At 64.8% G+C, this 57,671-nt stretch carries 46 protein-coding genes and 2 pseudogenes (2 of these 48 only partly in view); 34 read left to right on the top strand and 14 right to left on the bottom strand.

Annotated elements, in window-relative coordinates:
- Nucleotides 1-352: the 5' end (the start) of an AraC family transcriptional regulator gene (locus XarjCFBP7645_RS15310; protein ID WP_258079591.1), read on the bottom strand. The gene continues 578 nt to the left of window position 1, outside the view; 352 of the gene's 930 nt are visible here — the first part of the coding sequence; its start codon is at nucleotides 350-352; the stop codon falls past the left edge of the window.
- A gap of 249 nt (nucleotides 353-601) precedes the next feature.
- Between XarjCFBP7645_RS15310 and XarjCFBP7645_RS15305 the strand changes: the two genes are divergently transcribed.
- Nucleotides 602-1,735, top strand: a complete 1,134-nt coding sequence (locus XarjCFBP7645_RS15305) for an MFS transporter (RefSeq protein ID WP_343125445.1) — start codon at nucleotides 602-604, stop codon at nucleotides 1,733-1,735.
- An 86-nt stretch (nucleotides 1,736-1,821) separates the two neighbouring features.
- On the opposite strand, the gene XarjCFBP7645_RS21975 is transcribed toward XarjCFBP7645_RS15305, so the two are convergent.
- The 4 genes and pseudogenes from XarjCFBP7645_RS21975 to XarjCFBP7645_RS15285 all read right to left on the bottom strand — a co-directional run bounded on the left by XarjCFBP7645_RS21975 (nucleotide 1,822) and on the right by XarjCFBP7645_RS15285 (nucleotide 5,088).
- Nucleotides 1,822-2,013 (bottom strand): hypothetical protein, encoded by a 192-nt coding sequence (locus XarjCFBP7645_RS21975; RefSeq protein WP_104538207.1) that lies wholly within the window; start codon nucleotides 2,011-2,013, stop codon nucleotides 1,822-1,824.
- Between the two features lie 201 nt (nucleotides 2,014-2,214).
- Nucleotides 2,215-2,838, bottom strand: a pseudogene (locus XarjCFBP7645_RS15295) (methyl-accepting chemotaxis protein); the annotation flags it as partial.
- 638 nt (nucleotides 2,839-3,476) lie between these two features.
- Entirely contained in the window at nucleotides 3,477-4,445 is a 969-nt protein-coding gene (locus XarjCFBP7645_RS15290) for a GGDEF domain-containing protein (protein ID WP_146096351.1), read from the bottom strand.
- Nucleotides 4,446-4,635: 190 nt separating this feature from the next.
- On the bottom strand, nucleotides 4,636-5,088 hold the full coding sequence (locus XarjCFBP7645_RS15285; protein ID WP_104538206.1) for a winged helix-turn-helix transcriptional regulator: 453 nt from the start codon (nucleotides 5,086-5,088) through the stop codon (nucleotides 4,636-4,638).
- 110 nt (nucleotides 5,089-5,198) lie between these two features.
- On the opposite strand from XarjCFBP7645_RS15285, the gene XarjCFBP7645_RS15280 reads away from it, so the two are divergent.
- A complete protein-coding gene (locus tag XarjCFBP7645_RS15280) occupies nucleotides 5,199-6,440 on the top strand; it encodes an MFS transporter (RefSeq protein ID WP_104538205.1) in 1,242 nt (413 codons plus the stop codon).
- A gap of 154 nt (nucleotides 6,441-6,594) precedes the next feature.
- Nucleotides 6,595-6,900, top strand: coding sequence for a hypothetical protein (locus XarjCFBP7645_RS15275; RefSeq protein ID WP_053051653.1), 306 nt, complete (start codon nucleotides 6,595-6,597; stop codon nucleotides 6,898-6,900).
- Between the two features lie 195 nt (nucleotides 6,901-7,095).
- Here XarjCFBP7645_RS15275 and galA read toward each other — a convergent pair whose 3' ends face one another.
- From galA to XarjCFBP7645_RS15255, 4 genes are all read right to left on the bottom strand, one after another.
- Nucleotides 7,096-9,663 (bottom strand): beta-galactosidase GalA, encoded by a 2,568-nt coding sequence (gene galA / locus XarjCFBP7645_RS15270; RefSeq protein WP_104538204.1) that lies wholly within the window; start codon nucleotides 9,661-9,663, stop codon nucleotides 7,096-7,098.
- The gene (locus tag XarjCFBP7645_RS15265) at nucleotides 9,660-10,859 is read right to left on the bottom strand and encodes a glycoside hydrolase family 53 protein (RefSeq protein WP_104538203.1); all 1,200 of its coding nucleotides are present in this window, start codon (nucleotides 10,857-10,859) and stop codon (nucleotides 9,660-9,662) included. Before XarjCFBP7645_RS15265 ends, galA begins: the two co-directional genes overlap by 4 nt.
- Nucleotides 10,860-11,020: 161 nt before the next feature.
- A complete protein-coding gene (locus XarjCFBP7645_RS15260; protein ID WP_104538202.1) occupies nucleotides 11,021-13,705 on the bottom strand; it encodes a TonB-dependent receptor in 2,685 nt (894 codons plus the stop codon).
- A 369-nt stretch (nucleotides 13,706-14,074) separates the two neighbouring features.
- Complete coding sequence (locus XarjCFBP7645_RS15255; RefSeq protein ID WP_104538201.1) at nucleotides 14,075-15,460, bottom strand: short-chain fatty acyl-CoA regulator family protein; 1,386 nt, start codon at nucleotides 15,458-15,460, stop codon at nucleotides 14,075-14,077.
- A gap of 123 nt (nucleotides 15,461-15,583) precedes the next feature.
- Between XarjCFBP7645_RS15255 and XarjCFBP7645_RS15250 the strand changes: the two genes are divergently transcribed.
- From XarjCFBP7645_RS15250 to XarjCFBP7645_RS15220, 7 genes and pseudogenes are all read left to right on the top strand, one after another.
- Nucleotides 15,584-17,089 (top strand): CoA-acylating methylmalonate-semialdehyde dehydrogenase, encoded by a 1,506-nt coding sequence (locus XarjCFBP7645_RS15250; RefSeq protein WP_104538200.1) that lies wholly within the window; start codon nucleotides 15,584-15,586, stop codon nucleotides 17,087-17,089.
- Nucleotides 17,090-17,099: 10 nt separating this feature from the next.
- Nucleotides 17,100-18,281, top strand: a complete 1,182-nt coding sequence (locus XarjCFBP7645_RS15245; protein ID WP_104538199.1) for an acyl-CoA dehydrogenase family protein — start codon at nucleotides 17,100-17,102, stop codon at nucleotides 18,279-18,281.
- Nucleotides 18,278-19,075, top strand: coding sequence for an enoyl-CoA hydratase (locus XarjCFBP7645_RS15240; RefSeq protein ID WP_104538198.1), 798 nt, complete (start codon nucleotides 18,278-18,280; stop codon nucleotides 19,073-19,075). The genes XarjCFBP7645_RS15245 and XarjCFBP7645_RS15240 overlap by 4 nt, the downstream gene beginning before the upstream one ends.
- A complete protein-coding gene (locus XarjCFBP7645_RS15235) occupies nucleotides 19,075-20,262 on the top strand; it encodes an enoyl-CoA hydratase/isomerase family protein (RefSeq protein WP_104538813.1) in 1,188 nt (395 codons plus the stop codon). Before XarjCFBP7645_RS15240 ends, XarjCFBP7645_RS15235 begins: the two co-directional genes overlap by 1 nt.
- Nucleotides 20,263-20,418: 156 nt before the next feature.
- Nucleotides 20,419-21,321, top strand: a complete 903-nt coding sequence (mmsB, locus tag XarjCFBP7645_RS15230) for a 3-hydroxyisobutyrate dehydrogenase (protein WP_181126404.1) — start codon at nucleotides 20,419-20,421, stop codon at nucleotides 21,319-21,321.
- A gap of 773 nt (nucleotides 21,322-22,094) precedes the next feature.
- Entirely contained in the window at nucleotides 22,095-23,060 is a 966-nt protein-coding gene (locus XarjCFBP7645_RS15225; protein ID WP_104538196.1) for a cation diffusion facilitator family transporter, read from the top strand.
- A 73-nt stretch (nucleotides 23,061-23,133) separates the two neighbouring features.
- A pseudogene (locus XarjCFBP7645_RS15220) lies at nucleotides 23,134-23,507 on the top strand (aspartyl/asparaginyl beta-hydroxylase domain-containing protein); the annotation flags it as partial.
- A gap of 23 nt (nucleotides 23,508-23,530) precedes the next feature.
- Here XarjCFBP7645_RS15220 and XarjCFBP7645_RS15215 read toward each other — a convergent pair.
- Nucleotides 23,531-25,033, bottom strand: coding sequence for a tetratricopeptide repeat-containing sulfotransferase family protein (locus tag XarjCFBP7645_RS15215; RefSeq protein ID WP_104538812.1), 1,503 nt, complete (start codon nucleotides 25,031-25,033; stop codon nucleotides 23,531-23,533).
- A gap of 160 nt (nucleotides 25,034-25,193) precedes the next feature.
- Here XarjCFBP7645_RS15215 and XarjCFBP7645_RS15210 point away from each other — a divergent pair, with 160 nt between their 5' ends.
- The 3 genes from XarjCFBP7645_RS15210 to XarjCFBP7645_RS15200 all read left to right on the top strand — a co-directional run bounded on the left by XarjCFBP7645_RS15210 (nucleotide 25,194) and on the right by XarjCFBP7645_RS15200 (nucleotide 30,508).
- The gene (locus XarjCFBP7645_RS15210) at nucleotides 25,194-25,652 is read left to right on the top strand and encodes a hypothetical protein (protein ID WP_104538811.1); all 459 of its coding nucleotides are present in this window, start codon (nucleotides 25,194-25,196) and stop codon (nucleotides 25,650-25,652) included.
- A 40-nt stretch (nucleotides 25,653-25,692) separates the two neighbouring features.
- Nucleotides 25,693-27,276 carry a tetratricopeptide repeat-containing sulfotransferase family protein gene (locus tag XarjCFBP7645_RS15205; protein ID WP_104538195.1) on the top strand — a complete coding sequence of 528 codons (1,584 nt, stop codon included), beginning with the start codon at nucleotides 25,693-25,695 and terminating at the stop codon, nucleotides 27,274-27,276.
- A 379-nt stretch (nucleotides 27,277-27,655) separates the two neighbouring features.
- A complete protein-coding gene (locus XarjCFBP7645_RS15200) occupies nucleotides 27,656-30,508 on the top strand; it encodes a TonB-dependent receptor (protein ID WP_053051196.1) in 2,853 nt (950 codons plus the stop codon).
- Between the two features lie 174 nt (nucleotides 30,509-30,682).
- Here the strand turns inward: XarjCFBP7645_RS15200 and XarjCFBP7645_RS15195 are convergent, their stop codons facing one another.
- Nucleotides 30,683-32,764 carry a 3-hydroxyacyl-CoA dehydrogenase NAD-binding domain-containing protein gene (locus tag XarjCFBP7645_RS15195; protein ID WP_104538194.1) on the bottom strand — a complete coding sequence of 694 codons (2,082 nt, stop codon included), beginning with the start codon at nucleotides 32,762-32,764 and terminating at the stop codon, nucleotides 30,683-30,685.
- Between the two features lie 235 nt (nucleotides 32,765-32,999).
- On the opposite strand from XarjCFBP7645_RS15195, the gene rpoE reads away from it, so the two are divergent.
- The 11 genes from rpoE (at nucleotide 33,000) to recO (ending at nucleotide 43,967) form a co-directional block, all read left to right on the top strand.
- A complete protein-coding gene (gene rpoE, locus XarjCFBP7645_RS15190; protein ID WP_039809975.1) occupies nucleotides 33,000-33,620 on the top strand; it encodes an RNA polymerase sigma factor RpoE in 621 nt (206 codons plus the stop codon).
- Entirely contained in the window at nucleotides 33,617-34,507 is an 891-nt protein-coding gene (locus XarjCFBP7645_RS15185) for a sigma-E factor negative regulatory protein (RefSeq protein ID WP_104538193.1), read from the top strand. The genes rpoE and XarjCFBP7645_RS15185 overlap by 4 nt, the downstream gene beginning before the upstream one ends.
- A 109-nt stretch (nucleotides 34,508-34,616) precedes the next feature.
- The gene (locus tag XarjCFBP7645_RS15180; RefSeq protein ID WP_016903797.1) at nucleotides 34,617-36,200 is read left to right on the top strand and encodes a DegQ family serine endoprotease; all 1,584 of its coding nucleotides are present in this window, start codon (nucleotides 34,617-34,619) and stop codon (nucleotides 36,198-36,200) included.
- A 123-nt stretch (nucleotides 36,201-36,323) separates the two neighbouring features.
- On the top strand, nucleotides 36,324-36,863 hold the full coding sequence (locus XarjCFBP7645_RS21445) for a glycine-rich domain-containing protein (RefSeq protein ID WP_144422101.1): 540 nt from the start codon (nucleotides 36,324-36,326) through the stop codon (nucleotides 36,861-36,863).
- Nucleotides 36,864-36,913: 50 nt separating this feature from the next.
- Nucleotides 36,914-38,239 (top strand): glycosyltransferase, encoded by a 1,326-nt coding sequence (locus XarjCFBP7645_RS21440; protein WP_144422100.1) that lies wholly within the window; start codon nucleotides 36,914-36,916, stop codon nucleotides 38,237-38,239.
- 96 nt (nucleotides 38,240-38,335) lie between these two features.
- A complete protein-coding gene (gene lepA / locus XarjCFBP7645_RS15175) occupies nucleotides 38,336-40,126 on the top strand; it encodes a translation elongation factor 4 (RefSeq protein WP_053045298.1) in 1,791 nt (596 codons plus the stop codon).
- 104 nt (nucleotides 40,127-40,230) lie between these two features.
- Nucleotides 40,231-41,031 (top strand): signal peptidase I, encoded by an 801-nt coding sequence (gene lepB, locus XarjCFBP7645_RS15170; protein WP_011036465.1) that lies wholly within the window; start codon nucleotides 40,231-40,233, stop codon nucleotides 41,029-41,031.
- Nucleotides 41,031-41,438 carry a DUF4845 domain-containing protein gene (locus tag XarjCFBP7645_RS15165; RefSeq protein ID WP_104538192.1) on the top strand — a complete coding sequence of 136 codons (408 nt, stop codon included), beginning with the start codon at nucleotides 41,031-41,033 and terminating at the stop codon, nucleotides 41,436-41,438. Before lepB ends, XarjCFBP7645_RS15165 begins: the two co-directional genes overlap by 1 nt.
- The gene (gene rnc / locus XarjCFBP7645_RS15160) at nucleotides 41,428-42,108 is read left to right on the top strand and encodes a ribonuclease III (RefSeq protein WP_104538810.1); all 681 of its coding nucleotides are present in this window, start codon (nucleotides 41,428-41,430) and stop codon (nucleotides 42,106-42,108) included. The genes XarjCFBP7645_RS15165 and rnc overlap by 11 nt, the downstream gene beginning before the upstream one ends.
- Nucleotides 42,105-43,004, top strand: coding sequence for a GTPase Era (gene era, locus XarjCFBP7645_RS15155; protein ID WP_026064645.1), 900 nt, complete (start codon nucleotides 42,105-42,107; stop codon nucleotides 43,002-43,004). Before rnc ends, era begins: the two co-directional genes overlap by 4 nt.
- Nucleotides 43,005-43,244: 240 nt before the next feature.
- Complete coding sequence (gene recO / locus XarjCFBP7645_RS15150) at nucleotides 43,245-43,967, top strand: DNA repair protein RecO (protein WP_104538191.1); 723 nt, start codon at nucleotides 43,245-43,247, stop codon at nucleotides 43,965-43,967.
- A gap of 151 nt (nucleotides 43,968-44,118) precedes the next feature.
- Here recO and XarjCFBP7645_RS15145 read toward each other — a convergent pair whose 3' ends face one another.
- Nucleotides 44,119-44,841, bottom strand: a complete 723-nt coding sequence (locus XarjCFBP7645_RS15145; protein ID WP_026064631.1) for a response regulator — start codon at nucleotides 44,839-44,841, stop codon at nucleotides 44,119-44,121.
- Between the two features lie 157 nt (nucleotides 44,842-44,998).
- Between XarjCFBP7645_RS15145 and rlmD the strand changes: the two genes are divergently transcribed.
- From rlmD to XarjCFBP7645_RS15095, 10 genes are all read left to right on the top strand, one after another.
- A complete protein-coding gene (gene rlmD, locus XarjCFBP7645_RS15140; RefSeq protein ID WP_104538190.1) occupies nucleotides 44,999-46,333 on the top strand; it encodes a 23S rRNA (uracil(1939)-C(5))-methyltransferase RlmD in 1,335 nt (444 codons plus the stop codon).
- Nucleotides 46,334-46,436: 103 nt separating this feature from the next.
- Nucleotides 46,437-46,934, top strand: a complete 498-nt coding sequence (locus XarjCFBP7645_RS15135) for a CYTH domain-containing protein (protein WP_016903736.1) — start codon at nucleotides 46,437-46,439, stop codon at nucleotides 46,932-46,934.
- 149 nt (nucleotides 46,935-47,083) lie between these two features.
- Entirely contained in the window at nucleotides 47,084-47,767 is a 684-nt protein-coding gene (locus XarjCFBP7645_RS15130) for a DsbA family oxidoreductase (RefSeq protein WP_104538189.1), read from the top strand.
- 38 nt (nucleotides 47,768-47,805) lie between these two features.
- Nucleotides 47,806-48,819, top strand: coding sequence for an NAD(P)/FAD-dependent oxidoreductase (locus XarjCFBP7645_RS15125; RefSeq protein ID WP_104538188.1), 1,014 nt, complete (start codon nucleotides 47,806-47,808; stop codon nucleotides 48,817-48,819).
- A 183-nt stretch (nucleotides 48,820-49,002) separates the two neighbouring features.
- On the top strand, nucleotides 49,003-50,580 hold the full coding sequence (locus XarjCFBP7645_RS15120; protein WP_104538187.1) for a cryptochrome/photolyase family protein: 1,578 nt from the start codon (nucleotides 49,003-49,005) through the stop codon (nucleotides 50,578-50,580).
- Nucleotides 50,581-50,719: 139 nt separating this feature from the next.
- Nucleotides 50,720-51,724: a beta-N-acetylhexosaminidase gene (nagZ, locus tag XarjCFBP7645_RS15115; protein WP_104538186.1), complete on the top strand. Its 1,005-nt coding sequence runs from the start codon at nucleotides 50,720-50,722 to the stop codon at nucleotides 51,722-51,724.
- Entirely contained in the window at nucleotides 51,724-52,278 is a 555-nt protein-coding gene (locus tag XarjCFBP7645_RS15110; protein WP_016903731.1) for a hypoxanthine-guanine phosphoribosyltransferase, read from the top strand. The genes nagZ and XarjCFBP7645_RS15110 overlap by 1 nt, the downstream gene beginning before the upstream one ends.
- 86 nt (nucleotides 52,279-52,364) lie before the next feature.
- Nucleotides 52,365-53,117, top strand: coding sequence for an S-methyl-5'-thioinosine phosphorylase (locus XarjCFBP7645_RS15105; RefSeq protein WP_053045293.1), 753 nt, complete (start codon nucleotides 52,365-52,367; stop codon nucleotides 53,115-53,117).
- 87 nt (nucleotides 53,118-53,204) lie between these two features.
- Nucleotides 53,205-53,411 carry a transcription antiterminator/RNA stability regulator CspE gene (gene cspE / locus XarjCFBP7645_RS15100; protein ID WP_003488188.1) on the top strand — a complete coding sequence of 69 codons (207 nt, stop codon included), beginning with the start codon at nucleotides 53,205-53,207 and terminating at the stop codon, nucleotides 53,409-53,411.
- 94 nt (nucleotides 53,412-53,505) lie between these two features.
- The gene (locus XarjCFBP7645_RS15095; RefSeq protein WP_104538185.1) at nucleotides 53,506-54,771 is read left to right on the top strand and encodes an FAD-dependent oxidoreductase; all 1,266 of its coding nucleotides are present in this window, start codon (nucleotides 53,506-53,508) and stop codon (nucleotides 54,769-54,771) included.
- A gap of 32 nt (nucleotides 54,772-54,803) precedes the next feature.
- Here XarjCFBP7645_RS15095 and pdeM read toward each other — a convergent pair whose 3' ends face one another.
- A complete protein-coding gene (gene pdeM / locus XarjCFBP7645_RS15090) occupies nucleotides 54,804-55,448 on the bottom strand; it encodes a ligase-associated DNA damage response endonuclease PdeM (protein WP_104538184.1) in 645 nt (214 codons plus the stop codon).
- Nucleotides 55,438-57,671 carry the 3' portion of a ligase-associated DNA damage response DEXH box helicase gene (locus XarjCFBP7645_RS15085; RefSeq protein WP_104538183.1) on the bottom strand. The gene runs 262 nt beyond the window's last position, so only the last 2,234 of its 2,496 coding nucleotides appear in the window; the start codon falls outside the window, past its right edge; it ends in the stop codon at nucleotides 55,438-55,440. The genes pdeM and XarjCFBP7645_RS15085 overlap by 11 nt, the downstream gene beginning before the upstream one ends.

The following is a 57,671-nucleotide window of genomic DNA, read 5'->3' as shown; positions in this document are numbered from 1 at the left end:
TGCATCCGTGGAAGAGCACAGCGCTTGGCACGGGATGTGTGCTCGGGCACGTGTCGATGCCGCTCACCGCGTCACCCAGTGGGGCTGCGTCTATCGTTTCTAAGCACTGGACTGGATGGTCCTCGCCAGACAACAACGAGTGTCCTTCTCCGCGGGGAAGAAGCACGACATCCCCGGCGGTTAGAAGGTGTTGGCTGCCGCCCGCGCTACGAAGCATCGCATTGCCCACCGCCAGGTAGTGGAAGTAGGCATGCCCTGGCTTCAGGGGAAATCCAAGCCCAAAGGTCGGCCCGGTCTGAATGCGTCGGTATTGGACGCCATGTAACCGCATGCCGGTCAGCAGCTGGCTGATCAGATCGCTGGGCTGGGATGACGCGTGGCGTATTGAGTTAGCCAGGGGTTTCGATCAAAAATACAGGTCGGACAATCATAGATCATCCTGACTTGGCTCCATAGACTCTCGGCTGCACGATTGCACTGGGATCTTTGATGAGTAATGACGTAGTTGATGTCGCAGACGCGCCTGATCCGGTGACATGGGGCAGCGGGGAGCCGTCTTCATCGGCATGGGTGGCCGTGTTTTCGCTGGCCATGGGGGTCTTTGGGCTGCTCACGGCCGAATACCTGCCTGCCTGCCAGCCTGTTGACGCCAATGGCGGCGGATCTGGGTGTGTCGGAGGCGCTGGCCGGTCAGGCAGTGACGGTCACTGCTGTGGTGGCCCTGTTCGCTGGCCTGCTTGTGCCTCGGCTGACCCGTTCGATGGACAGGCGCCTGGTGCTGTTGAGTTTCACAGGTTTGATGCTCCTGTCCAACGCCTTGGTGGCGTTGTCTTCCAGCATGGGTGTTCTTCTGGTGATGCGAGTCCTTCTGGGCGTCGCGCTGGGTGGTTTCTGGAGCATGGCAGCGGCCGTTGCCATGCGGTTGGTGCCGCCACAGCGCGTGCCTCGCGCGCTTTCAATCATCTTCAGCGGGATTGCGGTCGGCACGGTGGTGTCCGTTCCGCTGGGGAGCTACCTGGGCGGGCTGCTGGGCTGGCGCAGCGCCTTTTGGGCTGCGACGGCGGTAGGTGGCCTCACTTTTGCGTTCCAGTGGTTCACGCTGCCCCGAATGGCCCCGCGCAAGGCCGCACTCCCAGAGTCGGTGGTGGGGCTCTTGCGCCGACCAGGTGTGACGGTCGGAATGCTGGGCTGCGTTCTGGCGCACACCGGTCAGTATTCGCTGTTTACCTATATCCGCCCAACGATGGAGAGCCTGGGGCAGATGAGCGCCGACGGCCTGGCGCTGATTCTGCTCGGATTCGGTGTGGCGAACTTTGTCGGCACACTACTGGCCGGCTGGCTCATGGAGCGCAGTTTGAAAGTGACGTTGGTGATCATGCCTGCCCTGGTTGGCGTAGCCGTTCTCGGCATGGTCCTGTTGCCGGTGGGTATTGGCGGGCTATCGATCCTTGTCTCGCTCTGGGGTCTGGCCTTCGGTGGCGTACCCGTTGCCTGGTCGAGCTGGGTCGCACGTGCGGTGCCCGACCAAGCCGAGAGCGCCGGCGGGATGGTAGTGGCCGCGGTGCAGTCCTCTATCGCGGCGGGGGCCGCTTTGGGCGGCCTGGTGTTCGGGCTGGGGGGCATCGTTGCAGTCCTCATCGTTGCCGCGGCAGTGATGCTCCTCGCTAGCCTACTCATTGCGTTCCGAGTCAGGGTGAGCTCGCCGACGCTCTCGGCAGGTCCGTTTCATATCTAGCCCACATCCACCTTTGGGTGGCCACAGGGTCGCTAAGTACGCCTTGGACCTCGGCCGAACAATGTGCCGCCCAGCCCGGCAGCCTTTCAAAGAATAAAGTTGACGTCACTCTGACGGGCAACTGGGTGCCGAGCATGCGACGCCAAGACCAGGCCCAAGCGTCGCTGACACTCTCGAAAAGCAAGTGCAGATGCCGGCATGTCGCACGAATCAAAAGTTGTTGCTTGCGCATCCCAGGCTGCCAGCAGGGCTTCCAGGTCACTTATGAGTTTCTGCATTCAAGCCCTTTGATGCGCAAACGGTAGCCTTGCGTCTGGTCTGGCATGCGGAGCAAGCCTACTTAGCCACTATGTCGGTGCTGTTAAACCCGCTCAGCGAATTTATAGCGGACACGACAATGCAGGACAAGCGTTTGCCATCGCTTGGTCCTGCGGAATGATGTGTCGTATCAGAACCCAATGAGCCCAGGTTCCTGGGCCCACGCGTCCGACAATCTCCGCAAGCTGTGCGGCGGTGGTATTGGCGTCATTGCGCATCTGCGCGAACACACCCTTGAACTCGCCGGTCATTCGCGCGGTCAGGTCTCCTGCCACGCTGGAATGCAGCAGCGAGGACAGCGATTGCAGGTTGCTCTCTGCGGTGGCCATGAGCAGGTTCAAGCGCTCCACCATGATGCGGAAATCGTATTGGAAACGATCGGCATCGCCGCGCGCCGTGAAGTCACCTTTGGCGGCGGCCTGCGCCAGTTGCTTGATCTCGATGCTCATGGCGGACAGGTTGGCCTCGACCTCGTCCATGGTTTGGGAGAGCACGGCCTTCTCACCGGGCAGGCGCTCCATGCTCTCGCTCAGCTCGCCGATGGCATAGCGACCCATGATCTGCGCAAGGTTGGACTGCACGGCCACGTGGGAGGCCACCAGGGCATTGGTGTCCTCGGCCATGCGGCCGTAGTCGCCCGGGAAGGCCTGTGCATCCATGCGGAAGCCGGTCTGGCCTTCATCGTGGCGCTTGGCCATGTTTGACCGGGCGGACATCAGGCTGCGTATCTGCGTTTGCATGACCTGCATTGCCTGGAGCAGGCGACCTGGTGCGTCTTGTGCTTTGGTCCGAGCGTCGCTACTGCGTTTTCTGAGACCGCCGATGGTCACCCTTGGCGAGGCTGGCGCAAAGAAAAGCTTATCGGCAACGGTGAAGCCGATCGAGGTTTGCACACTCGAACAGCTGGCGGCATGGAGTGATCGCAGCGAGCGCTGCTTCCCGCAGACGAATGAGCGATCGTAGGCCTGCCTCTGTTGCTAGGCGGGGCTGACAGCGCCTGTGCTCGACACATGGCATGTAGCCATCCAGCGCTTGGCGTAGTCATACGCGTCGCGTTGGTCAGCAAAGGCGGTACTTCTGAGTTGGCATCGGTGCAACGTGATGCTGCCGGGCCTGGAAATCAGGAGCTCCGGCAGGAATTTTCCATCGCACGGGATACTGTGGGCCGTGAGCAGGTAATCGCCCACGTGCCGAACTGCGGTGACGCCCAATAGCGATCCTCCTTGATGGGGCAGGCACCTACGTTCGTCCAACATCAGTGTCAGACGATCGGCTCTCGATGCTCGCCGAGTGACACGCCATCATTGAAGGAAAAACCTCAAGCCGCTATCGGCAATAGGCGAACATGCCTGTAAGTATTTTCCTGACCCGCAGCTGCTGGTTCCGCTGACAGCGCCCCTGCGTGCCCTCGTCCTTTGAGGGCTTAGCCTGGTCCTGCGGGGACAGCCGCCGGGATCGTGTGCTCATCGCTTCCAGCCAGACTGGCGCCCGGCAGGGAGCCTGCCTTGATGAGCTGATCGATGTTGTTGAGCTGCTGCATTTCCTTGAACCAGCTGGCTCCCCATCGGGCGCTGAACCCCTCTGCATTCAAGGACGACTGGATGCGCCGGGCGACCGACACCAACCCGGCTTCGCTGGTGCCAGGCAGAAACAGGGCGAACTCTCCGCGCGCCAGGTGTGCCAGGCTGTCCTGAGGACGGGTGGCTTGCTTCAGCAGGGCGATGGCCGCCGCCACATCTTGTTCTGACTCGGCGCCATTGCCCGAGTTGCTGGCGCCTACGTCAAAGAGCAATACGCCGCCTGGCTCGTTGCGATGGCGATGATCCGCCGCTGCTTGCAGGAGATCACGGAAGGTGCCGAGATCGTAGAGGCCCGTCAGCGTCTGCACGTTTTGCAGGATATGCGGATCAGCGGGGTGCGGTTGGACCTCGGCCAGGTGCTGGGCCCACGATCCGGCCAGCACCCGTCCAAATGTTTCCACCAGCGGCAAGAGGTGATCCAGTTTGTCCTCGATGACCCGGTTGTCCAGTCCGCACAGCATTCCCTCAACTTTGCCAGGAATTCGAATGGGCACGCCCAAATAGCTTGCGATACCCAGCCGTGTCGCCACGGCGGACTGGGCCAGGTGTTCGACTTTCTGCAAGTCGGGAGCGAACTGCGGGCCCCCCATGACGATCATGCTGCGGCATACCGACTCGTGCCAACTCAAGAACTGGTCGACCTTCAACCCGAAGGAAGCGTCGGTGCAGCCACGAATGATCCAGTGATCGTTTTTGACCTCGGCAAGCACCCAGGTCTTCAGCGGCGTCAGCTCGGCAAGACGCTCAAGCAGCTCGCTCGCGGTGTCTTGCATTCCGGCGAAGGGGACTTGGGTTCTAAGTTCGGTCGACATGCGGCGGCAGCGTTAGGGATTGACCTCATATCGGCCGTGCAGAATCAATCTGCAGCGGGCACCCTGTCGATTTTCTGAACGGCGGAACGGCCCCCGGTCTGGCCTGGATGGGCCCGAAGGCGATACCCAGCAGGGCGGCTGCCCACCATTGGGCGTTGAGTCGCCGCAGACGCGTGGGCGAACTGGGCGACTACGGATTGATCACTTTCCGAACCTGCGTAAACGCAGGCAGCAGCGGAGCGCCGTCTTTTGCCTGAAGCGACATGCGTGCGACCTTCTTGCCCGTGCGCCTGTCGATCAGCACCGAATGACGTTCGCCCTGCTCAAAAAGGTGGTCTTCGCCCCACTGTCGCAATGCCACCACGACGGGGAACAGGCTGTCGCCCTGTGCCGTCAGCACGTACTCCTGATAAGCCGTGCCGTCGGATGCATCTTGCATTACCAGGATGCCCGCATCGACCAGCTTGCGCAGCCGATCGGACAGGATATTGCGCGCCACGCCCAGGCTCCGCTGGAAATCGCCGAAGCGGCGCACACCATCGAAGGCATCGCGCACGATCAGCAGCGCCCATCGATCCCCAATGAGATCGACCGATCGCGCAACCGGGCAATGTTCGTCACCAAGGCGTCTGCGAGGGGGCATGGCGTCTCCGGAGCCGATCGACTGGGAATCAATAAAGTTGCATTTTAAAACCATATTGCTTAGCCTTCAATCGGTTTTTATTTGCAACTTGATTGGGTGGGGTTGGAACCATGGGGATTTCTGTCGCATCACTACCGTCAAGCAATCCTCCAACGGTTCCGTCTGCGAACATGCCCCGATACTTGGTGTGGCTGTTTGCGGTTGCAAGTGGACTGAGCGTGGCAAATGTCTATTACGCTCAGCCGCTGCTTGACACGCTGGCTCGAGACTTCGGCATCAGCTACGCGGCTGTGGGCGGGGTCATTACAGCCACACAAATCGGTTGTGCGCTGGCATTGCTGCTGCTGGTGCCGCTGGGCGACTTGGTCAATCGCCGTCGCCTGATGTCTATGCAGCTCCTGGCGCTGGTGGTCGCACTTGCCGTCGTGGCGATGGCGCGATCTGCGCCTGCACTGCTGGCAGGCATGCTCGCCGTCGGCTTGTTGGGCACAGCGATGACGCAGGGCCTGATTGCCTATGCGGCCAGTGCCGCCGCGCCCCATGAACGGGGCCGCGTGGTCGGCGCAGCGCAAGGCGGCGTATTCATCGGTCTGTTGCTGGCACGGGTGTTTGCCGGTGGTGTCAGCGATTTGGCAGGATGGCGCGGTGTGTACTTCTGCGCCGCTGTCCTGATGGTTGCGATGGCACTTCCGTTGTGGCGATGGCTGCCGGTCTTGCCGTCGACGTCCCAGACGATGCGTTACCCGCGTCTGATCGCTTCGATGCTGACGCTGCTGCGCCAGGAAAAGGTCTTGCAAGTGCGCGGCACGCTGGCGCTGTTGATGTTCGCCACATTCAACATCTTTTGGAGTGCGCTGGTGCTGCCCTTGAGCGCGCCGCCTTATCGCTTCTCCCATATGGCCATCGGTGCCTTCGGTCTGGTCGGTGTGGCAGGCGCCTTGGCTGCTGCGCGCGCCGGGCGGTGGGCGGACCAGGGTCATGCTCAGCGCACCAGTGCAGCGGCGCTCACGCTGCTGCTGCTGGCCTGGTGGCCTCTGTCGCTGATGGAGTGGTCATTGTGGGCACTGGTCATTGGCATCGTGCTGCTCGATATGGGAGGCCAAGCACTACATGTGACGAACCAGAGCTTGATCTTCCGCACCAGGCCTGAGGCGCATAGCCGCTTGGTTGGCCTTTACATGCTGTTCTATGCCGCCGGCAGCGGACTGGGTGCAATCGGCGCGACCGTCACCTATGCCAGGGCAGGTTGGCAAGGTGTGTGCCTACTGGGCGCGGCAGCCAGTCTCCTGGCGCTGCTGTTCTGGTGGACGACAGGGCGGGGCGATACCCGCACTGCAGGCGTCGAGTCCTGACCGCTGCCAGTTCTTGCGAGCGCTCGCGGGCATGGCGCAATACATCCCGTGACGCGAGGGGGAGATCGCTTGCGCCGCGCCGATAGTGGCTCCACATGGCCGTCCCAAGGGGCGCGCTACCGTGTGGGGCACATCAGGCAGGTCCGGTTTGGATATGGAACAGAAACAGCAAGAGTGGATGCAGGCCGTGACCGAGGCGCTCAGCGACCTGCTGGCCGCGCGTGTGGCCCAGGCCACGTTGCTGGAAGCGATGATGGTCTCGCATCCCGATCCGGTGATGCTGCGCAAGGCCTGGGATGAGCTGTCCTCCCAGCGCATCGCGTATGTCGCGCAGAAGAAAGCGGTCGCCGCCGACCCGCGACCGATGGATGCCTACACGCTTGAGCAGTTCCAGGCGTGGGAAGAAAAGCTCAGCCGTTACTTCCCGCGTGCGCCGGATGCAGGGGGCGCGGATGCGTGAGTCCGTCGGCCAGCGGCCCAATCGCGTGGCCCAGCGGCGATGGGCCAGGTGCTGATCGCCGCCACTGTGTACCGCTTGCGCACACGGGCGCCAGTGACTGTGCCGGGAGCCGGTCCTGGCACCCGGCATTGCGGTACGCCCAGGTGCTGCTGACCTGCTCGTTGGTGATCACTTCGGCTGCTGCTGCGGCTTGCGTCAGGCCACCGAGGCGCGTGGTTTGGCCTTGTCGGCATCCAGGCGCAGGGTGGCAGCGGCAAGGCCGGGTGCGGTGGCCTGCAAGACGATGCTGCCGGTGCTGCGCGTGCTCTGCAGCAGGGCCGCACACAGTCCATTGAAGGCCTTGCGTTGCGGCGCCTTGTCGTCTTCATGGCTGGCGGGGTCGCCGTTGCCCACGCCGATCAACCGCGCAGGGCCGCGCAGCGCGAACTGCACCAGGGTGTCGGCCGTCGGCACCAGGCGGCCTTGTGCGTCGACGATCTCCACCTTGACCACCGCGACGTCTTCGGCGTCGGCACGCACTGCGTTGCGGTCGCAGCTCAGGTGGATCGCTGCCGGCTTGCCGACCGTCTCGCGGCGTTCGCTCAGCACCAGTGTGCCGGCGCGATAGCCGCGCGCCTCGATCACGCCCGGTGCATAGGCCACGCGCCATTCGACATGGCCGTAGGCCGGCACCTGCTGCAGGCCCTGGCTGACGCCGTTGACCAGCAGTTCCACCGCTTCGAGATTGCTATGGCACCAGACCTGGACACGGCCCTTGTCATCGGGCTGCAGCAGGCCGTCCCAGTTCCAGTGCGGGAACAGATGCAGCACCGGTTCGCTGGTCCATTGCGCGCGGTAATACCAGTAGTTGTCCTTGGGAAACCCGCAGCTGTCGAGCACGCCGAACTGCGAGGCGACATTCGGCCAGCGGTTGTAGGGCGTGGGCTCGCCGCGGTAATCGAAGCCGGTCCAGATGAAGCCGCCAGCGATATACGGGCGCTGCGCGACATAACTCCACCAGGCTTCGGCGGTGCTGGCCCACCATGGGTGGTCGGTGTCGTAGGCGCGGGTGTAGCCGCGGGTGTCGTCGCGCTGGTAGTTGCCGCGCACCGACACGGTGCTGCCGGTTTCGCTGCCGTAGATCGGAATGTGCGGATACTGCGTGTGGAAGCCGTCCATCTGGCTGGTGCGGTAGTTGAAACCGACCACATCGACGACCTGGCCGACGCCATCGCCAAAGCCCTTGTCCATGGCGAACGTGGTGGGGCGGGTGGGGTCGAGCTGACGTACCCGTTGTTGCATGCGGCTGACGATGCGCGCGCCGCGCTCGGTGACCTGCTGCGGCTCTTCGTTGCCGAGCGACCACAGGATCACGCTGGGATGATTGCGCCCGCGCCGCACCATCGTCTCCAGCTCGCCCATCGCCTCGGGGTCGGTGGACATGCGGCGGGTTTCCTCGATCACGAACATGCCGAGCCGATCGCACAGCGCGAGCAGTTCGGGCGTGGCCGGATTGTGCGAGCTGCGGTACGCGTTGCAGCCCATCGACTTGAGCCGGCGCAGGCGCCATTCGTGCAGGCTGTCGGGGATGGCGGTGCCGACGCCGGCGTGATCCTGGTGGTTGTTGGTGCCGTGCAGCTTGAGCGGCGCGCCGTTCAACAGGAAGCCGCGCTGTGCATCGAAGACGGCCGTGCGCACGCCGAACGGCGTGACCACCGCATCGACTGCCTTGCCGTCGCTGTGCACGCTGGTGGTCAGGCGGTAGAGCTGCGGGGTGTCGATCGACCATAGCGCCGCTTCGCCGAGCGGCAGGGTCTGTTCGATGAGGTGCACCTGGCCGGGAGCAATGCTGACCGCGGCGCTGGCCGCCTGTGCGACGACGCGTCCATCCGGCGCGGTCACGCGCGCCTGCAGCGTGCATTGGCGCGGGGCGCTGCCATCGTTGCGCACCTCGGTGGACAGCTGCGCCGTGGCGGTGGCACCTTGCAGCGTGCTGCGCACGAACACGCCGTCCTGCGGCAGATGCAGCGGGTCGGTCTTGTTCAACCACAGATGGCGATAGATGCCGGCGCCTTCGTAGAACCAGCCTTCGCCCAGGGTGGCATCCACGCGCACCGCGATCAGGTTGGGCTTGCCGTAGTCGAGCACCTCGCTGAGGTCGACCTCGAACCCGCAATAGCCGCTGGCATTGCGCCCGACGATGTGGCCGTTGCAGAACACGATGCAGTCGCGGAACACGCCGTCGAACACCAGGCTGATGCGCTTGCCCAGATCGTCCGCAGGAATCTGCAGCACGCGGCGATACCAGCCCACGCTGGTTTCCGGAAAACTGGTGCCCAGCGGCTTGTAACCGTGCGCGGCGGCCGGATCTTCCTCGGTGATGGCGGCCGAGATCGGTTCCTGCCGGAAGGGCAGGGTGACGGCCCAGTCGTGCGGCAGATCCAGCAGTTCCCAGCCACCGTCGTCGAAGGCGAGTTGCGCGGCGGTGGCGGTGTCCTTGCCGGCCTTGGCGAAGGTGCGCTGGAAGGTGCCGAACCCGAAGTCGCGCGCTGGGTCGCTGGCGTGGCCGAGATGGAAGCGCCAGCCGAAGTCGAACAGCAGCCGTTCGCGCGGTGCCAGGGCTGCATCGCCCAGCGCGGCAAGCGGGGTGGCGGTGTCACCTGCAGCTGGCGCTGCAGCGGCGATGGCGGGCGGCAACGCACCGGTCGCACCGATCGGGAGTGCGGCGCTCACGCCACTGGCGAGCATGCCGCGCAGCAGCTCGCGGCGATTGATGCCGGTCATGGCTGGATCCTCTTGCCGGTGTCTGCAGCGTTGCCTTGCACGCCCGCAGCAGGGTTGCTCGTGGTTGCAGGCACGCCGGTATACGGGTGGCGCATGAAGTCGATCGCCGGCAGCACTTCATTGGCATGCTTGAAGTCGAAGAAGCTGGCGTTTTCCCACGACGAGCCGGTGCCCCAGCGCGTCTTGCAGCTGCTGCTGGTCCATGCCGGTTCCCAATACACCACGCCGGCGCCGCCGGTATCGATCACCAGCTGGGTGAGATCGACCATGTAGCGGAACTGGCCCTGCGGCGTGGCCGGGTAGCCGGGAATCAGCGAGTCCTCGCCGAGCAGATTGTGCGAGGTGTCGCCGGAGTCCAGCGTCCACGGATAGGCGGTTTCCACCACCACCACATCGGCATCAAAGCGGCCGCGCAGGCGCTTGATGGTCTTGCCCAGCTCGGCCATCGATTGGGTGGACCATTTGCGGTAGTAGCTGATGCCGATCAGATCGTAGTCGGTGACGCCGGCCTTGGTCGCGGCGGCAAACCAGGGTTCCACATTCTCCGGCTGGGCGATATGCAGCATCACCCGCGGCTTGATCGCCGAACGTGCGCCGATGTCGCGCACTGCCTTGATGCCGGCATTGAACAGCTTGGCGTTGCGCTGCCAGTCGATGGGGCGCTGCTTGTCCCACGGCTTGCTGTCCATCAGATCGGAATTGCTTTCGTTGCCGACCTGCACCAGCTCCGGCATCAGGCCGGCACGATCGAGCGCGCTGAGCGTGTCGTAGGTGAAGCCATACAGCGTGCGCGCCAGCTCGTCGGTATCGGTGATGCTGGCCCAGGCCTTGGGAATCAGCTGCTTTTCGCCATCGGCCCAGTCGTCGGAATAGTGCAGGTCCAGCAGCACCTGCATGCCTTGCGCGCGCGCGCGTGCGATGGTCTTCTTGACGTCGGACAGGTCGCTGTAGCGGGTCCAGCGGGCATCGTTCCACAACCGCACGCGCACCAGATTGGCGCCGTGCGCATGGAACAGTTCGAACGGATCCTTGACCACGCCGTTCTCGCGGTATTGCACACCGCATTCCTCCATCTCGTTGACGTAGGACAGGTCCGCGCCCAGATACAGCGTGGCGGGGGCCGGAGCGGCGTGTGCGAAGGTGGACATAGCCAGCGCGAGCAGCGCGGGCGTCCAGAGGCGGCGTGTGGAGCGCATGCAATTCCTCGACAGATGAAACGCGGAGCGGGTGACGGCCTGCCGCATGCGGCGGTGCCGTCGTGCGGAAGGTGTGCGCAATCACCACGTCAGTGACGCAGGCGATCGCGCACACCGCGCGCAGCTGTGGAGCAGGCGTGCAGCAGCGGTGTCAGCGGCACCTAGAACTTGTAGGTCGCTTCCAGCGAGTAGCGGCGGCCAAACACCTGGTAGCCGCCGTCGTCCTGGTTGGCCAGACGGTTGGGCTTGTTGTCGGTGTAGGCGCGCAGCGGTTCGTTGGTGAGGTTGCCGGCCTGGAAGCGGAAACCGAGCTGCTTGCTGTACTGCCAGTTCAGGCTCAGATCCACCGTGCCTTCGCTCTGCAGCCGTGCCAGACGCGCCGCATTCCAGCCGTACACCACGGTGTAGGGGCTGTGGTACTTGTAACCCACGCGCGCTTCGAAGCTGCCGTTGCTGTACCACAGGTCGAAGGTGCCGGTTTTGCGTGCCAGGCCGCTCAGCGGCAGCGGGTTGTCTTCCGGCGAGAATTCCTTGAGGTTGGAATCGACCAGCGAGAAGTTGGAATAGACGCCGAAGTTTTCCATGTGCGGGATGAAGTAGAACGGTGTCTGGAAGGTGAGTTCCACACCGTTGATGTGCCCGCCGCCGCCATTGAACGGCGCGCTGACCAGGTAATCCAGGCCGTTGATCACTTCGCGGTCGGTGCGGTAGCCGATGCTGGAATCCACTTCCTTGCGATACACCGCAATCGCCGCCAGCGCTTCCTTGTGGAAGTACCACTCGTAGGACAGGTCGACCTGGGTGGCCTTGAACGGATCCAGCTGCGGGTTGCCGCCGCTGCCGGTGAGCTGGCCGACGGTGACGTTGGGGTCGTCCAGGCGCCGGCCGGTGCGCAACTCGTCCAGCGGCGGACGCGCGATGACCTTGGCCACCGCAAAGCGCAGGATGCGTTGATCGTCGATCAGGAAGTTGACGGTGGCGCTGGGCAACACGTCGGTGTATTCCTTGCTGTCGCTGCTCGCCTGCACGGTGGTGCCGACCGAATCGAAGCCGTCGCTGGTGGTCTTGGTGTTGACCAGGCGCACGCCGATATTGCCGGTGACATCGGTGCCGAACAGCTGCGAGCTGAACACCGCTTTGGCGAAGGCTTCGCGCACGTCTTCCTTGACGTTCCAGTGGTCGAGCAACTGTTCGTCGAGCGTGGCCGGGTCGAAACCGCCGAAGCCGATCTGGGCGATCGCATCCATGTTGCCGCCGGTCAGGGTGGGCACGTTCAAGTCCGGCATGGTGACCGGATAGATCAGGCCCTGGTACGCCGAGATCGGCTGGTCGTAACCGGACTGGTTGCTGATGAAGCGGCGGTTCTGCTTCTCGCGGCGCGCGGCGCGTGCGCCGAATTCCAGCGAGGTGAACGCCGCAGCATCGACCGGGCGGCTGGCGTTGAGCGCCAGCGCGGCGATCCTGTCGCGCAGCCCCTGCGGCTCGGTCTGGCCGGCAATGCCCCACTCGGGCGTGTCCGAGCTGGTGCTGATGGTGGGGGTGACGCTGCGGCGGAAATCGAACGAGACGGTGTCCGGGTTGCTGCCGAAGCGCACCGCCTGCCAGGTGTTGTCACGCTTGGCCTGCGAGAACGACAGGTCGCTGCCCAGCGTCCACACATCGCCGCTCCACTTGGCGTTCAGGCCGCCGGCGGTGAGCGTCTTGACCTCGTTGTAGTGGCTGACCACATGGTCGACCTGCAGGTTCGAGTTGGCCAGCGTGCCGGCCACCACATCGCCATCGACGATGGTGTAGGACGAGCCCGGCGTGGTGTAGGGATTGGCGCCGGTCGAGAAGGTGCTGTAGGCCAGGCCATTGAACCAGTTCTGCAACTGGTCTTCGTCGATTTCGATACGCGAATACAGGCCGTCGAACTTCAACTCGACGTTGCCCGAGCGCCATTGCACGGTGCCCATCGCACCGGTGCGGGTCTGCTCGGTCAGCTTGAGCTGGTCGGCTGCGCCCCATGGCGTGGGGTCCACAGTGCCGTCGCCATCCACATCGCGCGAGGTGGTGGCATCGGTATAGCCCCAGCTGCCGATCGAGGAGTTGGAGTTCTTCTGCTTCTGGTAGGTGGCGCCCAGCGCAACCGCCAGGTTGTCGTTGATCTGGTGCACCCAGCTGGCGCCGAAGCGGTTGCCCCACGGCGAGTAGCCGTCCACGTCCTTGGCATGGTCGTAGAACACCGGGCCGGCGGTGCCGACAAAGCCCGGGCCGGTGTAGTCCAGCGGGCTGATGGTGGAGATGTCCACCGTTGCGGCAAGTCCGCCGGCGACCAGGTCCGCCGACTGGGTCTTGTAGACCTTGACGGTGGAGACGATCTCGGTGGGGAACACTTCCCAGCGCACCGCACGATTGGGCTCGGAGGAGGCGATTTCGCGCCCGTTGACGGTGCCCATGGTCATGCGCGGGCCCAGACCGCGCACGGTGGCCAGGCTCTCGTTGCCACGGTCGCGGGTGCCGTTGACGCCGGGCAGGCGCACCAGTGCTTCGGCGACGGTGACGTTGGGCATCTGGCCCATGTTGTCTGCGGAGATCACTTCCATGACGTGATCGGACATCTGCTTGGCCTGCACCGCCTGGTTCAGGCTGGCGCGCTGGCCGATCACGGTGATGTTGTCGAGCGTGACCGGCGGCGCCGCCGCGGTGGTGGCGTCAGTGGCCGGCGTTGCGGCAGGCGCGCTGTCCTGTGCGTGCGCACTGAATGCGGTGGCCAGCACGCAGGCGATGGTAGTGGTGAGGACGTCGCGCACGGGCGTGCGGCGCAGGCGCCGGCTGGCCGGGTGGCCGGTGTGGTGAACGGGCATCGTTTGATCCCTCCCAGGACAAAGTTACCGAATGGACTAATGGCCGCTGGTGCGGCGCGCTGGCGCAGCTGCGCGCTGGCGCGTCCGACGCGGGCATGGCGGTTGCTGCAGTAGTGCGGTGTGGAGCTGATTGGTCGTGTACGTGACGCGGCGACGATCGTCGATCGCCTTGGCGTCCCCCTGTCCTGCATGTGTCTGCTTCAGGGTAGAAGCGCAAGTCATTCCATTCCAATGAAGCATTTTGCGTGAGCTATCTCGCGTTGGAATGCTGCAGTGCAGCGGTAGCGTCTGCCTGATCGCCGCCGACGCGCAAGATGCCTGTGGAGAAACAAGACCGCCTGACAGAACGCTGCAGACCCGGGTTCGGGGCTAACGCGCGTTGGCAGATAACCTGGGCAGTGCGGGAAAGGCGCGCTGCATGCAGTCGTTGCGTTCGCAGGTCAGGCAGCCGGGGCCGATCGGCACCGCATCGTCCACCGCATCCAGGTCCCAGCCGCGCGCATACACCAGTTGATCGGCATGACGCAGATCGCAGCCCATCGCCAACGCGAAGGTCTTGCGCGGGCGGCCGTAGCCCGGCGCGCCGCTGCTGACCTGGCGCGCCAGCCAGAAGTAGCGCCGGCCATCAGGCATGCGCGCGATCTGGGTCAGGATGCGGTCGGGCTGGTTGAAGGCCTCGTAGACGATCCACAGCGGACAGGCGCCGCCGACATGCGAGAAATGGAAGTCGGTGGCCGAGTGGCGCTTGGATACGTTGCCGGCACGATCCACCCGCATGAAGAAGATCGGCAGCCCCGCCGCGCCGCGCCGCTGCAAGGTGCTGAGCCGGTGGCAGACCGCCTCGAAGCCGACGCCGAAGCGATCGGCCAGCCATTCGATGTCGTAGCGGGAGCGCTGGGCACTGTGCAGGAATTGGCCATACGGCATCACCAGGGCACCGGCGAAATAGTTCGACAACCCGATCCGCGACAGCGCGACACGTTCGGCATCTTCGAAGCCGGCATCGGCGATGCGTGCGTCGAGCAACGGCGCGCATTCCAGCAACGCCAGTTGTGCGGCCATCTGGAAGGCCTGCTGGCCGGGGCGCAGGTGCGCGGGCAGCCACAGCACGCGGGCCTGCGTATCCACGCTGCGTTTGTCGCTGTACAGCTCGGGCGCGTCCTGCACCAGCAGGCCGTGGCGATCGGCCAGGCGTTGGCGCAGCCGCAGCGGCAAGTTGTCCGAGGTCAGGCCGAGTTCGGCATACAGCGCCTCGGCGCGCTCATCCAGTTCCGGCAGATAGTTGTGCGCGCGATTGAAGTAATCGCGCACCTGCTCGCCCGGCGACAGCGAGGGCAATGCGGCATGGTCGGCGCCGATCTGTATTTCCAGTGCGGCGGTACGCTCGAGCAGATGCCGGTGCGCGCGGTGCAGGTCCAGCAGGGCCTGGGCCACCTGCGGCAGGTTGCCGGTGAGCACGCGCAGCTCGGCAGCCGACAGGCTATGGCCCAGGCTGCGCAGCGAGTCGTCCAGCGGCTCGACCAGCGCGGCCGGGTCGTCCAGGTCGAGCAGGCCGTCGAGATCGCCCAGGGTGGCCTTGAGCCGCTGCTGGATTGCCAGGGTCAGGGGGCGCTGGTTGCGCTCGATCTGGTTGAGGTAGCTTGGCGACAGCCCGAGCCGGCGCGCCAGCTCCGCCTGGGTCAGGCCGTGGCGCTGGCGCAGCCGCTGCAGGCGCAGGCCGAGCTGGTGGCGGAGCGGGAGCTGCGACTGGGGCATTCGCAAGATTCGCAAAAGAGTGACGGCAGCTTAGCGCGATTAAGCAGTCCCGGGCTGGGAATGCTTGGTCATGGTGCGAACAATGCGAAGCATCCGTAGCGACCTTCTGCGAGCGAACCCGCAATGAGTGATTCCGTCCCGCGCGTCTCCCTGTTGATCGACGGCCAGTTCGTCACCTCCGCCAGTCCCCATTGGCAGGACGTGGTCAATCCGGCCGATCAATCCGTGCTGGCCCAGGTGCCGTTCGCCACCACCGGCGAAGTGGATGCGGCGGTGGCTGCGGCCAGCCGGGCCTTCGTGAGTTGGCGCAAGACGCCGATCGGCACACGTGCGCGCGTCTTCCTCAAATACCAGCAGCTGATCCGCGAGCACATGCCCGAGCTGGCCGCGCTGCTCAGCGCCGAGCAGGGCAAGACCCTGGCCGATGCCGAAGGCGATGTGTTCCGCGGGCTGGAAGTGGTGGAACACGCCGCGGCGATCGGCAACCTGCAGTTGGGCGAGCTGGCCAACAACGTCGCCAACGGCGTGGATACCTATAGCCTGCTGCAGCCGCTGGGTGTGTGCGCGGGCATCACCCCGTTCAACTTCCCGGCGATGATTCCGTTGTGGATGTTTCCGATGGCCATTGCCACCGGCAACACCTTCGTGCTCAAGCCATCCGAGCAGGACCCGATGGTCACCATGCGGCTGGTGGAACTTGCGCTGGAGGCGGGCATTCCCAAGGGCGTGCTCAATGTCGTGCACGGCGGCGAAGACGTGGTCAACGCGTTGTGCGACCACCCGGACATCAAGGCGCTGTCGTTCGTCGGGTCGACCAGGGTTGGCACGCACGTCTATCGGCGCGCCTCGCTGGCAGGCAAGCGCGTGCAATGCATGATGGGCGCGAAGAACCATGCCGTGGTGCTGCCGGACGCCAATCAGGAACAGACGCTCAACGCGATGGTCGGCGCCGCCTTCGGTGCGGCCGGCCAGCGCTGCATGGCCGCGTCCACGCTGGTGCTGGTGGGCGAGGCGCGGGAGTGGATTCCGGCGCTGGTGGCCAAGGCCAAGGGCCTGACGCTGGGCGCGGGCAATGCGCCGGGCACCGAGGTTGGGCCGCTGATTTCCTGCGCGGCGCGCGCGCGCGTGGAAGGCTTGATCGCCTCCGGCGTCGAGCAGGGCGCCAGACTGGAACTGGATGGGCGCGCGCCCAGCGTGCCTGGCTTCGAGCAGGGCAACTTCGTCGGCCCGACCATCTTCTCCGGCGTGAGGCCGGGCATGCGCATCTACGACGAGGAAATCTTCGGCCCGGTGCTGGTGATCCTGGAGGCGGCCACGCTGGATGAGGCCATTGCCCTGGTCAATGCCAATCCCAACGGCAACGGCACTGCGTTGTTCACCCAGTCGGGTGCGGCGGCGCGGCGTTTTCAGGAAGACATCGACGTGGGCCAGGTCGGCATCAACGTGCCGATTCCGGTGCCGGTACCGCTGTTCTCGTTCACCGGATCGCGCGCCTCCAAGCTCGGCGACCTGGGCCCGTACGGCAAACAGGTGGTGATGTTCTACACCCAGACCAAGACCGTGACCGCGCGCTGGTTCGACGACGAAACGCTGGGCCACGGCGTCAACACCACCATCTCCCTCAAGTGACCTGATCGCCATGAATGCAGCCATCCAGCTACACGCCAATACGGCCGATTTGAATGACGAGCAGGAAGCCTTCCGCGCTGCCGCGCGCGACTTTGCCGACAAGGAACTCGCACCGCACGCCGCGCACTGGGATGCGCAAAGCCACTTCCCGCGCGAGGCCATCGCCAAGGCGGCCGAGCTGGGGTTCTGCGGGCTGTACACCGATGAGGGCGTGGGCGGCCTGGGCATGCGCCGGCTCGATGCCGCGGTGGTGTTCGAGGAACTGGCCACGGTCGATCCATCCACCTCGGCGTTCATCAGCATCCACAACATGGCCACCTGGTTGATCGCCAGTTACGGCAACGATGCGGTGCGCGCGCAGTGGGGCGAGGCGATGACCAGCGGCGCCAAGCTGGGTTCGTACTGCCTGACCGAACCGGGTGCCGGCTCGGACGCGGCCTCGCTCAAGACGCGCGCACAGCGCGACGGCGACGGCTACGTGCTCAACGGCAGCAAGGCCTTCATTTCCGGCGCGGGCGCCACCGATGTGCTGGTGGTGATGGCCCGCACCGGCGATGACGGCGCCCGCGGCATCAGCGCCTTCGTGGTGCCTGCCAATGCGCCCGGCATCAGCTACGGCCGCAAGGAAGAGAAGATGGGCTGGAACAGCCAGCCCACGCGCGGGGTGAATTTCGAGAACGTGCGCATTCCGGCCGGCAATCTGCTGGGCAAGGAGGGCGAGGGTTTCAAGATGGCGATGAAGGCGCTGGACGGCGGCCGCATCAATATCGCCGCCTGTTCGTTGGGAGCGGCGCAAGGCGCCCTGGATGCCGCCCGCCGCTACATGGGCGAGCGCCGTCAGTTCGGCAAGAAGCTGGCCGATTTCCAGGCCCTGCAGTTCAAACTGGCCGATATGGCCACGCAACTGGTGGCCGCGCGGCAGATGGTGCACACCGCTGCGCGCAAGCTCGATGCCGGCAGTCACGATGCCACCGTGTGGTGCGCGATGGCCAAACGCTTCGCCACCGACGCCGGCTTTGCGATCTGCGACGAGGCCTTGCAGATCCACGGCGGCTACGGCTATATCCGCGAATACCCGATCGAGCGCCTGCTGCGCGACAGCCGCGTGCACCGCATCCTGGAAGGTACCAACGAGGTGATGCGCATGATCATTGCGCGCCACCTGCTCAACGGCGAGGAGGAACTGCGATGAGCGATTGGGCAACACAGGCGCACACCGGCTTGCAGGTCGAACGCGATGGCCATGTCGCCATCGTCACCTTGCGCAATCCGCCGGCCAACACCTGGGCCGTGCACAGCCTTGCAGCCTTGCGCGATCTGGTACGCGCGCTGGATGCGGACCGCAGCATCTATGCGCTGGTGATCACCGGCGACGGCGAGAAGTTCTTCAGTGCCGGCGCCGACCTCAAGCAGTTTGCCGATGGCGACAAGGCTGCTGCACGGGAGGCCGCGCGTCGCTTCGGCGAGGCGTTCGAGGCCTTGAGTGCGTTTGGCGGCGTGTCGGTCGCCGCCATCAACGGCTATGCGATGGGCGGTGGCCTGGAGTGCGCGCTGGCCTGCGACCTGCGCATTGCCGAACAGCACGCGCAGCTGGCCTTGCCGGAAGCCAGCGTCGGGTTGCTGCCATGCGCCGGCGGCACCCAGAACCTGCCGCGCCTGGTCGGCGAGGGCTGGGCCAAGCGCATGATCCTGCTGGGCGAGCGTCTGGATGCAGCCACTGCGCACCGCATCGGCCTGGTGGAAGAGGTGGTGGGCAAGGGCGAGTCGCGCGCGCAGGCCATTGCCTGGGCGCAGCGTGCCGGCAAGCAGAGTCCAGCCAGTGTGGCGGCGTGCAAGCGCCTGGTGCAGTCCACCCGTCACGGTACGCATGCCGCCGCGCTGGTGGCAGAGCGCGAAGCCTTCGTCGACTTGTTCGAGCAGGCCGATCAGGCCGAGGGAGTGGCGGCCTTTCTCGAGAAACGCGCGCCGCAGTGGAGCAATGGCTGATGCTGGATGTGAGCCCAACCGAAGAAGCGCCGGTGCTGTTCGAACAACGCGACTGCGCGGACGGGCATCGCATCGGCATCGCCACCTTGAACGCGCCCGGGACGCTCAACGGTTTGTCCTTGCAGATGACGCGCTTGCTGGATGCGCAGCTGCGTGTCTGGGCCGACGATGCGCAGATTGTCTGCGTGGTGTTGCGCGGCGCAGGCGAGAAGGCGTTCTGCGCGGGCGGCGATCTGCATGGTCTGTACCAGAGCATGCGCGCGCATCGCGAGGCGGTGCCGGATGCGCAGGAGCGTCGCGCGCAACCGCAGGGCAATGCGCACGCCGCTGCGTTCTTCGAAGAGGAATATCGGCTCGACCATCGCATCCACACCTATCCCAAACCGGTGCTGTGCTGGGGCCATGGCATCGTCATGGGCGGCGGTATCGGCTTGATGTCCGGTGCCAGCCATCGCGTGGTCACCGAGCGCTCGCGCCTGGCGATGCCGGAGATCAGCGTGGGCCTGTTCCCCGATGTCGGCGGCAGCTGGCTGTTGCGCCGGGTGCCGCAGGCTGCCGGGTTGTTTCTGGCACTGACCGGCGCGCCGCTGGGCGCCAGCGATGCCATCTATGCCGGGCTTGCGGATGTCCGCCTGGAGCATGCGCAATACGCGGCAGTGCTGGACGCCTTGGGCGCGCATGCCTGGACTGGCGATGCAGATGAGGATCGCGCCCAGCTCGGCGCGTTCCTGCACGGGATCGCGCAACCGCTGGAACCGGGCCCATTGCAGGTGCATGCGGCGCTGATCGCGCAATTGGTGGCAGGCCAGACGCTACCAGAGGTGGTCGCTGCAATCCTGGCATTGCAAAGCGAAGATGCCTGGCTGCAGGCCGCGCGTGCAACGCTGGCAGCCGGCGCCCCTGGCTCGGCGCGCCTGGCCTGGGAGCTGCAACGTCACCCGGGCATCGGCACGCTGGCCGACACCTTTCGCACCGAGTACGTGGTGGCGCTGCATACGGCCGCCCATGGCGACTTTGCCGAAGGCATTCGCGCGCTGTTGATCGACAAGGACCGCCAGCCGCAGTGGCAACCCGCCTTGCTGGAAGAGGCGGATGCGCAGTGGGCTGCTGGATTTTTCCAATCGCCCTGGCCGGCCGCACAGCATCCGCTCGCCGATCTTGCTGTACGTGCACTCGGTGAACGCTGAGCGGCTGGCAAATGCGGTTGATGGCTAGCGCAACGCGGACGCGATGGAGGAATTGCAGGGTTCGCATTGGCACCGGCAAGCCTGAAGTTTGCGACGGCTGCGTTGCGATCCAGCCGCTCGTTCATGGCCGTCCTAACTATTGATGATCGTTCTAACCTGGAAACCGACACCATGAGCAAGATCGCCTTTATCGGCCTGGGCAATATGGGCGGGCCGATGGCTGCAAACCTGATCAAGGCCGGGCACCAGCTGCGCGTCTTCGATCTGGTGCCTGCCGCACTGGACGCCGCCGCAGCAGCCGGCGCGCATGCCGCCAGCTCCGCGCACGACACCCTGGCCGACGCCGAGATCGTGATCTCGATGTTGCCGGCCAGCCGCCACGTCGAAGCGCTTTACCTGGGCGAGGCCGGGATCCTGCCGCAGATTCCCGCCGCTGCCCTGGTGATCGACTGCAGCACTATCGCACCCGCCAGCGCACGCAAGCTCGCCGCCGAGGCGCAGGCGCGTGGCCTGGCGATGCTGGATGCGCCGGTCTCCGGCGGGACGGCGGGTGCGGCGGCAGGCAGCCTGACGTTTATCGTCGGCGGCGCCGCGCAGGTGTTGGAGCGCGCGCGGCCGGTGTTGCAGGCAATGGGCAAGAACATCTTCCACGTCGGCGACAATGGCGCCGGCCAGGTCGCCAAACTGTGCAACAACATGGCGTTGGGCGTGATCATGGCCGTCACCGGCGAGGCGCTGGCGCTCGGCGTTGCGCAAGGGCTGGACCCGGCGGTGCTGTCGCAGATGATGGCGGTCAGCACCGGGCGCAGCTGGGCCACCGAAGTCTGCAATCCGTGGCCGGGGGTGCTGCCCAACGCGCCGGCATCGCGCGGTTACAGCGGTGGCTTCGGCAACGATCTGATGCTCAAGGATCTGGGGCTGGTCGCCGAATCCGCAGTGCAGGCGGGCGTGTCGATTCCGCTCGGCGAGCTGGCGCGCAATCTGTACGCGATGAACAGCCAGGCCGGCAACGGCGCGCTGGATTTTTCCAGCGTGATCAAGCTGGTGGCCAAGGTTTGAGAGCGGCTGGCAAAAGTGTCTACGCCCATCGTCAACTAGGTGCGGCTGGAGTGGTGATTCGCCTCCGTCTGCAGGGTTGATCGAACTGGGGGCCTCGGCTGTAGAGCGGATGATCTGCGGCTTGGCTGCAGGGCCCTTGCCTGCCCACCCTCGCGGGACACGCCGCAAGTACGTCCGTGTAGGCTCTTACGCGGCATCCATGCCGCGTAAGGTCCCGCGACGTTGGGCGGGCAAGGACCAGTCACGATGGTCGGTGTGCATGGTTTTCAGTAAGACGGCCAGCAAACTGTCTGGTGCGGTGAGGGCACCGCGCACTCGACGCTGTGGTTTTGCTGCAGAGCCCTTGCCCGTCCGCCATCGCAGGACACGCTGCAAGTACGTCCATGTAGGTTCTTACGCGGCACCCATGCCGCGTAAGGTCCCGCGACGGTGGGCGGGCAAGGGCCAGTCACGATGGTCGGTACGCATGGTTGCATGCAGGGGCAGGCAGTGCATGCAGCGCGGCCGTCCGACGAGCTGCGGTCTGATCAGCCTCTTTTTTTCCGAGCAATGTCACTGCCAATACGACATCACACCACCCGCCAACGAAGGCGAATGTGGCCGACAGGTTGCCGCCATCGCTACGGCGTTCGAGGGTTTTTGCTAGCCACTCCGGCCTGAGCAGTAACGTGCAGCGCCGCGCCCACGTGATGTGATGTCATCACGCCCGGGTGTAATAGTCTCCGCCATCGCGTGCGCCTAAGGTGCGCGCATTGCACGAGGCCACCGCATCCATGGGACACGACCACAGCCACGCCCCCAGCGACATCCGCCACGAGACACCGCTGTGGTGGGCACTGGGACTCACCGCCACGTTCCTGCTGGCGGAAGTCATCGGTGCGTTCATCACCAACAGCCTGGCGCTGTTGTCCGACGCCGCACATATGGCCACCGACACCGTCGGCCTGATGATCGCGCTGGTCGCGGTGCGCCTGAGCCGACGCCCTGCCGACGCGCGTCGCACCTATGGCTATGTGCGTCTGGAGGCGCTCGGCGCGCTGGCCAATGGCGCGCTGTTGTTCGCAGTCGGCGCCTACATCCTGTGGGAAGCCGCGCAACGCTTTCGCGCGCCCCAGGATATTTCCTCCAGCGGCATGCTGCTGATCGCCGGCTTCGGCCTGGTGATCAATCTGATCGCCATGAAGCTGCTGCACGCCGGCAGCGGCGAGAGCCTGAACGTCAAGGGCGCGTATCTGGAGGTCTGGAGCGACATGCTCGGCTCGGTGGCGGTGATCATCGGCGCGCTGCTGATCGGCTGGACCGGTTGGCAATGGATCGACCCGGTGCTGGCCGTGCTGATCGGCCTGTGGGTGCTGCCGCGCACCTGGGTGCTGCTGCGCGAGGCGATCAACGTGCTGCTGGAAGGCGTGCCCAAAGGCATCGATCTGCCGCAGGTGCAGCAGGCGCTGACCAGCTACCCCGGCGTCGAAGACGTGCACGACCTGCATGTCTGGGCACTGGCCTCCAGTACCCCCGCGCTCACCGCACACGTGGTGGTCGGCGAAACCACCGACCGCGACCGCCTGCGCGACGCCCTTGCCGAGCTGCTGCACGCGCGCTTCGAGATCAGCCACGTCACCCTGCAGGTGGAGAGCGGCGATTGCGGCACCGAACCGTGTGGCACGTCGCCGGCCGCGCAGGGCTCCGCGCATGACGATCATCGTGGTCACGCGCATTCGCATGACCGCCACTCGCACTGACGCGGACAGCGCCGCCCAGTGAGCTTCTCGCCTGCTTGGCGGCGGTATGACGGTGCCGGGCACCACTCCGGCAGTGCCGGCAACCGCAGCCGCGTTGGCATTGGTCGATGCGGTGCAGATCGATGGCGCGTGTCCGAACGCGATGTCTTTGGTGCCTCGCCGCTGACCGTCATTCCGCCGCACCATGGACAGACCAACGCGCGTCTGGTGGCGCATCTTGCGTTGATCGTGCCCGAGGGCTGCAGCTTCGGTGTCGGTTACGACTAGCGGCAGTGCGAGGTCGGCAAGGTGCTGGTATTCGACTCGATCGGACATGAGGCGCGCAACGCGAGCGCGCAGCTGCGTGCGGTGCTGATCTTCGATGTCTGGAACCCGCTGCTGAGCCGGGAGGAGCGGCAGATGGGCAATGCCATGGAGGCGGCGATCGCGCGCCACCGTGCGGGATGAGGTATCGCCGGTAGTCGACCGATTCAGTCCGCAGGCGTGATGCCGAACCGGGCAAGCGTGGCGCGCAGCGGAGCGAGCTGGGTCGCGTAGGGCTTCCAGCGTCCGGACGCATCGCCATGCAGGGGCTGGCGCACCTGCCAGTAGCTGGCTGTCCTGACGGCTCCAGGTGCCCTGTGGAAATCCAGGCAATCCGGTTCCCAGGGCAACTGCAAAAAGTCCAGCAGTGCACGCAGGCTGCGTTCCGGCGCGGCGACGAAGGCGTCATAGTCGAAGGTATGGATGCTGTCCGGATACAACGACAGCCAATGCGCCATCAGTCGCTGGTAGGCGGCATAGAAATGCCCGATATCCTCCAGCCGGCCCGCATAGTCAAAGCGTTGTGGATTGAGCTGCTGCATGAAGATCGACAGCCCGTTGTCCAGCGGGTGACGACGTGTGTGCACGATCCTGGCCGCCGGAAACAGCTGCTTGATCAGCCCGATCAGTAGAAAGTTGTCGGGACGTTTGTCGGTGATGTAGCGCAGTTGCGCGTGATGGGGAACGGCCGCAGCCACGCGTTGACGATAGGCCGCAGCCAGCTGCGCCAGCGTGTGCGAGGACAGATGCTGCGCGGCTTGCGGGAACGGCGACAGCGACTGTGCAACCAGTCGCGGCAACGCATCCAGTTCGCCCCCTGCAGCAATGCACGAGTGGCGCGACAAGGCCTGTTCGATCAAGGTGGAGCCGGAGCGGAACATGCCGCAGATAAACAGTGGCGGTACCGCGTCGCCGACAGCATCCATGGGCGGTAGCTGGCGCGCGTCGCTTGCATCGGCAAATACCGCAGCGATGCTGTCGAACTGCTGCTGTGTGCGGATCGGGTCGTAGCGCCGCGCATGTGCATGGCCATGCCGGTTGGCGGCACTGGCCGCATCGAATGCCTGGCTGTGCAGGCCGAGGCGGTCATAGGCATGGGCCACTGCATGCAGCAGCGTGGCCGTCAACGCAGGATCCTGCCCCCCGACCGAGCCTGCCTGCGCAAGTGCGAGCAGGCGTGTGTCCTGCGCATGCGTGGGAGGATCCAGGTGCAGCAGGCGTGCGGTGGCTTGCAGCTGCAGCGCCCGTGTCTGGGCATCGACAGGAGGATTGGCGAGCAGCCGGCGATAGGCGGCGACCGCCTGGTCGCGTGCGCCCAGCTCTTCCTGCAGATTGCCCAGATTGAGCAAGGCAGGGGCGTAGTCCGGCCGGCACTGCAGTGCCAGGTCGAGTTCCTTCAGCGCTGCCGCCTCCTGATGTAGATGGTCGCTCAGCAGCGCGGCGCGATTGAGGTGGATCTGTTCCGGCAGCGCGGCACCGTGCTGCAATGCCTGCGCATAAGCGTCCAGTGCGGCGGATGCCTCGCCGGTCTGGCGCAGCAGATATCCCAGGTTGTACCAGGCATCGGCGCATCGGGGCTGCGCCTGCAGGATGCGGCGATAGGCGGCGATCGCCTGCGCCAGATGGCCTTGTTGCAGTAAGCGTGCGGCGTGCTGCAAGGACGGGTCCAAGGCGTTTTCCAGGCAATCTTGCAACGGGTGGGGGGTTTGCAGCTTAGGCGGCGCCGTCGATGCGTTCAATCGGCCCGTGGCGGACGTTGATGAGCGGTCTTTCCTGCACTCGCCGCTTGCCTTGTATGCTCTGCTGCAATCGACGAGTGAAGATGCGCGCATGCACAAGCGAGTGGTGTTGGGGCTGACGGTGTTGAGCTGCGCCTGGGCGGCATCGGCGCAGGACGTGCCGACGCATCGCTGCGCCGCAGTACTCGATCCCTTGCCGCGGCTGGCCTGCTATGACGCCAGCTTCCCGCCAACGCAGGCGGTGCGGGCGGCGGAGGCGGATAGGGCAGTCAGGGCATTCGGCCGCAGCAGCCAACAGGCCTCGGCAGCGACAGGCGCGCAGCAATCAGCGCCTGCGCAACTCACCGCGAAGGTGCTTGCAGTGGCGTATCAGCCAGACGGTACGCGCATCGTGTCGCTGGACAGTCGTCAGCGCTGGGCGCTGACAGAAGCGACCAGCCGCGGGCCGCTGGCCGAGGGTGAGGTCGTGGTGATCCGCAAGGCCGCAATGGGAAGCTACATGCTGGTCACCGCTGCCGGTGTGGCGCTACGCGCCCGCCGCATCGACTAGCCAGGCCAACGACGGCATCGCAACAAACAGAAGAGAACGAATGACTGAGAGACAGCTGCGCGCACTGTTGCACAACGGGTATCAACTGCTACGTCAGGGACGTTATGCCGAGGCCGTCGTGTTTGCCGACCGCGCCTGCGCAGAGCAGCCTGGCAATGCGCATCTGCTGGAGCTTGCCAGCGAAGCTCGGTTGGCCAATGGCGATCCGCAGGCCGCAGCCGACCGCATCGCACAGGCTGCGGCGGTTGCAACGTCACCGCTCCCGCTATTGATGAAATACGGCAGCTTGCTGCTGCAGCTGCGTCGCCGCCGCGAGGCCCGGCTCGTCGCCGGCCAGGCGCAGGCGCTGGCGGCCGCCGACGGCGCTGCATGGTGGCGGATCGGCGCGCTGTACAGCGGCTGCCACGAGGTGGCGGCCGCCCGCGACGCGTATCGGCATGCGATGACATTGCTGGGAGAACAGCCCGGCTTGCTGTACGACCTCGCCACCATGCAGTTCTTTGGCGGTGAATTCGATGCGGCTGAGCTCACCCTGGAGCGGCTGTTGCAACTGGCACCCGGCACGGGCGATGCCTTGTACCTGCGCGCCACGCTCCGGCGTCAGACCGGGCAGCACAACCACCTGGACGATCTGCGTCACCGTTTGACCACGCTATCGGAACCATCCGCCCGAGCGGCAGGCCTGTACGCCTTGAGCAAGGAGCTGGAGGACCTGGGCCAGCATGCGGAATCCTTCGAGACACTGACCGCCGCAGCGGCCTGCAAGCGCAAGACACTGCAGTACGACGTTGCTGCCGAGTGTGCGCATATCGCTCAGGTGCGAGAGGCGTACGACCCGCCTGCCTTGCGCGCACTGCAGCCCGGTCATGCGGGCGAGGGGGCCATCTTCATCGTCGGGCTGCCACGCTCAGGCACCACCTTGCTGGAGCGCCTGCTGATCCAGCGCGGCGGTGCACGTTCGGCCGGGGAGCTGATGGATTTCGGTGCGCTGCTCGGCAATGCGACATCCGGCGCATTGTCGACCAATCCCGAATTGACCGCCGCGCAGGCGTCGCTGCAGATCGATTTTGCGGCGCTTGGGCAGGAGTATCTGCGCGGCGCCCGTGAGCTGGTGCGCGACCATCCGGTGTTCATCGACAAGATGCCGGTCAATTACCTGTATTGCGGCATGATTGCCACCGCGCTGCCACGTGCACGCATCATCCATCTGGTGCGCGATCCGCTGGACACCTGTTATGCGATATACAAGACCCTGTTCTACAACGCCTATCCGTTCTCGTATGCGCTCGATGAGCTCGCCGATTACTACCTGGCGTATCAGCAGACCATGCGGCACTGGCATGCGGTACTGCCTGGCAGCATTCTCGATGTGCACTACGAAGAGTTGGTGCGCGACACCGACCAGCAGATCGCGCGGGTGCTGAGCTGGTGCGGGTTGACGCGCAGTGACGCCATCGCCGAACTGGAGCATGTGCCGTTCGTGACTGCGAGCGCGGCGCAGGTGCGCGGCGATGTCCATCAACGCTCGGTGCATAGCTCTCGGCGGCATATGGATGGATTGCTGCCTTTGTTGACGCGACTTCAGGCAGCTGGCGTGATCGTGCCCGGCGTCGAAGTGGTGTAGCGATTGGCGCTGGCCGATCATCCGGTCCAGTCTTTCGAGTGAGCGCGCCGCTGGCTCGCGAGCGACGAGCGAACACACGTGGCGACATCGAGTTCCACACAAGACACCGGCGGAAAATGGCCATTTTTCCCTGGCATCCGCACTGTTTTGGGGATTCGCCGCACCGATTCGGAGCATTTCTGAATGGCGCTTTAATTCTCCTCAACGTGGTCTTAACATCGGGTTGGCAACGTTTTTCGGGCGCTTTTTCGTCCGGCCGTTCGCCAGTGTGGAAGCGCAGTTTGACGCGCTTGCCAACGACGTCGCAGCACGTGCCGGCATCGCTTCAGATGCAAGCGCACCGCGCTGCGCTTACCCGTTCGGACTTTCGGAGAGAGAGATGAGATTGAAGACTACCAAGCTGCGCGACGCCATCCGGGTATCGCTCACGGTTGGCGCCACCGCGTTGGCCCTGTCGGGGACCGTGATGGCGCAGGATCAGCCCTCGACGGAACTCAAGAGCCTGGACGCGATCAGTGTCACCGGTACGCGCATCAAGAGCCAGACGATGACTGCCTCCAGTCCGGTGGCAGAGATCAACAAGGAAGAATTCCAGTACACCGGTTCGACCAAGGTCGAAGACCTGATCAATCAGTATCCGCAGCTTTCGGCGAGCTTTGACAACTTCGCCAACAATGGCTCGCAGGGCTATGCGACCGTCGATCTGCGGGGATTGGGCGCGCAGCGCACCTTGACCCTGGTCAACGGCAGGCGCATTCCCAAGGGCATTGGCGAGAGTCCGGACATCAGCATCATTCCGGCAGCGCTGGTGCGCCGCGTGGACATCCTGACCGGCGGCGCCTCGGCGGTGTACGGCTCGGATGCCGTCGCCGGCGTGGTCAATTTCGTGCTCGACGACGAGTTCGAAGGTGTCAGTGTCGACATGGGCTACAACGCCTACCAGCACGACAATGGCAACACGTTGATGCGCGGCCTGATGGACGATGCCGGTTACGATTATCCGACAGGGAACTCCGGTTTCGACGGCATCTCGCGCAATGTGGACCTGGCCATCGGCGGCAGCTTCGGCGAGGCGGGGCATGCCACCGCATGGGCGACCTGGCGCGAGAACGATCCACTGCTGCAGGGCCAGCGCGATTACTCCGCATGCGCCTTGAGCAACCGCGGCACTGCGTGCGGCGGGTCAGCCACCGCAGACCCGGCCAACTTCTATGTCGTCGCTCCGTCGGCTGGCGCGTTCTATGTGCAGCCTTCCGCCGGCGGAACCTGGTCGCAGGTCGCATCCCCGAATCTCTACAACTTCGCACCATTGAACTACTACCAGCGTCCGGATACGCGCTACACGGCCGGCACCAACATCAAATACGAGGTCAACGAGCACTTCAAGCCCTATCTCGAAACCCTGTTCGTCAACCGCAAGAGTTCGACCCAGATCGCGCCGTCGGGTGCGTTTTTCACCGACCTCAACGTCAACTGCGCCACCTCGGTGATCGGTAGCTTGTGCAACGATGTGGGCATCACCGACGATGAGTTCACCGTCTATGTGGCCAAGCGCAACGTCGAAGGCGGCCCGCGCATCACCGACTCGGATACCAACAGTTTCAGCATCACCACCGGCGCCCAGGGCGACATCAACGACAACTGGTCGTACGACGCCTCGTTCACCTATAACCGCAGTACCACCAAGTCGGAAAACAGAAACGACTTCGTGACCACGCGGGTACGTGACGCGCTGCTGGGCTGCCAGCCTGGTTCGTTCGATGGCTGCGTGCCCTACAGCGTGTGGACCGACAGTGTCACCGCAGCAGAGGCAGAAGCGCTGCAGGGCGTGGGTATCGTCAACTACGAAACCTCGATGCGCGTGTTCAATGCCTATGTGACCGGTAATTTCGGCTATAGCCTGCCGTGGGCCGGCGATAACCCGATCAGTCTGGTCGGCGGTGTCGAAACCCGCACCGAAACCTTCAAGCGGGTGGCCGACAGCAACATGCAGACCGGCAACTTCACCGGCCTGGGTGGCCCGACCTCCAATGTGTCCGGCGACATCGGCGTCAAGGAACTGTTCCTCGAAGGCGCGGTGCCGCTGGTGGCGCAGGCCGGTAGTCTGGATCATCTCGACATGCAGCTTGGCTATCGCTACTCGGACTACGACACCTCCGGCGGCGTGAGTACTTATAAAGCCGGTCTGGGTGCGACATTCGTCGATGGCAAGTACCACCTGCGCGCCGGCTGGAACCGTGCGATCCGCGCTCCCAACGTGACCGAGCTGTACAACGAAAATACGATCGGGCTGTGGAGCGGCAGCGACCCGTGCGCCGGTGCCAATCCGGTCTTCACTCAGGCCCAGTGCGCCAACACCGGCGTCACCGCGGCGCAATACGGCCGCGTTGCGGCCAACCCGGCCGGTCAGTACAACGAAATCGGCGGCGGTAACACGGCACTGCAGCCGGAAACGGCCAACACCTGGACCGTCGGTTTTGCTGCCAGCCCCGTCAAGGGGCTCGATCTGAGCGTGGATTACTACGACATCAAGATCGACGATGCGATCCGCAGCATCGGCTCGTCCAACATCCTGACCGCATGCGGCGTGACCGGTAATGCGGATATCTGCAGCCGCGTGCGCCGCAATGCCACGACAGGTGACCTGTTCCGCGGTAGCGACCCGGACGTCTCCGGTCTGATCCTCAATTCCCAGGATAATTTTGGTTCGTTGCATTTCCAGGGCGTGGATCTGACCGCGTCGTATGCCTGGAGCGTCGGCCCCGGGCGCCTGACCGCCTCGATGATGGGCAGCTACGCCATCAAGCAGGAGTACGAGCCGGTTCCGGGTGTGCAGGAAGTGACCTACGACTGCGCGGGCGTGGTCAACGTGGCCTGCAACAGTGCCGAATGGCGGCATGTGCTGAGCACGCGCTACAGCTTCGATCGCTACACCGTCGGGCTGCGCTGGCGCTACATCGGTGAGCTGGATTACCAGAACACCGACGGCACCCGTGGCACAACCGACGTCCGCCTGGTGAACCAGGACAACAAGGTGTCGGCGTACAACTACTTCGACCTGTCCGGTTCGATGCAGTTGGGCGATTACGTCACCTGGACGTTGGGCATCAACAACATCGCCGACAAGGAGCCGCCGCTGGTGGGCGGCAGCCTGACCTTCAACGGCAACTCGCTCGCCGGTTACGACCAGGCTGGCCGTTACTTCTTCACCAGTGTGGGTCTGCGTTTCTGAGGCACGTTGCAACTCGGTAAAAAACAACGGCGAGCCAAGGCTCGCCGTTGTTTTTTCTGATTGCCTGCGACAGCTCGTGTCGACGGCTTGCCGCGCTGCAACCGTCAGATCAGTGCGGTCGCCGATCGCCTCTCGCCTGCGTGTCTGATCGACGTCGAAGACAGCGTCGACGGCTCACGCCACCGGTTCACGCAACAACGGCGACTGCCAGCCTGGGCGCGGCGCGAAACGCTCGCCATAGTGCGCCTGCAGTGCCTGCAGACGGGCCAGCAAGGCGTCGGCGCCGACACTGCGGATGTGCTGGATCGGGCCGCCGCGGAACGGGGCAAAGCCGGTGCCGAAGATCACGCCGGCGTCGAGCAGGTCCGCATCGGTCACCACGCCGTCGTGCAGGCAGGCGACCGCTTCGTTGAGCAGCGGCAGGATCAGGCGATCTTCCAGGTCTGCCGGCACCGCGTAGCCGCTGGCGACCTCGGGCTTGACCGCGCGCCCGTTCTCCCACTTGTACAGGCCCTGACCGTCCTTCTTGCCGCGCTTGCCCGGCTCCACGGTGGCCAGCGCCGCCGGAATCGGCAGGTGCAGAAACGGGGCGAGCTCCGCGCCCACGCCGGCTGCAACGTCCAGCCCCACCGTGTCGATCAGTTCGATCGGCCCCATCGGCATGCCGAACGTCACCGCGGTCTTGTCCAGCACCGGGCCCGGCACGCCTTCGGCATAGGCGGTGGCCGCTTCGAGCAGGTACGGGAACAGCACGCGATTGACCAGGAAGCCCGGGGTGCCGGCCACCGGTACCGGGAACTTGTCCAGCGCCTTGCAGAATGCCGCCAGGCGCGCGACGTTGGCCGGATCCAGCCCGTCGTGCTGCACGATTTCCACCAGTGGCATCATCGAGACCGGATTGAAGTAGTGCAGGCCGGCAAACTGCGCCGGGCGCTGGATATGCCCGCGTAGCTCGGTCAACGGAATCGACGAGGTGTTGGTGGTCAGCAACGCATCGGGCTTGAGCTGCGGCTCGATGGACTGATACAGCTCGCGCTTGGCCTGCGGGTTTTCGATGATCGCTTCGATCACCAGGTCCGCCTGCGCCACGCCCGCGCCTGCCAGGTCGCCACGCAGGCGCGCTGCCACCGCCGGCCGCTTGGCCTCGTCCTTGACGCGCTTGGCGAACAACTCGTTGCCGCGGCCCAGTGCCGTATCGATGAAGCGCTGCTCGCGGTCCTGCAGCGTTACCTCGAAGCCCTTGTAGGCAGCCCAGGCCGCGATATCGCCGCCCATCACCCCGGCGCCGACCACATGCACATGGCGGATCGGAGCCAGCGCCGTAGCGCCGGCATCCTTGCCGCCCAGCGCCTTCAGGCGCTCGGTGAGAAAGAAGATGCGGATCAGGTTGCGCGCGGTCGGCGTGCTGGCGAGCTTGACCACCGCCTTGCGCTCGGCCGCCAGGCGCGCCTGGATGCCGCTGCCGCCAGCGCGCTCCCACACGTTGATCAAGGCGTAGGGAGCCGGGTAGTGCTCCTTGCGCGCCTTGCGTGCGACCTGCTTGCGCATCTGTGGGGCCAGCAGTTTGCGCGCGAGCAAGGTATTGGTGGCCCATGCGGTGGCGCGCTGCTTGAACGGGCGCTTGCTGCCGGTGAGCGCAAGCGCGGCGGCGACATCGACCAGCACCGCGGGCGCGGCGACCTTGTCGACCAGGCCCATCGCGCGGGCAGCCTTGGCCGCGACGGTGCGGCCGGTCAGCATCAGATCCATCGCCGCCGGCGCACCGATCAGGCGCGGCAAGCGGGCGCTGCCGCCCCAGCCGGGAAAGATGCCGAGCTTGGTTTCCGGCAGGCCGATGCGCGTGCTGGCGTCGTCGGAGGCCACGCGATACCGGCACGCCAGCGCGATCTCGGTGCCGCCGCCCATGCAGAAGCCGTGGATCGCCGCGACCGTGGGGCAGGGCAGTTCGGCCAGCTTCTGAAAGACGCTCTGGCCGCGATGGATCGCATCGTTGACGGTACCCTTGCGGTCGAATTCCTGAAATTCCTTCAGGTCGGCGCCGGCGATGAAGCCGTTGGGCTTGCCCGAGCGCAGCACCACGCCCTTGGGCGGGTCCAGCGCCAGGCGTTCGACCAGTGCGCCCAGTTCGAGCAGCACCTCCTGCGAAAACGCGTTGACCGGTGCGCCCTGGCGATCGAGGCTGAGCACGACCACGCCGTCCTCGCGTAGGTCGGTCTGCCAATGGCTGAATCGGAGCCCGTCGAAACCTGGAAGCATGCGTCTGGTCGTCCGGTGATAGAAGGAAAGGCCGTTATCATCCAGAGGTTGTTTCCTTCACGTCAAATACCCATACCAGTCGGCAGGGCGGCGCGCGCCTCGTGCGAGGCGTCGCCAGTGGCGCATCGGTGCCGCTAGTCTGATGCGTGACGATCGTACGGATCGGTATGAACTTTTCTTTTCAATGGTTGTCTCATTGCCCGACTTCGGTGGGCTGACAGGAGTGCGGCCCGACATGGCCGAAGTCGATACACCTCAGGAGCTGGACCTGGAACTGGTCCGGCGCGTGCAGCGCGGCGAGAGCGCAGCGTTCGATGTGCTGGTGCGCAAATACCAGCACCGCATCGTTGCGTTGATCGGGCGCTACATCGCCGACTGGAGCGAGTGTCAGGACGTGGCCCAGGATACGTTCGTGCGCGCCTACCGCGCGATCAACAGTTTCCGCGGCGACGCGCAGTTCTATACCTGGTTGCACCGCATTGCCGTCAACACTGCCAAGAACCATCTGGTTGCGCACAACCGCCGTCCGCCCACCGACGATATCGAGATCAGCGATGCCGAACAGTTCGATGGTGCCACCCGCCTGCGCGATACCGACACCCCGGAGCGCGAATTGATGCGACAGGAGCTGGAACAAACGGTGATGCGTGCGGTCCAAGCCTTGCCGGAAGAACTTCGGTCAGCCATCACCCTGCGCGAGGTGGAGGGGCTGAGCTACGACGAAATCGCGCGAAAGATGGATTGCCCGATCGGAACGGTGCGCTCGCGCATCTTCCGGGCGCGCGAGGCCATCGACATCGAGCTGCGGCCTCTGCTGGAGACCGAAAGCGCCACCCGTGAGCGACACCGTGTATGAGCCATAACCCTGCCATGTCCACCACCGACAAGTTCGAGCGTCACTACCGCCAGCAGCTGTCTGCGCTGGTGGACGGCGAGTTGAACGCCGACGAGTCGCGCTTTTTGCTGCGCCGTCTGGCCCATGACGAAGAACTGGCCGGCTGCCACGAACGGTGGCAGCTGTGCGGCGATGTGCTGCGCGGTGCGGCCAGCGCGCCGGCACCGCTGGATTTTGCCGCGCGCGTACGCAGCGCCATTGCCGACGAGCCCGTTCCGCAGGTGCAGCCAGCCACGCGTGCGGTCACGCGCTGGCGCTGGGGTGGTGGCGCGGCGATCGCGGCATCGGTCGCGGCGATCGCCCTGTTCATGGCGCGCGAGCGCCTGCCCGAAACCGCACCGCCTGCTGCGCAGGTCCCGGTGTTCGCCACGACAGCGCAGCTGCCGGCCGCCACGCAGGCCCCCATCACGCCCACGGCGCCGAAGGCTCCGGCCGAGCCTGGCCCGGCCGCCCCCGATGAGGTGGCCGCGCTGGCCGCAGCGGTGCCAGCCGCCGCGCTGGCGTCCACGCGCCGTGGCGCGGCCACACGCAACCAGCAGGTCGCCCGCAGCGCTGCCGCGCGCCAGCAGCAGGCGCCAACCCGCATGCTGGCGTCGGCTGCTCCCGCTTCGGCGACGGCCACGGCCGGTGCGGCGGCGCCATCGAATCCGTTCACGCATCCGGATACCACCTTGCAGGCGCGCCCATGGCCGCGCGCGGCGCTGTCCGGCGCCGGCGAAAGTCCGCTCAATGCCAGCTTCCGCCAAGGCGGACAAGGTACCGCGTTCTATCCGTTCGAGCCTGCGCCGCAGGGTGTTGCCAACCCTGCGCCGAACCGCCCGCTGCCGGTGCAACCACCGCAGGACTGATGTCGCCGCCGATCTTCATCCGTTCGGCGTCCTCCCTTCCGTTATCGTGCCGGACCCCTGCAAAGGCAGGGGCTTTGGCCCCTGTCGCCCTGCCATCGGAGGCAACCTGATGAACCATCGCATCCGCACCCAGATGTTCGGCCTGATCGCCATGACCCTGCCGTTGGCCGCCTGCGCGCAGCAGCCCGCGCCCGCGGCCAAGGACGCCGCACCGATTGCCGCCAACCGCAGCGCCACGCCGGCGCCGCAGCTGGTGGCGGGCCTGCCGGACTTCACCAATCTGGTCGAACAGGTCGGCCCGGGCGTGGTCAATATCGAAACCACCATCACCCGCAAGGACGCCATGGCGCGCCAGCGGCGCGGTGGGCCGGGTGGGCAGGACGGTGGCGCGATGCCGGGCGATGAGCAGATGCCGGAGTTCTTCCGCCGCTTCTTCGGGCCGGATTTCCAGATGCCGGGCGGGCCGCGTCAGGGGCCGGGTGGCCCAGGGCAGGGCGATGACGATGGCGGTATTGCCGGCAAGTCGATGGGCTCGGGCTTCATCATTTCGGCCGACGGCTATGTGCTGACCAACCATCACGTGGTCGATGGCGCCAGCGAAGTGACCGTCAAGCTGACCGACCGGCGCGAGTTCAAGGCCAAGGTGGTCGGCAGCGACGAGCAGTTCGATGTGGCGCTGCTCAAGATCGAGGCCAAGGGCCTGCCAACGGTACGCCTGGGCGATTCCAATTCGCTTAAGCCGGGCCAGTGGGTGGTGGCGATCGGCTCGCCGTTCGGGCTGGATCACTCGGTCACCGCCGGTATCGTCAGTGCCATCGGCCGCAGCAACCCGTATGCGGATCAGCGCTACGTGCCCTTCATCCAGACCGACGTGGCGATCAATCAGGGCAACTCCGGTGGCCCGCTGCTCAACACGCGTGGCGAAGTGGTCGGCATCAACTCGCAGATCTTCTCCGCCTCGGGCGGCTACATGGGGATCAGTTTTGCGATCCCGATCGATCTGGCTTTCAGTGCCGCCGAACAGATCAAGGCCACCGGCCATGTGAGTCGCGGCATGCTGGGTGTGGCGGTCGGCCCGATCGATTCGCTCAAGGCGCAGGGCCTTAGCCTGCCGGACACGCGCGGCGCGCTGGTCAACGACATTCCCGCCGGCAGCCCGGCCGCCAAGGCCGGGATCGAAGTGGGCGATGTGATCACCGCCGTCAACGGCAAGCCGATCGATGTCTTCAGCGATCTGCCGCCGATGATCGGCCTGATGGCGCCGGGCACCAAGGTCAACCTGGACGTGTTGCGCGATGGCAAGCCGCGCAAGGTAGCTGTCACCCTGACGACGCTGAACAACCCCGCCGGCGACACCGCACCGCGCACCACTGCTGACCAGGCTAAGCCCAGCGCCCCGGCGAGTGTGAAGCTGCTCGGCCTGCAGGTGGCCGACCTGACCACCGCCGAGCGGAACCACATGGGTCTAGAGACGGGACAGGGCGTACGCATCGCGGCAGTGACGGGTTCGCAGGCACGCAACACTTCGCCGCCGCTTTCTCCTGGCCAAGTAATTCTCCGGGTAGGTAGGATATCAGTGGGTAGTGTTACTGAATTGAATCACGCACTAGCTAGCTATAAGCGAGACGACGTGATCATGCTATTAATCTCCAACGGGCAAGCAAACAGCTACGTAGCTATCAAAGCTGAGTAATATGTTGCTGAGCTCAGTAGCACATTGATGCCCAAACTAGTTGACATCATTGACTTGGTCAGCGGCCTGTAGTAAGTAGAAATGGCAGGGGGTTGTCTCAACATGCGTAAGAGGAGAGTGTAGATGGCTCTTGATCTTGATGAAAATGTAGAGGTTGACTCGGTCGTCTCACGAGATAGGAGTGTTGAATCTAAGGTAGTTTTTGAGGATTCTAGTGGCCTTATTCTAAGGGCGCTATCTTTTCCTATAGACAATCTTGTCATGAAGTATGCAAATGAGGTGGGTATTTCCAAAAAAAATGCGTCTGAGCATGCTTCTGAAGTGATTAGATATCTGGCCTTGTGTGCGCTATATCCACAAAAAAAGTTTCCGATGGCGAGGACTGTGGACAGGTTTTGGCATGAATTTATCGTGAACACTGTGGATTATGTTAATTTTTGTAAAGCTGTCGCTGGCCGCTACATACATCATAAGCCTGCGGGTTCTTCCGCGAATGATGGTGGCGTTGATTTAATGGGTGATTACAAGTTCTTTAGGTTTGCATATGAGCGGCACTTTGGTGAGGCGCCGCCGCCTCAGTTCTGGCCAAATTTGGAACTTGGTCCTGGTGGTTTTGGGGATTGCTTTAACTGTTGGGTTATGTCTGATGAGGATGTAGTCTAACTGCAGTATTTGGGCGCCATCCGGTTGGGTGGCGCCTTAGAGGGGGTAATATGGCTCGCATTATGATTTTTGGGAAATATCCTCCTATACAGGGAGGGGTTTCCAGATCCTTATATTGGTTGGCGCAAAATTTAGCTAGAGCTGGGCATATAATCACGGTAATAACAAATGCAGAGGGCGTGGAGAGTAACTTCAAGCAGTTGCTCGAAAGTGATGACTTATTAATGCTGAAAAGCGCTGGGGCAGGCTATGAAGTAAATGTTATCAATGTGGATGTTCTACGAGGAAAAACTATTCCGGGAGATGTTCCGTTTTTATCGTTGTTGATTGGTGCAGGACTTAGAGAGGCACATTCAGCTAAGCCTGATCTCATAATAGGTTGGTATCTTGAGCCATATGTGGTCGCAGGAGCTTTTGTTTCTCGCGAGTTAAAAATAAGGTCAATAGCTCTTCATGCAGGCAGTGATTTGGCGAGGCTTTCAAAGTATCCTGAGCTTGAGGCGACCTTTCGATGCATTCTTGAGTGGCACGATTTTGTTTTAACTAAGCTTGGCTCGGCGCGCTCCGTGAGCGATCTAAGAAGGCTTGGTGTGGCTGATCAAAAGTTGATGTATTATGGCGGGTCAGGATTGGAGGATATTTATTATTCTTCTCCAAATCCCATTGAAGTTAATGATGTCTGTACTAAGGCCGTAGAGCATCTGCGTGCTCTTGATTTATCTGCGAGGGCGGTAAGTGCTGTAATTGATATAAATAAAAAAGATTTCGATTCAATTGATGGGGTTGTTCTCGGAATCTATGGGAAAATTGGATATGCCAAGGGAAGCTTTGCTCTGTTGGAGGTGCTATCTAAAATCGCTAAGGCTGGTGTGCCTTTCAGGTTTCTATTTATGCCGACGGGTAGCTCTCGCTTGATGGATCGTTTTTTTAAGAGTGTGACTTCAGATCCGACGTTGGCCGCTCGTGCCTGGTATATTCCTCCCTGTGCGCCATGGAAAGTTCCGCGTTTTATTGATAGATGTGACGCTATTTTTATTCTAGAAAAAAATGCGGATGTTCCCTATCACGGGTCGAGAATTCCGCGTGAGGTCTTGGCGCGTTCCAAATGTTGTGTGATGCCGCGAAATATTTCAATCGGAAAGGGAATTTATGATGTTCTGATTGATGGTGAAAATGTGGCTTTCATAGATGATGTGGCTAATCTTGATCAACTTAGGGATGTTGTTTTGCGTATCTTAGGTGACAAAGAGTTCGTACAAAATATTTCATTGTTGGCACGAGGCGCTTCCGATGCTATAGAGTACGGTTTGGGTTCTCAGTTGTCATTGCTTGATGTTGTTGGAAGGTTGGTAAACGAACGAAGTGTTGGGAGATGACGTGCCGGGATAGTTTAATTTTATTTGCAATAATTCTCGTGAGGTGACATCATTAAAGGCTGTGAGCTTTATAATGGTGGTTAGATCCCACCCCCTATGAATCATATCCGCAACTTCTCCATCATCGCCCACGTCGACCACGGGAAATCCACCCTGGCCGACCGGATCATCCAGCTGTGCGGCGGCCTTCAGGCGCGCGAGATGGAAGCCCAGGTGCTCGACTCCAACCCGATCGAGCGCGAGCGTGGCATCACGATCAAGGCGCAGTCGGTGTCCTTGCCGTACACGGCCAAGGACGGGCAGGTCTACCAACTGAACTTCATCGACACCCCCGGGCATGTGGACTTCTCCTATGAAGTCAGCCGCTCGCTGGCCGCGTGCGAAGGCGCGTTGCTGGTGGTGGATGCAGCCCAGGGCGTGGAAGCGCAGTCGGTCGCCAATTGCTACACCGCCGTCGAGCAGGGTCTGGAAGTGGTGCCGGTGCTCAACAAGATCGACCTGCCCACCGCCGATATCGAGCGCGCCAAGGCAGAGATCGAAGCGGTGATCGGGATCGATGCAGAAGACGCGGTGGCGGTCAGCGCCAAGACCGGCTTCAACGTCGATCTGGTGCTGGAAGCGATCGTGCAGCGCATTCCGCCGCCCAAACCGCGCGACACCGACAAGCTGCAGGCGCTGATCATCGACTCCTGGTTCGACAACTACCTGGGCGTGGTCTCGCTGGTGCGCGTGATGCAGGGCGAGATCAAGCCGGGCAGCAAGATCCTGGTGATGTCCACCGGCCGCACGCATCTGGTCGACAAGGTCGGCGTGTTCACCCCCAAGCGCAAGGAATTGCCCGCGTTGGGCGCCGGCGAAGTGGGTTGGATCAACGCCTCGATCAAGGACGTGCACGGCGCGCCGGTCGGCGATACCTTGACCCTAGCGGCCGACCCCGCGCCGCATGCGCTGCCCGGTTTCCAGGAGATGCAGCCGCGCGTGTTCGCCGGCCTGTTCCCGGTCGATGCCGAGGATTATCCGGACCTGCGCGAAGCCCTGGACAAGTTGCGTCTGAACGATGCGGCGCTGCGTTTCGAGCCGGAAAGTTCCGAGGCAATGGGCTTCGGCTTCCGCTGCGGTTTCCTGGGCATGTTGCACATGGAAATCGTGCAGGAGCGGCTGGAACGCGAGTACAACCTCAATCTGATTTCGACCGCGCCGACCGTGGTCTATGAAGTGCTCAAGACCGACGGCAGCGTGATCCCGATGGACAATCCGTCCAAGCTGCCGCCGTTGAACCATGTGGAGGAGATCCGCGAGCCGATCATCCGCGCCAACATCCTCACCCCGCCCGATTACGTCGGCAACATCATCACCTTGTGCGAAGAAAAGCGCGGCAGCCAGATCGGCATCAATTACCTGGGCAGCCAGGTGCAGATCAGCTACGAGTTGCCGATGGCCGAAGTGGTGCTGGATTTCTTCGACAAGCTCAAGTCGGTCTCGCGCGGTTACGCCTCGCTGGACTATCACTTCCTGCGTTTCGATGCTGGCCCGTTCGTGCGCGTGGACACGCTGATCAACGGCGACAAGGTCGACGCGCTGAGCATCATCGTGCACCGCAGCTACGCCGATCGGCGCGGCCGCGAGCTGTGCGAGAAGATGAAGGAATTGATCCCGCGGCAGATGTTCGACGTGGCAATTCAAGCCGCCGTCGGCGCGCAGATCATCTCGCGCTCCACGGTCAAGGCGATGCGCAAGAACGTGTTGGCCAAGTGCTATGGTGGCGACGTTTCGCGCAAGAAAAAGCTGCTGGAAAAGCAGAAAGAAGGCAAGAAGCGCATGAAGCAGGTCGGCCGCGTGGAGATTCCGCAGGAGGCCTTCCTGGCTGTCTTGCAGATGGATAAGTAGCCGGGATTCGGGATTCGTGATTGGGGATTGGCAACGACGCGCCAGCCCTGAGCTTTTGTGAATCCCCAATCTCCAATCCCGAATCCCGTTCCGAAGGAACCCGAATGAAATGGTTTGAAATCGCCCTGGTCGTGCTGACGCTGGGCACCGGCTTCATCTGGCTGCTGGACAAGTTGTTCCTGGCCAAGCGCCGCGCCGCACGTGCCGGGCTGCTGGACAGCGAGCCGGCGATCATCGATTACTCGCGCGCGTTCTTTCCGGTCCTGGCGGTGGTGCTGATCCTGCGCAGCTTCGTGGCCGAGCCGTACAAGATTCCGTCCAGTTCGATGATGCCCAATCTGCTGATCGGCGACTTCATCCTGGTCAACAAGTTCGCTTACGGCTTCCGTCTGCCGATCACCAATACCAAGTTCATTCCCACCGGCGAGCCCAAGCGTGGCGATGTGGTGGTGTTCAAGCCGCCGCATGCGCCGGACCAGAACTGGATCAAGCGCGTAGTGGGCCTGCCGGGCGACAAGATCGGCTTCCATGGCGATACGCTGTACATCAACGACAAGCCGATGCGTTACACGGTCAAGGGCGAGTACATCGGCAAGGGCAAGGGCGCCGAGATGACCGGCACCACCTTGCTGGTCGAGGACTTGCCGGGCCGCACCCACACGGTGCTGGAGTGGGTCGATCGCAACATGCCGGCCGGGCAGGGCGACTGGACCGTACCGGCGGACAGCTATTTCGTGATGGGGGATAATCGCGACAACAGCGAAGACAGCCGATTCTGGACCCAGACGCACTTCCTGCCGGAGGCCAACCTGCGCGGCAAGGCGTTCCTGATCTGGCTCAATTGCGAGGGGTGGTTCTGCAAGGGGAGTTTCGATCCGTCGCGGATCGGAACCGGAATCCAGTAATGCACGCACGGCGTGCCGGGGGAAGCACAATGAAGCGCAAGCAAAGCGGTATGACGTTGACGTCGTTCGTGGTGGTGCTGGCGGTGGTGGGGTTCGCGCTGTACATCGGAATGAAGCTGTTTCCGATGTATCAGGAATATTATTCGGTGCGCACGGCCATGAAAGGCCTGGCCAAGGAACCCGATAGCGCCAACATGGATCCGTCCAAGTTGCAGGATCTGTTCTTTCGGCGGCTGTACATCAATTACTCGGAAAACGTCAAAAAAGAAGACGTCAAGTTCGAGCGCGTCGACGGGGGCTGGCGCATGAAGGTCAATTACGAAGTCCGCCGCGAATTGATCGGCAATCTGGATATTGTCGGTAAATTCGAGACGTCTCAGGACATGACCGGACGTGGTGGCGAATAGAACTTTCCAGCGTAGCGATCCGATCGGGCATGCGTTCGCCGATCCGGGTTTGCTCGCCCAGGCGCTGCGGCATCGCAGCGCCGGGACGCCGCATAACGAACGACTGGAATTCCTCGGCGACGGCATCGTCAATCTGCTGATTGCCGAGGCACTGTATCAGCGCTGGCCCAAGGCCGACGAAGGCGCATTGACCCGCGCGCGCGCCGAACTCGTGCGCGAAGCAGCGCTGGCGGTGATCGGCCGCACCCTCAATCTGGGCGAGCGGCTGACGCTGGGCCCGGGCGAGCTGAAATCCGGCGGCCATCGACGCGATTCGATTCTGGCCGACGCGGTCGAGGCGATCGTCGCGGCGATCTACCTGGACTGCGGTTTCGAACGCTGCCGCGCGGTGGTGCTGCCGTGGTTCGAGCCCTCGCTGGCGGCGCTGCCGGTGGGCAAGGCAGAGAAAGACCCCAAGACGCGGCTGCAGGAATGGCTGCAGGCGCGGCAGCTGCAATTGCCCACTTACGCGCTGATCAGCGAAAGCGGCGACGAACACGCCAAGCAGTTCCATGTCGCCTGCATCCTGGAACAGCCCGTCGCCCGCGCCGAAGGCCAGGGCAGCTCGCGTCGCCTCGCCGAGCAACAGGCAGCCACCCTTGTCATCGCACAACTGGATTCAAACACGTGAGCGAAACCTCTTCCCCCCATCGTAGCGGCAGCGTTGCGGTGATCGGCCGGCCCAATGTCGGCAAGTCCACCCTGACCAATGCCCTGGTCGGCGCCAAGGTCAGCATCGTGTCCAACCGGCCGCAGACCACGCGCCACCGGTTGCTGGGCATTGCCACCTTTCCCGAGGGGCAGCTGGTGCTGGTCGACACGCCCGGACTGCATCGCGAGCAGAAGCGCGCCATGAACCGGGTGATGAACCGCGCCGCGCGCGGCTCGCTGGAAGGCGTGGACGCGGCGGTGCTGGTGATCGAAGCCGGCCGTTGGGACGAGGAAGACACCCTGGCCTTCAATGTCCTGAGCGATGCCGACGTGCCGGTGGTGCTGGTGGTCAACAAGGTCGACCGGCTCAAGGACAAGACCGCGCTGTTCCCGTTCCTGGCCCAGGTCAGCCAGGGGCGTACGTTCGCTGCGGTGCATCCGGTGTCGGCGCTCAAGCGCAAGGGCCTGGAGGCGTTGGTCGGCGACCTGCTCAAGCTGGTGCCGGAGGCCGAAGCGATGTTCGGCGAGGACGAGATCACCGACCGCAGTCAGCGCTTCCTGGCCGGGGAACTGGTACGTGAGCAGTTGATGCGTCAGCTCGGCGAAGAGCTGCCGTATGCCACCACGGTGGAGATCGAACGCTTTGCCGAAGATGGTGCGCTGCTGCGCATCGGCGCGGTGATCTGGGTCGAGCGCGAAGGCCAGAAGGCGATCGTGATCGGCAAGGGCGGCACCCGTCTGAAGGACATCGGCGGCAAGGCACGGCTGCAGATGGAGCGCCTGTTCGGTGCCAAGGTGTTCCTGGAGACCTGGGTGCGCGTGCGCGAAGGCTGGTCGGACGACGAAGCGGCATTGAAGGCGTTCGGATACGAGTGAGGTCCTGGCCGGCGCCGGTGCAGATGAGATGCTGACGGCCTGCCGAAGTGATCGCCTACACCGGCACTGGCGTGGAGCTGCGATGCAAGCGATGTCCCGATGCACCGGATCGCGCCTGGCCACCGCGGCTGATATCGGTGGCCGGTGCGATCATGTGCGCTGCCGGGAGTGGCTCACAGCGGTCACTGCCGGCAGCCGGTCTTCTGTCCTGCAGTTGCGCCCCTTGCCGCATAACAGATCATGCTGATCGAACACGAACGCGGTTTCGTCCTGCATGTGCGCGCCTGGCGCGAGACCAGCCTGCTGGTGGAGGTGCTGACCGAGCAGCATGGTCGGGTCGGGCTATTGGCGCGCGGGGTGCACGGGCCACGCAAGCAGGCCTTGCGGGCCGCGCTGCAGCCACTGCAACTGATCCAGTTCACGGCGGTGCAACGCGGCGAACTGGCCCAGTTGCGTCAGGCCGAGGCGCTGGATACCGCACCCCGGCTGGCGGGCGAATCCATGCTGGCCGGCTTCTATATCAGCGAATTGCTGCTGCGCCTGGCGCCGCGCAACGACCCGGTGCCAGAGTTGTTCGATTGCTATGCGCAGGCGCGTGCGCATCTGGCATCGGACCTGCCGCTGGCCTGGGGGCTGCGCCAGTTCGAGCGCGATGTGCTCGACGGCCTGGGCTTTGCGTTCGATCTGCAGCACGACCGCGACGGCCAACCGATCGACCCGGCGGCGCGCTACCGGCTCGATCCTCAGGAAGGCGCGTTGCGCGTACTGAGCGAGGCGATGGCACAGGATCGGCGCGACACCGTCACCGGCGCGGCGCTGCTGGCGTTGGGCCAGGACCTCATGCCCATGGCCGATGACATGCCGGGCCTGCGTCGCAGCATGCGGGGCGTGCTGCTGCACCATCTGAGCGGACGCGGGCTGAAATCCTGGGAAATGCTCGAGGATCTGGCGCGGCGGCGTTGAGGAGCGAAAGGCCGGTCAACCAAACCTGGCCAGTAGTAGCCGGATGCGCGTTGGACTCCATGCGGACCCATCGTGCACGCGTGGTGCTCGATGTCGCCTGTTCCGATCGCTGACGCTGCACCGAGCCCGGGGACATCGACGCAGTCGCCCTTCAGTGCAGCAATGCGGCCACCGCCGCATGGAACTGCGTCTGCGCCGTGCTGGAATGCGGGTCGCCGCGCAGCAGGCGCACTGCGCCGGCAAGCCGCGCCGCGCCGACAAATCCGCAGCTGGCCTGCAGCCGGTGCAGATGGCCGCGCAGTGCCTGATCGTCGCTGACCTGCAAGGCCGAGTCCACCGCATCGCGGGTGCCCGGCAACTCGGCCAGAAACAACTCGCGCAGCGCGTTGAGATGATGTTGCTGGCCGTTGAGGGCGCTGAGCGCGGCCGCTTCGTCCCAATCGCTGGCGGCGATGTCGACCACACCCACCGGCGCCACGCTGTAGCGGCCGCGCGCCAGTCCGCGACGCACCGCCTGCAGCAGGCGCTCGGAGGTCAGTGGCTTGACCAGCATTTCCAGAAAGCCATCGGACTGCAGGCTGCGTTGCATCGCCGTAGCGGTGTCCGCGGTATGAGCCAGTGCAGGCACGTCCGGATGCAGCAGGCGCAATGCGCGTAGCAGGCCGCTGCCGGTGCCATCGGGAAGATTGACATCGATCAGCCACAAGTCGTGGCGACGTTCGCGCGCGCGGTCCAGTGCCGAAGACAAGGAGTCTGCGCAGTCCACATGAGCGGGAAGACCTCCCAGCACCGCCTGCAGAAAGCCACGGCTGATCGGGTCGTCCTCTACCAGCAAGAGTCGTGGTTGGGGTTCGTGGCGTGTGGCCATGTTCATGCTGCCTCCTTGTCAGCGATGCCGCGTCCTAGCAGGCGCGTGCAGCGGAAGTGTGCCTGTGTTTGCAGGGCGCGACAATTGTTCTCCAGCGCGAAGCGGCCGCGATCGATCGCATCTGCGACAATACGCACCCTTTTTGCCCGCAGCTTGTCGCCACGTGGCCAGAACCCGAAACCGCCTCGACCGTACTCCGTTCCAGACCGCGATCACCGACCTCAGTCACGACGGGCGCGGTGTGGCCCGCCGCGACGGCGAGGGCGGCAAGGTCACCTTCATCAGTGGCGCCTTGCCCGGCGAACTGGTGCGTGCCGAACCCACCGCGCGCAGCCGGCATTTCGACGAGGCCAGGACGGTGGAGGTGCTGGAGGCGTCGCCGCAGCGGGTGACCCCGCGCTGCCCGCATTTCGGCGTCTGCGCCGGCTGCGTCCTGCAGCATCTGGAAGAGTCGCAGCAGATCGTGGCCAAGCAGCGCGTGTTGATGGACAACCTAGAGCGCATCGGACACGTCACGCCGCAGGCGGTGTTGCCGGCCCTGGTCGGCGATACCTGGGGCTATCGGCGCAAGGGCCGCTTTTCGGTCCGGCGCGTCGAAAAGAAGGACAAGACCCTGGTGGGGTTTCGCGAGCTGGATCCGCGTTTCGTGGCCGATCTGTCGGTCTGCTACACGGTGATCCCACAGATCGGCGAGAAGGTTCGGCAGCTGGCGGCGCTGGTCGAAGGTTTGGACGGAAAGCGCGACATCCCGCAGATCGAATTCATCGCCGGCGACGACGCGGTGGTATTGACCATCCGTCATCTGCAGCCGCTCAGCGAGCGCGATCTGCAGGCGCTGACCGCGTTCGCCCAGGCGCAGGGCTTTGCGATCTTCCTGCAGCCGGGCGGCGTGGATAGCGTGCATCCGCTGTGGCCGCAGGAAGTGCCACTGTCGTTCCGCCTGCCGCAGTGGGATGTGGAGCTGGCGTTCCGGCCGCTGGACTTCATCCAGGTCAACGCCTCGCTCAACCAGAAAATGATCGCGCATGCGCTGGCACTGCTCGACGCCAGGCCGGACGACCGCGTGCTGGACCTGTTCTGTGGGCTGGGCAATTTCACCCTGCCGTTGGCGCGCGGCGTGCGTGAAGTGGTCGGTGTGGAGGGCGATGCCGGGCTGGTGGCGCGCGCCAGGGACAACGCGCAGCGCAACGGTCTGGCAAACGCGCAGTTCTATGCGGCCGACCTGACCCAAGACCAGCGCAACGCTGAGTGGATGCGGCAGGGCTTCGACAAGCTGCTGCTGGACCCGCCGCGCTCGGGCGCGCTGGAAGTGCTGCAGCAGTTGCCACTGAAAAAGTTCGAGCGCATCGTCTATGTGAGCTGCCACCCCGGCTCGCTGGCGCGCGATGCCGGCTACCTGGTCAACGAGCAGGGCTTCACGCTCAAGGCCGCCGGCGCGATGGACATGTTTCCGCACACCGCACATGTGGAGAGCATCGCGGTGTTCGAAAGGCGGTGATTGGGGATTGGGCATTGGGGATTCGCAGGAGCGCATTCCCTAAGCCCGCCAGTTAGCCGCTGTGACCAATCCCCAATCCCGAATCTCTAATCCCCAAAATCCCATGCCCATCGAAATCGAACGCAAATTCCTGGTGACCGGCGATGGCTGGCGCAGTGCCGCCCATGCGGTGATCCCGATGGCGCAGGGCTATATCAACGACCAGGCGGCGCTGCGCAGCGGTGCGCAGAACGCGTCGGTACGGGTGCGCATCCAGGGCGAGAGCGCGTTTCTCAACCTGAAATCGCGTGAGGTGGGGCACACGCGGCAGGAGTTCGAGTATCCGATTCCGGTCGTCGAGGCGCGTGCGCTGTTGGCGCTGTGTGTCGGCGGCCTGATCGACAAGCGCAGGCATCTGGTCCAGTACCAGGGGCATGTGTGGGAAGTGGACGAATTCCTCGGCGACAACGCCGGGCTGGTGGTGGCCGAGATCGAACTCGACGATGCGGGCGAGGCTTTCGCCAAACCCGAATGGACTGGCGCGGAGGTCACCGACGACGTGCGCTATTACAACCTGGCGCTGGCCTCGCACCCGTTCAAGCACTGGAGCGGGGATTTGTAAGTCGGGATTCGGGATTGGGCATTCGGAATTCGTAAAAGCTAAAGCGATGCGTCGGACTTGGGCTGATTGCGGCGCGACTCCCCAATCCCTGCCTTGGTATTGGGTTTATGCTTTGCGAATCCCCAATGACGAATCTCCACTCCCCGCCCATGCGCATCGATATCTGGTCTGACGTGGTCTGCCCCTGGTGCTGGATCGGCAAGCGCCGTTTCGAGCAGGCGGTGGCCGCGCTCGGTGCGCAGGCACCGGCGCTGGACATCCATTACCACGCGTTTCAGCTGGACCCCGACGCCGGTCTGGAACCGACACCGCTACGTGATGCGTTGGCGCAAAAGTTCGGCGGTGCCGCGCGCGTGGAGCAGATGCTGGCGCAGACCCAGGCCACTGCGCGCGCCGAAGGCCTGCCGTTCGATTTCGGGCGTGGGCAGGTGCAGGTCAGCACATTGCGCGCGCATCGGCTGATCTGGCTGGCCAGCCGCGAGGGCGATGTCCAGGCCGTGATCGAAGCGTTGTTCCATGCGCATTTTGCCGAAGGCCAAAACGTTGGTGCCACCGAAACGCTGGTGGCTGCCGGGGCCGCCGGCGGTCTGGACGAGGCCCGCGTGCGCGCCCTGCTGGACTGCGACGAAGGCGTCGTTGCGGTGGAAGCGCAACTGGCGCAAGCCGCTACGTTGGGAATCCGTGCGGTGCCCAGTTTCGTCATCGATGGACGCAGCCTGATCCAGGGCGCGCAGCCGCCGGAAAGCTTCGCGCAGGCACTGTTGCAGCTGACGGCCGAATCGGCGCCGATCGGCGGTCCCGATACCTGCGGGCCGGACGGCTGCGCGGTGTGAACGGCCGGCGGCGTGTCGCGACTGCCGCAGCTGACGAAATGACGCCCACCCAATCGCAGACGGTTGCGGTGATCGGCGCCGGGTTGGCCGGGCTTGCCTGCGCGCAACGTCTGCAGGCGGCAGGATTGGCCGTGACGCTGTTCGAGCAGGGCGATGTGCCCGGCGGACGCATGCGCAGCTGTGGCGGCGATGGCTGGCAATGCGATCACGGCGCGCAGTATTTCACCGCACGTGACCAGGCGTTTGCCGTGGTGGTGGAGGCATGGATCGCGCGCGGCGTCGCGGCGGTCTGGCCTGCGCGCGTCGCCAGTTGGGATGGCGCCGACATGCGTGCGTCGCACGGCGGGTTGACGCGCTTTGTCGGGGTGCCGGACATGGCCGCACCGGCGCGTGCGCTTGCGGCGGCCCTCGATGTTCGGTTGGGCAGCTCTGTGCGATCGCTGCAGCGCGAGGGCGACACCTGGCAACTGGAGGTGGCGGAAGATGCGACCACACGCAGTTGCTGCTTCGACACCGTGCTGCTGGCGGTGCCGGCACCGCTTGCAGCTGCGTTGCTGGCGGACATCGCGCCCACGCTGGCGACGCTTGCCGCCGGCGCGCGGATGCGGCCGGCCTGGGCGGTGGTGGCGCGTTTCGACATGCCGGTCGACCCCGGGTACGACGCCCTGTTCGTCAACGCCGGCCCGTTGCACTGGGCGGCACGCAACTCCAGCAAGCCGGGGCGAGAGGGCGTGGAAACCTGGCTGCTGCACGCCAATGCCGCTTGGAGCCAGGCGCATCTCGGCGCGACGCCCGCAACAGTGATTGCCAGCGTGTTGCCGGCACTGGCCGCGCTTGGTCTGCCAACGCCGCAGTCCTGCGACGCCTATCGCTGGACGGTTGCCAGCACCGATCCGGCCTTGCAGATCGGCTGTGCCTGGGAGGCGCGGCTGGGTATCGGCATCTGCGGCGACTGGTTGGCCGGGGGCAAGGTCGAAGGTGCCTGGCAAAGCGGTGTGGCGTTGGCAAGGCGTGTGTGCGCTGGCGATGCCGCCTGCAGCGGGCAGGATTGATGCGTGGCAAGCGCAGCGGGAGAGGCACTGGCACTTGGATGCAGGAGGCCTACGCACACCAGGCCGTTCGCCAACGCAGATTGGTCGCGCAGGCATGACGGAGCACGTGCCGCCGTGCAGTGCGCATGCCCCTGCGAGCTCAATCGTTGCCAGGCGCTGCTGGCATGCAGGAGTCCGGCATAGATGAGCGATCCCAACGCGACCGCAGCCGGGCGTAATCCGCAGGTAGCCGCGCACACGCTGCGCCTGATTCTGGGCGATCAACTCAATCCGCAACACAGCTGGTTCGATGCAACCGAGGCCGGCGTGGTCTACGTGCTGATGGAAGTGCGGGAGGAAACCGACTACGTGCTGCACCACGCGCAGAAGATCCTGGCGATCTTCGCGGCGATGCGCGCGTTCGCCGCGTGCTTGCGGCAGGCCGGTCATCGGGTGCGTTACGTGGCCATCGACAGCCCCAGCAATCGGCAATCGATTCCCGCCAATCTGGACGCGCTGATGGCGCATTACCGCGCCGGCCAGCTGGAGTATCAGGCGCCGGACGAATGGCGGCTGGACCAAGCATTGCAGCACTGGCGCGCACGCCAGCCGTTCGCCACGCGCATGGTCGGCAGCGAGCATTTCCTGAGCGAACGCGATGAGGTGGCGGGGTGTTTTCGCGCGGGCGGCGCATGGCGCATGGAAGCGTTCTATCGGCGCATGCGTCGGCGCCACCGGATCCTGCTCGATGCCGCAGGCGAGCCGGACGGCGGGCGCTGGAATTTCGATCACGACAACCGTGCGCCATGGCCGGGCGATCCGCCCGCGCCGCAGGAGTGGCGCGCAGCGCACGATCACCGCGCGCTGTGGAGCGTCATCGAGGCAGCCGGGGTACGCAGCTTCGGCGCGCCCAATGCCGACGCGCTGCCGTGGCCGCTGGACCGCGACGAAGCCTTGCAGCACCTGGATGCCTTCGTCACGCATGCGCTACCGCACTTCGGTCGCTACGAAGATGCGATGAGCACGCGCAGCCCGCGGCTGTTCCATTCGCTGTTGTCGTTTGCGCTCAACGTCAAGCTGCTGCATCCGCGCGAGGTGATCGCGCGTGCGGAAGCGGCATGGCATGACGGGCATGCGCCGCTGGCATTGGTGGAAGGCTTCATCCGCCAGATCCTGGGTTGGCGCGAATACGTGCGCGGCGTGTATTGGTCGCAGATGCCCGGTTACGCGCAGTCCAATCGCCTCGCTCAGCATGCGCCGCTACCGCACTGGTTCTGGGACGGGCAGATCGGCATGCGCTGTCTGGCCGATGCGATCGGCAATTCGCTGGCCAACGCGCATGCGCACCATATCCAGCGGCTGATGGTGATCGGCAATTTCGCGCTGCTGGCAGGACTGGATCCGCAGGCGCTGCATCGCTGGTACCTGGGCGTCTATATCGATGCGTTCGAGTGGGTGGAGCTGCCCAATACGGTCGGCATGAGCCAGTTCGCCGACGGCGGCCTGCTGGGCAGCAAGCCGTACATCAGCGGCGCGGCCTATATCGACCGCATGAGCGATTACTGCGGTGGCTGCCGGTACCAGCGCAAGGCGCGGGTCGGCGCGCAGGCCTGCCCGTACAACGCGCTGTACTGGGATTTCCTGGCACGGCAGCGCACGCTGCTGGGTGCCAACGAGCGCCTGGCGCTGCCGTACCGGCAGCTCGACGCCATGGCACCGGCTGCGCTGGAACAGGTGCAGGCGCAGGCCGCGCATTGGCGGGCGAATCTGGAGCGGCTCTGAGGTGCAGCCGGCGTGCAGCGGCCGGGCCGAGACGGCCGGAAACACGGGCCTGCCTGAATGCGCGATCTGACGCTGCAACGCGCATCTGCGACAATGCCGCGCTGCGCCAACGTGGCGCCTGGCCCGGGAGTCCCCCAACATGCTTCTGATCGGCGTTGCCGGTACCGAACTCAGCGCACAGGAACGCGACTGGCTGCAGCACGACGCGGTCGCCGGCGTGGTGCTGTTCACGCGCAACTTCGCCTCGCGCACGCAGGTGGCCGAGCTGTCCGCATCCATCCGCGCGGCCGCACCGCGCCCGGTGCTGATCTGCGTCGACCAGGAAGGCGGGCGCGTACAGCGCTTTCGCGACGGCTACAGCGCCCTGGCGCCGCTGCAGAGCTTCGGCGCGCAGTACGCGCAGGACCCCGAGGCCGCGCTCGCTGCGGCGCGCGCGCATGCGCAGCTGATGGCCAGCGAAGTGCGTGCCAGCGGCGTGGACCTGAGCTTCGCACCGGTGGTGGATCTGGGCCGTGGCAACCGCGCCATCGGCGATCGCGCCTTCAGCGACGACCCGCAGATCGTGGCCAGCTTCACCCGCGCCTATGTGCAGGCGCTGCACGGTGCCGGCATGGCCGCCACGCTCAAGCATTTCCCCGGCCATGGCACTGTGCTGGAAGACACCCACGTCGACCATGCCAGCGACCCGCGCCCGCTGGAAGTCCTGTTGGCCGAAGATCTGCTGCCGTTTATGGCCGGCATCGAGGCCGGCGCCGATGCGGTGATGATGGCGCACGTGGTCTATGCGCAGGTCGCCGCGGAACCGGCCGGCTATTCGCAGCGCTGGATCGAGCAGATCCTGCGCGGGCAACTGGGCTTTCGCGGCGTGGTGTTCTCCGACGACATCGGCATGGCCGCCTCGTTCAGCGCCGGCGGCGTGGCGGGCAGGGTGCATGCGCATCTGGATGCCGGCTGCGACGTGGTGCTGGTCTGCCACCCGGAACTGGTCGACGAATCGCTGCAGGCCGTGGCCGGCCGCAGCCTCAATACCGCAGCATTGATCGGCCTGATCGGACGCGGCGCGCTGGGCTGGGATGGCCTGCTCGCCGGCTCCGACGCCTCATTCACCACTCCCCTTTCCGCCTCTTTCGGAACAACTGCCTGATGTCCACGCTCACCATTTCCCAGGCCCTGGCCCAAGCCGACCTGCTGGTCGACCGCCCCGCCATCGATGCGGCGGTCGCCAGCATTGCCGACGCGATCGCGCGCGACTATGCCGGCGAAGTGCCGGTGTATCTCACCATCATGCACGGCGCGTTGCCGTTCTCCGGCCAGCTGGCGCTGGAGCTGGGCGCACGCGGCCAGGACCTGCAGTTCGATTACCTGCACGCCACCCGTTATCGCGGCGAAACCACCGGCGGCGAGCTGGTGTGGAAGCACCGTCCGGCCACTGCGCTGTTCGGCCGCCGGGTGATCCTGGTCGACGACATCCTCGACGAGGGCTACACGCTGCAGGGCGTGCGCCAGTGGTGCCTGGAGCAGGGCGCCACCGACGTGCGCGTGGCGGTGTTGACCGTCAAGCGTCACGACCGCTGCGTGCCCGGCGTGGCCGCCGACTATGTGGGCGTGGAAGTGGCCGACCGTTACGTGTTCGGCTTCGGCATGGACGTCAACGAGCAGCTGCGCGGCATTCCCGCCATTTACGCGATGAAGCAGTAACTGCCGCAGTTTGCCCGCGTCGCTGCGGGCAGCCCGGCGCGCAGGCCTGCGCGCCACCGTCCTGTCTTTCGTTGCAGAGGTTGCTTGTGTCCTCCAATTCCATCGCATTGGCCGTCATCGGCGGCACCGGCGTCTACAAGCTCGCACAGCTGGACCAGGTGCAGACGCATGTCATCGAGACGCCGTATGGCGCGCCCTCCGGCCCGATCCGGGTGGGCATGTTGCTGGGCCACCGCGTGGCGTTCCTGGCGCGGCATGGCGAGGGCCATTCGCTGCCGCCGCACAAGGTGAATTACCGCGCAAACGTCGCTGCGCTGCAGCAAATCGGTGCTGCGCGCGTACTGGCGCTCAACACCGTCGGCGGCATCACCGAGCAGTTCGGTCCGCGCGTGCTGGCCTGTCCGGACCAGCTGATCGATTACACCTGGGGCCGCGTGTCCACCTTCTGCGAAGAGCCAGGCAGCGAGGTGCAGCACGTGGATTTCGGTCATCCGTATTCGCCGATGTTTCGCAGCAAGGTCATTGCCGCCGCCAAGGTGACCGGCGTTACGATGGTTGCCGGCGGATGCTACGGCGCAACCCAGGGGCCGCGGCTGGAAACGATTGCAGAGATCGCCCGCATGCGTCGCGACGGCTGCGATCTGGTCGGTATGACCGGCATGCCCGAAGCGGGTCTGGCACGCGAAAAAGGCCTGGAATATGCGTGTTTGGCGATCGTGGCCAACTGGGCGGCCGGCTGTGGCGACGCGCAGGAAATCACCATGGCGGAGGTGTTGGCCAACGTGGATGCCGCCTCGTCCGGATTGCCGGAGTTGATCGGCGAACTTGCACGCGGGTGATTGTCATCGGGGCATAAGCTTTGCATACTCGGCGCGTACGCATCGCCGTACACCACCCATTAATTATTGCAAAGGTCTCGCATCACCATGCCGAACGGTACCGTCAAGTGGTTCAACGACGCCAAGGGATTTGGCTTCATCTCACCGGAGGACGGCAGCGCCGATGTCTTCGCGCACTTCTCCGCGATCAACTCCAAGGGCTTCCGCAGCCTGCAGGAAGGCCAGCGCGTCAGTTATGACGTGACCCAGGGCCCGAAGGGTGCCCAGGCTTCGAACATCACGCCGGTCGAGTGACGTGACTCGATTGTGCGGTTGAAGAACCCCGCCACGGCGGGGTTTTTTTTGCAGCGGTCCCTGCAGGGCAGGTGCCATCCAGAGAGCGAAGGACATGCAGCGAGCATTGCGAATTGCGGTAGTGGGCTATGGAACGGCGGGACAGGCGCTGGCCGTGCTGCTGGGCGCCGACGGGCACCGGATGGACGTGTTTGAACGTGCCGCCACGCCCGGGCCGGTGGGAGCGGGCTTCCTGCTGCAGCCCAGCGGGTTGCAGGTGCTGTGGAAGATGGGCTTGCTGCCGCAGGCGCTCGCGCATGGCGCACCGGTGCGCCGGCTGTATGGCGAAACGCCGTGCGGACGCGCGGTGATGGACATGCAGTACCGCGATCTGGATGCGCGGCTGATGGGCCTGGGAATGCAGCGCGGCGCCTTGTTTACGCTGTTGCGCGAGGCCTGGCCAGATTACGCGCAGTTGCATGTGGATACCCAGATCACCGCGATCGATCACGACGGCGCGCGCGTGCAGGATCAGCGCGGGCACTGGCACGGCCCCTACGATCTGATCATCGCCGCCGATGGTTCTGCGTCGAGCTTGCGCGCGCAGGCACAGGGCACGCGGCTGGATCGGGTGTATCCGTGGGGTGCGTTGTGGTGCTTGCTGCCACGCGAGGACTGGCCGTTCGTCGATGAGTTGCGCCAGCGCTATATCGGCGCGCGCAAGATGATCGGCCTGCTGCCGGTGGGCACGCGTCCGGGCGACGCCACCCCGCGGCTGAGTTTTTTCTGGAGCCTGCCGTGCAACGATTTTGTCGCCTGGGAACAGCGCGGCATTGCCGCGTGGCGCGAGGAGATCGCGCAGATGTGGCCGCAGGCGCATGCGCGTCTGGACAGCGTGCAGGTGCATGGCGCATTGGCGCGTGCGAGTTATCGCGACGCGGTGGTGACGCGCTGGCATCGCGGCCGTTTCGTGCTGGCCGGCGATGCCGCGCATGCGATGAGTCCGCAGCTGGGGCAGGGCGTCAACATGGCGCTGCTGGATGCGTTGGCGATGCGCGACGCGCTGCGGGTCGGCGCCGATCTGGATGCGGCCTTGCAGCACTATCAGCGCGAGCGGCAGGCGCATGTGGCGATCTATCACCGCTGGAGTCGTTGGCTGACGCCGCTGTTCCAGTCCGAACGCGATCTCTGGGCGCACGGACGCGATCTGCTGATGCGCCCGATGGGACGCGTGCCCGGAGGACGCGGGCATATGCTGCGCGTGCTCAGCGGGACCCAGCACGGCTGGTTCGGCAAGTTGGCATTGGCGCCGGAGTTTGTGGATGCGTTGTCGCAACCGGTGCCGCGTGTTGACGTCGACAACGCCGAAGCGGCCGCATAGATGAAGCATCGGTCCACGCAGCGCCGCGCCCGTTAACGCACCGGCAATGCCAGCGCATCGTCCTCCACGCAAGCAACCAGACGTTCGCCTTCGACCAGCGTTGGCACGATGCCCGCGGTGAAATGCGAGAACGCCGGCAGGATGGTGACGCGCTCGCGCAGCCAGAACGCCGGCCAGCGACGCGACATGCCGGGCAGCGCGGCCAGCGGATGCAGATGCCCGCACAGCACGTGCCCGGTCGGATGCGGCAGTGGATCGTGGCGCAGCACGAAGGGGCCATCTTCGACCTGTTCGCCGGCCGCCTCGATATGCAGATCGGCGCCCGCCAATGCGCGGTCGTGATTGCCGCGGATGGCGATCACGCGCAAGGCGCAATGGCGCTCGCGCCAGGCGCTCCAGCGACGATGCCAGGCCGCGCGCGGCACCGGTCCGTGCAGCAGGTCGCCGAGGATCCACAACGCGTCCACGGCGCGCCGTTCCAGCAGCACATCCAGCCGCTCCAGATCGTGCGCAGTGCCGCCGGCCGGCATCCCGATGCCGGCGCGACGGAACACATCGGCCTTGCCCAGATGCAGGTCGGCGATCAGCAAGGCGCGCTGCGCCGGTCGATACAGTGCGCGTTCGCCGAGCAGTTCCACTGTTTCGCCGGCCAGCTGCAGCTGCACGCTATCGCCCATGTTTACGCTCCAGTTGTTCGGCAGCGCGCAACACGCGGGCCTTCCAGTCTTCGGTACTCAGTTGGCCGCGCACGCGTTCGGCCCATAACGGAAACGACAATGGGGTGAGGCTGCGCGGTTTGCACAAGCGCAGTTCGCGCCGCGCGCAATCTTCCAAGGCATGCGCAAGCCGCGCCAGTTCGAGCTGGCCTTCGAACACTTCGCGCTCGGCCTGGGCAAGCAACAGATGATCGGGATCGAAACGCTGCAACACGTCGTACAGCAATCCGCTGGAGGCCTGCAGCTGACGCAGGCTGCGTGGTGCACGACCGGGCAGCGAGGGCGACAGCAAGCCGGCGACGCGCGCGATCTCGCGGAACTGGCGGCGCGCCAGTTCGCCCAGGTTGAGGCTGTCGCGCAGATCGGCGAACAAGCCCTCCGGCGACAGCAGCGCCTGCAGGACGCCCGCATCCAGTTCCACATCCTGCGCCGGCGACAACACGAAACCGTAGTCGTTGGCAGCAAAACTGAATGTATTACGCTGACGCCGGCCCCAGCGCGCTGCAAGCAACGCAGCCAGGCCTTCATTGACCTGGCGGCCGGCGAAGGGATACACGAACACGTGCCGGCCATCGCGCGCCTTGATGCTTTCCACCAGTAAATGGTCAGGGCCGGGCAGCGAGGACAGCTGCGCCTGCAGGCGCAGCAACGGTGCCAGCGCCTGCATTTCCGGTGCGTCGCCGGGATCGGCAAACACCGCTTCGACCTCGCGGCCCAGTGCCGACGACAACGGCATGCGTCCGCCCATCCACTTGGGTACCACGCCGCTGCCGCCCTTGGCCACGCGCACGTAGGCGGTCATGTCTTCCAGCCGCACCAGCTCCAGCAGACGGCCGGCGAATTGAAAACGATCGCCACGGCGCAGGCGGCCGACGAACTGTTCTTCCACCGCACCCAGGCGCCCGCCGCGCAGGAACTGCACGCGCACGCTGCCGTCGCTGGTGATCGTGCCGATGGACAAGCGATGCCGCAGCGCGACGCGCCGATCGATGACGCGATACACGCCTTCTTCGTCGCGCACGACCTTATGGAAATCCGGGTAATGCGCTAGCGCGCTGCCGCCTTGCACGATGAAGTCCAGCACCGCCTGCCAGGTAGCGTGATCCAGCGCCGCAAATGCATCGGTGCCGCGCACTTGCTCAAACAAGGCATCGGCCTGAAAGCCGCCGCCCAGTGCCAGGGTGACGCAGTGCTGCGCCAGCACGTCCAGCGACAGGCGCGGTGGCGGTCGCGCTTCGATCTGGCCATGCACGATGGCGCGCCGCGCTGCGGCGTATTCCACCAGTTCCAGCGCATGCGAGGGCACGCACACCACATGCCCGGATTCGCCCGGACGGTGGCGCGCGCGGCCGGCACGTTGCAGCAGGCGTGCAATGCCCTTGGGACTGCCGACCTGCAGCACCTGATCGACAGCCGGGAAATCCACGCCCAGGTCCAGGCTGGAGGTGGCGACCACGCAACGCAGGCTGCCGTCGCGCAAGCCTTGTTCGGCCGCCGCACGCAAGGACGGGTCCAGCGAACCGTGATGCAGCGCGAGCGTGACCGGATCGTCCGGCCACACCGCGCTCAAGGCCTGATGCCACAACTCGGCCTGTGCGCGCGTATTGGTAAACACCAGGCTGGTGCGTTGCTGCATGATCTTCTGCAACACGCGCGCCAGCTGCGCCAGACCCAGATGCCCGGCCCACGGAAAGCGCTCGCCGCTGTCGGGCAGCAGCGTCTCCAAGGTCATCGCGCGGGGTTTGACGCCCGACACCAGCGCGGCATCGGGGCGATGTGGCAACAGCACGTCGCGCGCCTGCGCCAGATTGCCCAGCGTTGCCGACAGGCCCCAGATGCGCAGCTGCGGCGCCCAGCCACGCAGCCGCGCCAGGCACAGCTGCAGCAGCACGCCGCGCTTGTTGCCGAGCAGCTCATGCCATTCGTCGACGATCACGCAGCGTAACGCCGACAACTGCGGCGCGGTGTCGGGATACGACAACAGCAAGGCCAGCGATTCGGGCGTGGTGACCAGTACGTCGAGCTTGCCGCTGCGCGCCAGCCGCTTGTCGCGCGCGCTGGCATCGCCGGTACGCAGGCCCACCTGCCAATCCAGCCCCAAGGCCTCCACCGGCTCGCGCAGGGCGCGTGCGGTATCGGCAGCAAGCGCGCGCAAGGGCGTGATCCACAGCACCTGCAGCGTGC

Origin of the sequence: Xanthomonas arboricola (assembly GCF_002940665.1) — a bacterium.
GTDB lineage: Bacteria > Pseudomonadota > Gammaproteobacteria > Xanthomonadales > Xanthomonadaceae > Xanthomonas > Xanthomonas arboricola_B.
This window is presented reverse-complemented; position numbering and strand designations above follow the sequence as displayed.

Bases quoted from the DNA above. Each gene is read 5' to 3' on its own strand.
- XarjCFBP7645_RS15185 (WP_104538193.1), top strand. From the start codon at position 33,617: ATGAGCCATAACCCTGCCATGTCCACCACCGACAAGTTCGAGCGTCAC.
- XarjCFBP7645_RS15120 (WP_104538187.1), top strand. From the start codon at position 49,003: ATGAGCGATCCCAACGCGACCGCAGCCGGGCGTAATCCGCAGGTAGCC.
- XarjCFBP7645_RS15195 (WP_104538194.1), bottom strand. From the start codon at position 32,764: ATGCTTCCAGGTTTCGACGGGCTCCGATTCAGCCATTGGCAGACCGAC.
- XarjCFBP7645_RS15110 (WP_016903731.1), top strand. From the start codon at position 51,724: ATGTCCACGCTCACCATTTCCCAGGCCCTGGCCCAAGCCGACCTGCTG.
- XarjCFBP7645_RS15180 (WP_016903797.1), top strand. From the start codon at position 34,617: ATGAACCATCGCATCCGCACCCAGATGTTCGGCCTGATCGCCATGACC.
- XarjCFBP7645_RS15290 (WP_146096351.1), bottom strand. From the start codon at position 4,445: ATGTCGACCGAACTTAGAACCCAAGTCCCCTTCGCCGGAATGCAAGAC.
- XarjCFBP7645_RS15165 (WP_104538192.1), top strand. From the start codon at position 41,031: ATGCACGCACGGCGTGCCGGGGGAAGCACAATGAAGCGCAAGCAAAGC.
- rpoE (WP_039809975.1), top strand. From the start codon at position 33,000: ATGGCCGAAGTCGATACACCTCAGGAGCTGGACCTGGAACTGGTCCGG.
- XarjCFBP7645_RS15125 (WP_104538188.1), top strand. From the start codon at position 47,806: ATGACGCCCACCCAATCGCAGACGGTTGCGGTGATCGGCGCCGGGTTG.
- XarjCFBP7645_RS15280 (WP_104538205.1), top strand. From the start codon at position 5,199: ATGGGGATTTCTGTCGCATCACTACCGTCAAGCAATCCTCCAACGGTT.
- XarjCFBP7645_RS15205 (WP_104538195.1), top strand. From the start codon at position 25,693: ATGACTGAGAGACAGCTGCGCGCACTGTTGCACAACGGGTATCAACTG.
- XarjCFBP7645_RS15250 (WP_104538200.1), top strand. From the start codon at position 15,584: ATGAGTGATTCCGTCCCGCGCGTCTCCCTGTTGATCGACGGCCAGTTC.
- XarjCFBP7645_RS15095 (WP_104538185.1), top strand. From the start codon at position 53,506: ATGCAGCGAGCATTGCGAATTGCGGTAGTGGGCTATGGAACGGCGGGA.
- XarjCFBP7645_RS15265 (WP_104538203.1), bottom strand. From the start codon at position 10,859: ATGCGCTCCACACGCCGCCTCTGGACGCCCGCGCTGCTCGCGCTGGCT.
- XarjCFBP7645_RS21445 (WP_144422101.1), top strand. From the start codon at position 36,324: ATGGCTCTTGATCTTGATGAAAATGTAGAGGTTGACTCGGTCGTCTCA.
- pdeM (WP_104538184.1), bottom strand. From the start codon at position 55,448: ATGGGCGATAGCGTGCAGCTGCAGCTGGCCGGCGAAACAGTGGAACTG.
- XarjCFBP7645_RS15260 (WP_104538202.1), bottom strand. From the start codon at position 13,705: ATGCCCGTTCACCACACCGGCCACCCGGCCAGCCGGCGCCTGCGCCGC.
- XarjCFBP7645_RS21975 (WP_104538207.1), bottom strand. From the start codon at position 2,013: ATGCAGAAACTCATAAGTGACCTGGAAGCCCTGCTGGCAGCCTGGGAT.
- cspE (WP_003488188.1), top strand. From the start codon at position 53,205: ATGCCGAACGGTACCGTCAAGTGGTTCAACGACGCCAAGGGATTTGGC.
- XarjCFBP7645_RS15225 (WP_104538196.1), top strand. From the start codon at position 22,095: ATGGGACACGACCACAGCCACGCCCCCAGCGACATCCGCCACGAGACA.
- XarjCFBP7645_RS15255 (WP_104538201.1), bottom strand. From the start codon at position 15,460: ATGCCCCAGTCGCAGCTCCCGCTCCGCCACCAGCTCGGCCTGCGCCTG.
- XarjCFBP7645_RS15240 (WP_104538198.1), top strand. From the start codon at position 18,278: ATGAGCGATTGGGCAACACAGGCGCACACCGGCTTGCAGGTCGAACGC.
- XarjCFBP7645_RS21440 (WP_144422100.1), top strand. From the start codon at position 36,914: ATGGCTCGCATTATGATTTTTGGGAAATATCCTCCTATACAGGGAGGG.
- lepB (WP_011036465.1), top strand. From the start codon at position 40,231: ATGAAATGGTTTGAAATCGCCCTGGTCGTGCTGACGCTGGGCACCGGC.
- recO (WP_104538191.1), top strand. From the start codon at position 43,245: ATGCTGATCGAACACGAACGCGGTTTCGTCCTGCATGTGCGCGCCTGG.
- XarjCFBP7645_RS15200 (WP_053051196.1), top strand. From the start codon at position 27,656: ATGAGATTGAAGACTACCAAGCTGCGCGACGCCATCCGGGTATCGCTC.
- XarjCFBP7645_RS15130 (WP_104538189.1), top strand. From the start codon at position 47,084: ATGCGCATCGATATCTGGTCTGACGTGGTCTGCCCCTGGTGCTGGATC.
- XarjCFBP7645_RS15145 (WP_026064631.1), bottom strand. From the start codon at position 44,841: ATGAACATGGCCACACGCCACGAACCCCAACCACGACTCTTGCTGGTA.
- XarjCFBP7645_RS15135 (WP_016903736.1), top strand. From the start codon at position 46,437: ATGCCCATCGAAATCGAACGCAAATTCCTGGTGACCGGCGATGGCTGG.
- XarjCFBP7645_RS15245 (WP_104538199.1), top strand. From the start codon at position 17,100: ATGAATGCAGCCATCCAGCTACACGCCAATACGGCCGATTTGAATGAC.
- lepA (WP_053045298.1), top strand. From the start codon at position 38,336: ATGAATCATATCCGCAACTTCTCCATCATCGCCCACGTCGACCACGGG.
- nagZ (WP_104538186.1), top strand. From the start codon at position 50,720: ATGCTTCTGATCGGCGTTGCCGGTACCGAACTCAGCGCACAGGAACGC.
- XarjCFBP7645_RS15285 (WP_104538206.1), bottom strand. From the start codon at position 5,088: ATGCCCCCTCGCAGACGCCTTGGTGACGAACATTGCCCGGTTGCGCGA.
- XarjCFBP7645_RS15235 (WP_104538813.1), top strand. From the start codon at position 19,075: ATGCTGGATGTGAGCCCAACCGAAGAAGCGCCGGTGCTGTTCGAACAA.
- galA (WP_104538204.1), bottom strand. From the start codon at position 9,663: ATGACCGGCATCAATCGCCGCGAGCTGCTGCGCGGCATGCTCGCCAGT.
- XarjCFBP7645_RS15275 (WP_053051653.1), top strand. From the start codon at position 6,595: ATGGAACAGAAACAGCAAGAGTGGATGCAGGCCGTGACCGAGGCGCTC.
- XarjCFBP7645_RS15210 (WP_104538811.1), top strand. From the start codon at position 25,194: ATGCACAAGCGAGTGGTGTTGGGGCTGACGGTGTTGAGCTGCGCCTGG.